At 72.6% G+C, this 54,254-nt stretch carries 59 protein-coding genes, 2 tRNA genes and 1 pseudogene (2 of these 62 cut by a window edge); 32 read left to right on the plus strand and 30 right to left on the minus strand.

Features of this window, described 5'->3' with window-relative positions; all coding sequences use genetic code 11:
• Nucleotides 1–404, plus strand: partial view of a trypsin-like serine peptidase gene (locus BLS95_RS31015; RefSeq protein ID WP_090939315.1) — the 3' end only. Its footprint begins 622 nt before the window's first position; the window shows 404 of its 1,026 coding nt (coding positions 623–1,026); its start codon lies off the left edge, out of view; it ends in the stop codon at nt 402–404.
• Between the two features lie 77 nt (nt 405–481).
• Here BLS95_RS31015 and BLS95_RS54500 read toward each other — a convergent pair whose 3' ends face one another.
• Nucleotides 482–1,072: a hypothetical protein gene (locus BLS95_RS54500; protein WP_143043927.1), complete on the minus strand. Its 591-nt coding sequence runs from the start codon at nt 1,070–1,072 to the stop codon at nt 482–484.
• A 6-nt stretch (nt 1,073–1,078) separates the two neighbouring features.
• Between BLS95_RS54500 and BLS95_RS31025 the strand changes: the two genes are divergently transcribed.
• Nucleotides 1,079–1,390, plus strand: coding sequence for a hypothetical protein (locus tag BLS95_RS31025; protein WP_090939321.1), 312 nt, complete (start codon nt 1,079–1,081; stop codon nt 1,388–1,390).
• A 242-nt stretch (nt 1,391–1,632) separates the two neighbouring features.
• Here the strand turns inward: BLS95_RS31025 and BLS95_RS31030 are convergent, their stop codons facing one another.
• Nucleotides 1,633–2,055 carry a VOC family protein gene (locus BLS95_RS31030; protein WP_090939324.1) on the minus strand — a complete coding sequence of 141 codons (423 nt, stop codon included), beginning with the start codon at nt 2,053–2,055 and terminating at the stop codon, nt 1,633–1,635.
• Between BLS95_RS31030 and BLS95_RS55930 the strand changes: the two genes are divergently transcribed.
• Complete coding sequence (locus tag BLS95_RS55930) at nt 2,039–2,212, plus strand: hypothetical protein (protein WP_176993449.1); 174 nt, start codon at nt 2,039–2,041, stop codon at nt 2,210–2,212. The genes BLS95_RS31030 and BLS95_RS55930 overlap by 17 nt on opposite strands.
• Nucleotides 2,213–2,485: 273 nt before the next feature.
• Here the strand turns inward: BLS95_RS55930 and BLS95_RS31040 are convergent, their stop codons facing one another.
• On the minus strand, nt 2,486–3,001 hold the full coding sequence (locus BLS95_RS31040; protein ID WP_090939327.1) for a DinB family protein: 516 nt from the start codon (nt 2,999–3,001) through the stop codon (nt 2,486–2,488).
• A gap of 328 nt (nt 3,002–3,329) precedes the next feature.
• Nucleotides 3,330–4,052, minus strand: coding sequence for a hypothetical protein (locus BLS95_RS31045; protein ID WP_090939331.1), 723 nt, complete (start codon nt 4,050–4,052; stop codon nt 3,330–3,332).
• A gap of 149 nt (nt 4,053–4,201) precedes the next feature.
• On the opposite strand from BLS95_RS31045, the gene BLS95_RS55935 reads away from it, so the two are divergent.
• Entirely contained in the window at nt 4,202–4,345 is a 144-nt protein-coding gene (locus BLS95_RS55935; protein ID WP_176993460.1) for a hypothetical protein, read from the plus strand.
• A 90-nt stretch (nt 4,346–4,435) separates the two neighbouring features.
• Here the strand turns inward: BLS95_RS55935 and BLS95_RS55940 are convergent, their stop codons facing one another.
• Complete coding sequence (locus BLS95_RS55940) at nt 4,436–4,774, minus strand: hypothetical protein (protein ID WP_090939334.1); 339 nt, start codon at nt 4,772–4,774, stop codon at nt 4,436–4,438.
• A 679-nt stretch (nt 4,775–5,453) separates the two neighbouring features.
• Here BLS95_RS55940 and BLS95_RS31055 point away from each other — a divergent pair.
• A complete protein-coding gene (locus BLS95_RS31055; RefSeq protein ID WP_143043929.1) occupies nt 5,454–8,897 on the plus strand; it encodes a hypothetical protein in 3,444 nt (1,147 codons plus the stop codon).
• Between the two features lie 412 nt (nt 8,898–9,309).
• Here the strand turns inward: BLS95_RS31055 and BLS95_RS59585 are convergent, their stop codons facing one another.
• Nucleotides 9,310–10,788, minus strand: coding sequence for an IclR family transcriptional regulator domain-containing protein (locus BLS95_RS59585; protein WP_090939339.1), 1,479 nt, complete (start codon nt 10,786–10,788; stop codon nt 9,310–9,312).
• A gap of 114 nt (nt 10,789–10,902) precedes the next feature.
• Between BLS95_RS59585 and BLS95_RS31065 the strand changes: the two genes are divergently transcribed.
• From BLS95_RS31065 to BLS95_RS31085, 5 genes are read left to right on the plus strand one after another with little or no spacing between them, the layout of a single operon-like run.
• Entirely contained in the window at nt 10,903–11,670 is a 768-nt protein-coding gene (locus BLS95_RS31065; protein ID WP_090939342.1) for a CoA transferase subunit A, read from the plus strand.
• Nucleotides 11,667–12,296, plus strand: coding sequence for a CoA transferase subunit B (locus BLS95_RS31070; RefSeq protein ID WP_090939345.1), 630 nt, complete (start codon nt 11,667–11,669; stop codon nt 12,294–12,296). The genes BLS95_RS31065 and BLS95_RS31070 overlap by 4 nt, the downstream gene beginning before the upstream one ends.
• The gene (locus BLS95_RS31075; RefSeq protein WP_090939347.1) at nt 12,293–13,441 is read left to right on the plus strand and encodes a thiolase family protein; all 1,149 of its coding nucleotides are present in this window, start codon (nt 12,293–12,295) and stop codon (nt 13,439–13,441) included. The genes BLS95_RS31070 and BLS95_RS31075 overlap by 4 nt, the downstream gene beginning before the upstream one ends.
• A gap of 5 nt (nt 13,442–13,446) precedes the next feature.
• Nucleotides 13,447–14,187, plus strand: coding sequence for a protocatechuate 3,4-dioxygenase subunit beta (gene pcaH, locus BLS95_RS31080; RefSeq protein WP_090939350.1), 741 nt, complete (start codon nt 13,447–13,449; stop codon nt 14,185–14,187).
• Nucleotides 14,187–14,711 carry a peptidase associated/transthyretin-like domain-containing protein gene (locus BLS95_RS31085; protein WP_176993461.1) on the plus strand — a complete coding sequence of 175 codons (525 nt, stop codon included), beginning with the start codon at nt 14,187–14,189 and terminating at the stop codon, nt 14,709–14,711. The genes pcaH and BLS95_RS31085 overlap by 1 nt, the downstream gene beginning before the upstream one ends.
• A gap of 24 nt (nt 14,712–14,735) precedes the next feature.
• Here the strand turns inward: BLS95_RS31085 and BLS95_RS31090 are convergent, their stop codons facing one another.
• Nucleotides 14,736–15,260, minus strand: a complete 525-nt coding sequence (locus tag BLS95_RS31090) for a hypothetical protein (RefSeq protein WP_090939353.1) — start codon at nt 15,258–15,260, stop codon at nt 14,736–14,738.
• 181 nt (nt 15,261–15,441) lie between these two features.
• Between BLS95_RS31090 and BLS95_RS31095 the strand changes: the two genes are divergently transcribed.
• The 3 genes from BLS95_RS31095 to BLS95_RS31105 all read left to right on the plus strand — a co-directional run bounded on the left by BLS95_RS31095 (nt 15,442) and on the right by BLS95_RS31105 (nt 16,808).
• Complete coding sequence (locus BLS95_RS31095) at nt 15,442–15,798, plus strand: hypothetical protein (RefSeq protein WP_090939355.1); 357 nt, start codon at nt 15,442–15,444, stop codon at nt 15,796–15,798.
• 222 nt (nt 15,799–16,020) lie between these two features.
• On the plus strand, nt 16,021–16,638 hold the full coding sequence (locus BLS95_RS54510; protein WP_143043930.1) for an ATP-binding protein: 618 nt from the start codon (nt 16,021–16,023) through the stop codon (nt 16,636–16,638).
• A complete protein-coding gene (locus BLS95_RS31105) occupies nt 16,569–16,808 on the plus strand; it encodes a response regulator transcription factor (RefSeq protein WP_176993462.1) in 240 nt (79 codons plus the stop codon). Before BLS95_RS54510 ends, BLS95_RS31105 begins: the two co-directional genes overlap by 70 nt.
• A 7-nt stretch (nt 16,809–16,815) precedes the next feature.
• Here BLS95_RS31105 and BLS95_RS31110 read toward each other — a convergent pair whose 3' ends face one another.
• From BLS95_RS31110 to BLS95_RS58200, 5 genes are all read right to left on the minus strand, one after another.
• Nucleotides 16,816–17,586 (minus strand): alpha/beta fold hydrolase, encoded by a 771-nt coding sequence (locus BLS95_RS31110; protein ID WP_090939364.1) that lies wholly within the window; start codon nt 17,584–17,586, stop codon nt 16,816–16,818.
• A gap of 184 nt (nt 17,587–17,770) precedes the next feature.
• The gene (locus BLS95_RS31115) at nt 17,771–18,226 is read right to left on the minus strand and encodes a VOC family protein (protein ID WP_090939764.1); all 456 of its coding nucleotides are present in this window, start codon (nt 18,224–18,226) and stop codon (nt 17,771–17,773) included.
• A 182-nt stretch (nt 18,227–18,408) separates the two neighbouring features.
• The gene (locus BLS95_RS31120; protein WP_090939366.1) at nt 18,409–19,257 is read right to left on the minus strand and encodes a phosphotransferase; all 849 of its coding nucleotides are present in this window, start codon (nt 19,255–19,257) and stop codon (nt 18,409–18,411) included.
• Nucleotides 19,258–19,346: 89 nt separating this feature from the next.
• The gene (locus tag BLS95_RS31125; RefSeq protein WP_245765389.1) at nt 19,347–20,345 is read right to left on the minus strand and encodes a sigma factor-like helix-turn-helix DNA-binding protein; all 999 of its coding nucleotides are present in this window, start codon (nt 20,343–20,345) and stop codon (nt 19,347–19,349) included.
• Nucleotides 20,342–20,671, minus strand: a complete 330-nt coding sequence (locus BLS95_RS58200) for a sigma factor (protein WP_245765390.1) — start codon at nt 20,669–20,671, stop codon at nt 20,342–20,344. The genes BLS95_RS31125 and BLS95_RS58200 overlap by 4 nt, the downstream gene beginning before the upstream one ends.
• 183 nt (nt 20,672–20,854) lie before the next feature.
• Between BLS95_RS58200 and BLS95_RS31130 the strand changes: the two genes are divergently transcribed.
• The 3 genes from BLS95_RS31130 to BLS95_RS31140 all read left to right on the plus strand — a co-directional run bounded on the left by BLS95_RS31130 (nt 20,855) and on the right by BLS95_RS31140 (nt 23,439).
• Nucleotides 20,855–21,301, plus strand: a complete 447-nt coding sequence (locus BLS95_RS31130) for a hypothetical protein (protein WP_143043931.1) — start codon at nt 20,855–20,857, stop codon at nt 21,299–21,301.
• 141 nt (nt 21,302–21,442) lie between these two features.
• Nucleotides 21,443–22,114 carry a response regulator transcription factor gene (locus tag BLS95_RS31135; RefSeq protein ID WP_090939372.1) on the plus strand — a complete coding sequence of 224 codons (672 nt, stop codon included), beginning with the start codon at nt 21,443–21,445 and terminating at the stop codon, nt 22,112–22,114.
• Nucleotides 22,111–23,439 carry a sensor histidine kinase gene (locus BLS95_RS31140; protein ID WP_090939375.1) on the plus strand — a complete coding sequence of 443 codons (1,329 nt, stop codon included), beginning with the start codon at nt 22,111–22,113 and terminating at the stop codon, nt 23,437–23,439. The genes BLS95_RS31135 and BLS95_RS31140 overlap by 4 nt, the downstream gene beginning before the upstream one ends.
• A gap of 16 nt (nt 23,440–23,455) precedes the next feature.
• Here the strand turns inward: BLS95_RS31140 and BLS95_RS31145 are convergent, their stop codons facing one another.
• On the minus strand, nt 23,456–24,913 hold the full coding sequence (locus BLS95_RS31145; protein WP_218136067.1) for an MFS transporter: 1,458 nt from the start codon (nt 24,911–24,913) through the stop codon (nt 23,456–23,458).
• Complete coding sequence (locus BLS95_RS31150) at nt 24,910–25,359, minus strand: MarR family winged helix-turn-helix transcriptional regulator (RefSeq protein WP_090939377.1); 450 nt, start codon at nt 25,357–25,359, stop codon at nt 24,910–24,912. The genes BLS95_RS31145 and BLS95_RS31150 overlap by 4 nt, the downstream gene beginning before the upstream one ends.
• A gap of 183 nt (nt 25,360–25,542) precedes the next feature.
• On the opposite strand from BLS95_RS31150, the gene BLS95_RS31155 reads away from it, so the two are divergent.
• The 3 genes from BLS95_RS31155 to BLS95_RS31165 are packed head-to-tail and all read left to right on the plus strand — an operon-like array spanning nt 25,543 to nt 28,196.
• Nucleotides 25,543–26,343, plus strand: coding sequence for a helix-turn-helix transcriptional regulator (locus tag BLS95_RS31155; protein WP_090939380.1), 801 nt, complete (start codon nt 25,543–25,545; stop codon nt 26,341–26,343).
• A 42-nt stretch (nt 26,344–26,385) separates the two neighbouring features.
• Nucleotides 26,386–27,300 carry a HAMP domain-containing protein gene (locus tag BLS95_RS31160; RefSeq protein ID WP_143043932.1) on the plus strand — a complete coding sequence of 305 codons (915 nt, stop codon included), beginning with the start codon at nt 26,386–26,388 and terminating at the stop codon, nt 27,298–27,300.
• A gap of 56 nt (nt 27,301–27,356) precedes the next feature.
• Nucleotides 27,357–28,196 carry a helix-turn-helix domain-containing protein gene (locus BLS95_RS31165; RefSeq protein WP_090939386.1) on the plus strand — a complete coding sequence of 280 codons (840 nt, stop codon included), beginning with the start codon at nt 27,357–27,359 and terminating at the stop codon, nt 28,194–28,196.
• 31 nt (nt 28,197–28,227) lie between these two features.
• Here BLS95_RS31165 and BLS95_RS31170 read toward each other — a convergent pair whose 3' ends face one another.
• Nucleotides 28,228–29,124 carry a LysR family transcriptional regulator gene (locus BLS95_RS31170; protein ID WP_090939389.1) on the minus strand — a complete coding sequence of 299 codons (897 nt, stop codon included), beginning with the start codon at nt 29,122–29,124 and terminating at the stop codon, nt 28,228–28,230.
• A 92-nt stretch (nt 29,125–29,216) separates the two neighbouring features.
• On the opposite strand from BLS95_RS31170, the gene BLS95_RS31175 reads away from it, so the two are divergent.
• Both BLS95_RS31175 and BLS95_RS31180 read left to right on the plus strand, forming a co-directional pair.
• Entirely contained in the window at nt 29,217–29,570 is a 354-nt protein-coding gene (locus tag BLS95_RS31175) for a DoxX family protein (RefSeq protein ID WP_090939391.1), read from the plus strand.
• 106 nt (nt 29,571–29,676) lie between these two features.
• Complete coding sequence (locus BLS95_RS31180) at nt 29,677–30,138, plus strand: carboxymuconolactone decarboxylase family protein (protein WP_090939394.1); 462 nt, start codon at nt 29,677–29,679, stop codon at nt 30,136–30,138.
• A gap of 166 nt (nt 30,139–30,304) precedes the next feature.
• Here BLS95_RS31180 and BLS95_RS31185 read toward each other — a convergent pair whose 3' ends face one another.
• On the minus strand, nt 30,305–31,621 hold the full coding sequence (locus BLS95_RS31185) for an amidohydrolase family protein (protein WP_143043933.1): 1,317 nt from the start codon (nt 31,619–31,621) through the stop codon (nt 30,305–30,307).
• Nucleotides 31,622–31,791: 170 nt separating this feature from the next.
• On the opposite strand from BLS95_RS31185, the gene BLS95_RS31190 reads away from it, so the two are divergent.
• Complete coding sequence (locus BLS95_RS31190) at nt 31,792–32,364, plus strand: TetR/AcrR family transcriptional regulator (protein WP_090939399.1); 573 nt, start codon at nt 31,792–31,794, stop codon at nt 32,362–32,364.
• 49 nt (nt 32,365–32,413) lie between these two features.
• Here BLS95_RS31190 and BLS95_RS58205 read toward each other — a convergent pair whose 3' ends face one another.
• The 3 genes and pseudogenes from BLS95_RS58205 to BLS95_RS31205 form a co-directional block, all read right to left on the minus strand.
• On the minus strand, nt 32,414–32,833 hold the full coding sequence (locus tag BLS95_RS58205; RefSeq protein WP_281250051.1) for an ABC transporter permease: 420 nt from the start codon (nt 32,831–32,833) through the stop codon (nt 32,414–32,416).
• A gap of 129 nt (nt 32,834–32,962) precedes the next feature.
• Nucleotides 32,963–33,751, minus strand: a pseudogene (locus BLS95_RS58210) (ABC transporter ATP-binding protein); the annotation flags it as partial.
• 335 nt (nt 33,752–34,086) lie between these two features.
• Complete coding sequence (locus BLS95_RS31205; protein ID WP_090939404.1) at nt 34,087–34,434, minus strand: YciI family protein; 348 nt, start codon at nt 34,432–34,434, stop codon at nt 34,087–34,089.
• Nucleotides 34,435–34,567: 133 nt separating this feature from the next.
• Between BLS95_RS31205 and BLS95_RS31210 the strand changes: the two genes are divergently transcribed.
• From BLS95_RS31210 to BLS95_RS31220, 3 genes are all read left to right on the plus strand, one after another.
• Entirely contained in the window at nt 34,568–35,968 is a 1,401-nt protein-coding gene (locus tag BLS95_RS31210; protein WP_090939407.1) for a hypothetical protein, read from the plus strand.
• A gap of 47 nt (nt 35,969–36,015) precedes the next feature.
• A tRNA-OTHER gene (locus BLS95_RS31215) sits at nt 36,016–36,086 on the plus strand.
• 9 nt (nt 36,087–36,095) lie between these two features.
• Nucleotides 36,096–36,167: transfer RNA gene (locus tag BLS95_RS31220), tRNA-Pro, on the plus strand.
• Nucleotides 36,168–36,191: 24 nt separating this feature from the next.
• On the opposite strand, the gene BLS95_RS31225 is transcribed toward BLS95_RS31220, so the two are convergent.
• Both BLS95_RS31225 and BLS95_RS31230 read right to left on the minus strand, forming a co-directional pair.
• A complete protein-coding gene (locus BLS95_RS31225; RefSeq protein WP_143043934.1) occupies nt 36,192–36,554 on the minus strand; it encodes an STAS domain-containing protein in 363 nt (120 codons plus the stop codon).
• Nucleotides 36,555–36,738: 184 nt separating this feature from the next.
• Nucleotides 36,739–38,685: an AfsR/SARP family transcriptional regulator gene (locus BLS95_RS31230; protein WP_090939414.1), complete on the minus strand. Its 1,947-nt coding sequence runs from the start codon at nt 38,683–38,685 to the stop codon at nt 36,739–36,741.
• 87 nt (nt 38,686–38,772) lie between these two features.
• On the opposite strand from BLS95_RS31230, the gene BLS95_RS31235 reads away from it, so the two are divergent.
• Together BLS95_RS31235 and BLS95_RS31240 are read left to right on the plus strand one after the other, a co-directional pair.
• Nucleotides 38,773–39,663: an alpha/beta fold hydrolase gene (locus tag BLS95_RS31235; protein WP_090939417.1), complete on the plus strand. Its 891-nt coding sequence runs from the start codon at nt 38,773–38,775 to the stop codon at nt 39,661–39,663.
• A 293-nt stretch (nt 39,664–39,956) separates the two neighbouring features.
• Nucleotides 39,957–41,333 carry a sensor histidine kinase gene (locus tag BLS95_RS31240; protein WP_090939420.1) on the plus strand — a complete coding sequence of 459 codons (1,377 nt, stop codon included), beginning with the start codon at nt 39,957–39,959 and terminating at the stop codon, nt 41,331–41,333.
• 44 nt (nt 41,334–41,377) lie between these two features.
• Here BLS95_RS31240 and BLS95_RS31245 read toward each other — a convergent pair whose 3' ends face one another.
• The 6 genes from BLS95_RS31245 to BLS95_RS31270 all read right to left on the minus strand — a co-directional run bounded on the left by BLS95_RS31245 (nt 41,378) and on the right by BLS95_RS31270 (nt 47,152).
• The gene (locus tag BLS95_RS31245; RefSeq protein ID WP_090939423.1) at nt 41,378–42,151 is read right to left on the minus strand and encodes a GNAT family N-acetyltransferase; all 774 of its coding nucleotides are present in this window, start codon (nt 42,149–42,151) and stop codon (nt 41,378–41,380) included.
• A 71-nt stretch (nt 42,152–42,222) separates the two neighbouring features.
• Nucleotides 42,223–44,268 (minus strand): SpoIIE family protein phosphatase, encoded by a 2,046-nt coding sequence (locus BLS95_RS31250; RefSeq protein ID WP_176993464.1) that lies wholly within the window; start codon nt 44,266–44,268, stop codon nt 42,223–42,225.
• Nucleotides 44,269–44,368: 100 nt separating this feature from the next.
• Nucleotides 44,369–44,707, minus strand: a complete 339-nt coding sequence (locus tag BLS95_RS31255; protein WP_090939428.1) for an STAS domain-containing protein — start codon at nt 44,705–44,707, stop codon at nt 44,369–44,371.
• Nucleotides 44,708–44,922: 215 nt separating this feature from the next.
• A complete protein-coding gene (locus tag BLS95_RS31260; RefSeq protein ID WP_090939431.1) occupies nt 44,923–45,783 on the minus strand; it encodes an SDR family oxidoreductase in 861 nt (286 codons plus the stop codon).
• A gap of 160 nt (nt 45,784–45,943) precedes the next feature.
• Nucleotides 45,944–46,489 carry a TIGR03086 family metal-binding protein gene (locus BLS95_RS31265; RefSeq protein WP_143043935.1) on the minus strand — a complete coding sequence of 182 codons (546 nt, stop codon included), beginning with the start codon at nt 46,487–46,489 and terminating at the stop codon, nt 45,944–45,946.
• A 63-nt stretch (nt 46,490–46,552) separates the two neighbouring features.
• Nucleotides 46,553–47,152, minus strand: coding sequence for a TetR/AcrR family transcriptional regulator (locus BLS95_RS31270; protein ID WP_090939437.1), 600 nt, complete (start codon nt 47,150–47,152; stop codon nt 46,553–46,555).
• Nucleotides 47,153–47,205: 53 nt separating this feature from the next.
• Between BLS95_RS31270 and BLS95_RS31275 the strand changes: the two genes are divergently transcribed.
• Together BLS95_RS31275 and BLS95_RS31280 are read left to right on the plus strand one after the other, a co-directional pair.
• Nucleotides 47,206–48,096, plus strand: a complete 891-nt coding sequence (locus BLS95_RS31275) for an alpha/beta fold hydrolase (RefSeq protein ID WP_090939440.1) — start codon at nt 47,206–47,208, stop codon at nt 48,094–48,096.
• 157 nt (nt 48,097–48,253) lie between these two features.
• Nucleotides 48,254–48,889, plus strand: coding sequence for a carboxymuconolactone decarboxylase family protein (locus tag BLS95_RS31280; protein ID WP_090939443.1), 636 nt, complete (start codon nt 48,254–48,256; stop codon nt 48,887–48,889).
• Between the two features lie 57 nt (nt 48,890–48,946).
• Here the strand turns inward: BLS95_RS31280 and BLS95_RS55950 are convergent, their stop codons facing one another.
• Complete coding sequence (locus BLS95_RS55950) at nt 48,947–49,339, minus strand: nuclear transport factor 2 family protein (protein WP_176993465.1); 393 nt, start codon at nt 49,337–49,339, stop codon at nt 48,947–48,949.
• Between the two features lie 196 nt (nt 49,340–49,535).
• Here BLS95_RS55950 and BLS95_RS31290 point away from each other — a divergent pair, with 196 nt between their 5' ends.
• Nucleotides 49,536–50,132 (plus strand): carboxymuconolactone decarboxylase family protein, encoded by a 597-nt coding sequence (locus BLS95_RS31290; RefSeq protein WP_090939446.1) that lies wholly within the window; start codon nt 49,536–49,538, stop codon nt 50,130–50,132.
• Nucleotides 50,129–51,661 (plus strand): NAD(P)-binding domain-containing protein, encoded by a 1,533-nt coding sequence (locus tag BLS95_RS31295; RefSeq protein ID WP_090939449.1) that lies wholly within the window; start codon nt 50,129–50,131, stop codon nt 51,659–51,661. The genes BLS95_RS31290 and BLS95_RS31295 overlap by 4 nt, the downstream gene beginning before the upstream one ends.
• 6 nt (nt 51,662–51,667) lie before the next feature.
• Here the strand turns inward: BLS95_RS31295 and BLS95_RS31300 are convergent, their stop codons facing one another.
• Nucleotides 51,668–52,804 carry a carboxylate-amine ligase gene (locus tag BLS95_RS31300; protein ID WP_090939452.1) on the minus strand — a complete coding sequence of 379 codons (1,137 nt, stop codon included), beginning with the start codon at nt 52,802–52,804 and terminating at the stop codon, nt 51,668–51,670.
• A 97-nt stretch (nt 52,805–52,901) separates the two neighbouring features.
• Nucleotides 52,902–53,705 (minus strand): endonuclease/exonuclease/phosphatase family protein, encoded by an 804-nt coding sequence (locus tag BLS95_RS31305; protein WP_176993466.1) that lies wholly within the window; start codon nt 53,703–53,705, stop codon nt 52,902–52,904.
• Nucleotides 53,706–53,908: 203 nt separating this feature from the next.
• Between BLS95_RS31305 and BLS95_RS31310 the strand changes: the two genes are divergently transcribed.
• Nucleotides 53,909–54,254: the beginning of a dienelactone hydrolase family protein gene (locus BLS95_RS31310; RefSeq protein WP_090939455.1), read on the plus strand. The gene runs 386 nt beyond the window's last position; the window shows 346 of its 732 coding nt (coding positions 1–346); it begins with the start codon at nt 53,909–53,911; its stop codon lies off the right edge, out of view.

Here is a 54,254-nt window from a genome sequence, read left to right on the forward strand (position 1 = left end):
ACAACGTCGGCGGGCAAGGCTTCGCCTGGAACCAGCCGGTACCCTCCACGATCGACGTCTTCGGCTACCCGGCAGGCCCCAACCCCGACGGGCGACGCCCCTACACCGGCCAGGACCTCGAATGGTCCACCGGACCCACGTCCACCATGACGCTGTCCGACCTCCCCATGAACCAGCCCATCGGCGTCGAGTCCCCGTTCACCGGTGAGGGCGCCCTCGGCTCCTCATGGCTGTACCGATACGGCAGTGACAACCGTGCCGGCTACCTCAACGGCGTCACGATCAGCGTCGCCGACACCGACGGCGACGACCGCTACGACACCGGCATCTCCCCGTATTTCGACGGCCAGGTGAGCGTGGTCTACCGTGCCGCTGCCGCTGTCTGGACCGGCTCCATCGCATAGACGGTAACCGTCATCAACCGCCCCGCTCCCGGCTTGCCTGGGAGCGGGATCAGACAGGACGAAACGCTGCTGGACGGTCATGAATAGTCGTCTTCGTCGTACTGCTCCAGGCGGAGTAGGGTGCGGATCTTTCCCACCGCCGGTTTCCCGTCGTGACGGGCGGCGTTCAGCACCTCCTGGATGAGCGCGTCGCGGGCGCCGGCACGCGCGGCCAGGAGCCAGTGCCGTTGCGCCTTCAGCGATTCGGCCTTGAGCTGCCCCACTGGCCCACGCACAGCCCTGGGCCAGGCGGTATCGGTCAGACGCCGGATCTGTGTCCTGTTCGCGGTGGCGACCTGCGCCGCTCGGCGGCGTAGCGTCGCGACAGGCTGGCCGCCGTTGATCGCCTGCTCGAGTCGCTCGAGCGCGATGTTGTACGGCCGCACGATGCCCAGATAACGCCGGGCCGCCTGATCCATGGTCAGCGGTGCCGGGTTCGGCGTCGCCCGCGGCGACGGAGTTACGGTCTCCACGCTCGGTTCGGGACTCGCGGCCGTGGGCGAAGAGAGGGCGACGTGCGATGTCGCGTCGACAGGGTCGCTTGAGCACCCGGCGACCATGGAGACGACAACCAGTGTTCCTGCAAGGATGCGCACAAGTCCGTCATTGATCCACTTAGCCGTCGGCATGTCAAGATGCTGAACCGCCCGTTGGCCGCCATGCGGCTGCGTACGGTTCGACCGGGCATGCTGCTGGAGCAGGTACGTAACAACGCGGAGTACGTGCGTGAGGTCGCGCTGCACCTGGACGTCGTCGAACCGCGCATCTACGACCTGCCGAACCTGTATCGCATCATCCTGACCGACGAGGTCGCGTACATCACCCTGTACGGCGCCATGCAACACGGCCGCAATTCGCTGTGCGCGGTCGCGCAACCGCCGGGGCTGCTCTACGGGCTCGCGCTCCGCATTTTCACCAGCACCTGGGAGGCCAGCGGCCACAGCTGAACCAGCAGGAGGAGAAAACCGGCCGGTGCGGGGCATCCTCCGAATAACTGGCCGAGGCCGGGACGCCCAGACGCCGACTGGATAGCCCGCCGCAGACGAGGCCTACTCTTTTCACGGCAATCGCGCTTAGGTACGTCAGCGACACCTCCTCCACAGCACGCGATTCACGTACCAACCGCCACCAGCGCGGCGTGGCCAGAGGCAGCAGATGTGCAGTGTCATGGCGCTGCGGACGTCGATCGTCAAGGTTGGGCTGACACGTCGGAAGTGACCAGCTCGACTTCGAAGCCGTCTCGGTCCTCTAGGTAGGCGGCGTAGTGCTGATTTCCGCCGGCGTAAGGGTGACGATCGGGGAACATCAAGGTCCACCCGTGTGCGGGTGCCTGTTCGACCAGGGCATCGAGTTGGGCGCGGCTTCCCACGCGAAAGGCCAGGTGGTTCAAGCCCGGGCGGCAGCGGTCGTGCCGATCGGCGCTGAGTGCGGGTGACTGTTCCAGAACCACATAGGTGGCCCCCAGACGCCAGCTCCGGCCATCGTTCCAGTCTTGGAACTGTACGTAGCCAAGCGCCTGCAGCAGCCATTGCCAGCTGGCGATGGCGCGCTGCAGGTCAGGGACCCAGATCTCGACGTGGTGCAGCATTCCGGTGGTGGCCTTGCCGTTCATGCCGCGACCCCTTCCAGACGAGCTTGCCGTTGATGAAGGTCGCGCCAGCGCGGACCAGCGCGACCAGGTGAGGAGCGTTCACGGCACGCCAGCGGGTGCCACCTGGATCACGCTGGCCGACCCGGCCGGCCATCCGTTCGACCTGTCGATTCCCTGATCCGGGTTCCCGTCGGGACAGGCAGCCGGTGGTCTTGATGTCGACGGAGTGGAACAGCACGATCGTGCCGCCGGTTACTCCCATGATGGCTGCGACCACGCCGATGCCGAACCCGGCCGGGCAGGGGCAGCGCGCCCAGGACAGAGGTGTGTGTGAGCACCGTCAGCGGCGCGAGCAGCTTGTAGAGGGTGGTGCTGCGCATTCGCACTGCCTAGATGCTCCTGCCCAGGGCGCCTGATTAGCTTTCACGCGCGGTCGGTCTCCGGCGGGCGGTCAGTAATAGCCCTTCTCGCCGTCGATCAGTTCCCTGATGGTGTCCAGGTGGCCGGCGTGCCTGGCGGTCTCCTCGACCATGTGGATCAGCATCCAGCGCAGGCTCGCTGCGGACGAGCGGTAGTCGGGGTGCTTGCCCACGTCGTCCAGCGAGTGGGCGGCGACGATCTCGTTCGAGATCTGGCACTGGCGCTCGTACTCGTCGAGGAGTTGCGCCAGCGGGACGTCCTTGACCCGCATGTCGGCGTCGTCCACGCTCTCGTCGAACTGCGGATTGCCGCTGGCGGGGCGGCCCAGGAAGATCACCTCGAACCAGCAGTGCTCGGTCCAGCGCATGTGTGACACCAGGCCCGCCACGGTCATGAGTGGTGAGGTGGGCAGCACCGGCCGGTAGGCGTTCTCCTCCGACAGCCCTTCGCACTTCCACTGGACGATCGCGCGCTGCGTGTCGAGCCAGCCGACGAGCTGGGTGCGTTCGTCGGCGACGAAGGGCGGGCGTATGCGAGGAATGCTCATGAGGGGCGATGCTACCGCCGCCACGATGATGGCTTTCCGGCTGTCTAGCAAAGGTCGGCGAGGCGACCAGCCAGGCTGGGCGTGGTCGGCGCGGCGGCGTTCTGCGGTCACTGCGGCCAGGCCGATGGCTTGCGCGTCTTTGCTGTCCACATCGGGCCGCACCTCGCCTGGCCGGGGCTTCGTGCTGTTCGCCGTTGTCTTAATGGGAAGTCAACGCGGGGAACACCATGGACGACCAGGCAATGCCTCCGAGAGAAACCCATCGCCGAGGGCCGGGGCGCGGTCAGTTGAAGACCTTGGTGAACCGGACCACCCGCCGGTCTGCGAATCAGTGATCGCGTGATTCTGCTCTGCGGGCCGCGAGTTCGTCGTTGGCTGCTGCCTCGATGCTGGTCAAGCGCGCGTGGACTTCGCCGAACTGTTCGTCCAGGCGCGTACGCAACTGCTCCAGGGCGGTGGTGGGGGCCTGAGCCGGGTGGACGTGCACCGTGGGCCGGCGGCGAATGCCGCGCAAGGCGAACACCGACAGCACGCCCCAGTACAGGACGGCGATGCCTGCGGCGAGCATGCGTCCGTTGGCCGGGCTGGCGCTGTAGACCATCGCGACGGTGCCGGCGCCGTACAGGACCCAGGCCAGCCGGGCGCTCCAGGAGGAGCCCGTCAGCCAGCAGAGCAGCCACAGGATCGGCCCGCTCAGCGCCCAGGCCGACCAGATCACCTCCGCCCCCGTGGGCAGGCCGGCGGCGTGGGCGGTGATGTACGCATGGACCGGCGTGGTGACGACCTCCGTCAGGTGCCAGTCGCCCACCCGTTCCAGAGCCCAGGTCCCGCCGGTGATCAGGCCATTGGACACACCCTCGACGAGGGCGCCCAGCACCGCTACTGCCAGCCACAGAATCGCGATCACCAGGAGGGCCACGGCCGCAACACAGACGCCGAGGACCGAGTACTTGGCGATCTCCGCCTCGCGTGGATCATCAGCGAACCGTTCTCGCGCCCATCCCTGGAGGCTTTGGTAGCGGTCGGCGACCCAGTTGACCACTTCGACCATGCGGAGTCTCCTTCACCGAAGGCTGGGATGCGGGTGTCCCTCGATGGTCTCCCGCACGCGAGGGTGCCGTCATGCGAACGTGCGGAACTCGTCGCAGAGCGTGACCGCTTTCGCTTTTATGTCCAGGCCGGAGCTTTCCCGGCCTGGACATGACGGGGCACCAGCCGGGACTACCGCGTCCCGGTGACATCGGGCCGGCCAGCCCCCGGCTGCGTGACGTGCTGCGGTGCGAGGACGTGCGGGTGCTGCTCGCCGCGCCGGGCCTCCCGTCCGTGACTTCGACGGCCCCCTGACCGGCGATCTGGAGGAGTTGATGGCGGCCGCCCCGGCCCCCGCTCCGGTGTCGCGGCGGCCGGGGCGGCTGGTGCTGCTCACCTCCGGCATCACCGGCGCGCCCAAGGGCGCACCTCGGCGGCCGCGCTGGTCGAGCCGTTCGTCTCGATGCTCACCACCGTCCCGCCGTGCGGTGGCGAGCCGATGCTCATCGCGCCGCCGCTGTTCCACGGCCTCGCACTGCTCTGGTACGGGGCCGCGCGCTGGTGTTCGGCTGCCCGGTCGTCCTCATGCGCCGCTTCGATGCCGAGGCCGTGCTCGACGTGCTGGCGGCCGAACGTGCCGGGGCGCTGGTGGCCGTACCGGCGATATTGGAGTGCCTGCTGGCCCCGCCGCCGAGCGCGCTGCCGGACCTGCGGGCGGTGGTGTCCGGCGGCTCGGTGCTGCACCCTGCCCTCGCGCCTTCAACGGGACACCAACGGCAAGGAGCTCAACAACCTCTACAACTCCACCGAGGTCGGCTGGGCGGCCCTGGCCACCTCCGCCGACCTGCGCGCCGCCCCGGACACCCGTCGGGCGCCCGCCGTGCGGGACGACCGTCCGCATCCCGGGCCAGGACGGGGCGGAGCAGCCGACCGGCGAGGTCGGCCGGGTCCTCGTGGGCGGCGGACTGACGCTGACGGCCCGGGGCGACGGCCTCGGCGGCCTGTTCGCGAAACCTGACGGGCAAGGTGGACCGGCGCAAACTCGTCCCCCAGGAGCCGTGACCCGCCGCGGCCCGGACGTATGCGCACCCCTCAGCCCTCCACCCCAGCGCCTCGCGTTGCCGCGGGGGGATTCGAAGCGGAGCCGACATCGGGGCGCACAACTGGCGCGGCCCGGCTCCACATCCGACGCACGGACGCCCGTAATGCGCAACCCGCGAAACCCCAGGGCCTGCGCGGCTATTCATTCCAAGTAGCCCCGTCGGGGCCTGGCCTTTCGTGGCCGCGAGCTGCGTCGATTCGGGGGCTCGCGTCGTGATCCGTGGATTGTCGGAGCGGCCCGATAAGGTCCCGCCATGGTTGACGCGACGGTGGCGTGCTCGCATGCCCGATCCCTGTGTGGCCGGCCCTCGGCGGTGCGGGCGTGAACACCTACCGGGCGGCAGACCCCAACGGCGACCGGGCGGCGGATGCGAACGCCCGCCAGGCGACGGACTCCAGCGGCCGCCGGGTGACGGACCTCAAGCGTGGCCAGGCGGTGGATCCGAACGGCGGTCGGGTGGCGGACCTCAAGGGACGCCGAGCCACGGATCCCAACGGTGGTCGGGCGGCGGATGCGAACGGCGGCCGGGTGCCGGACTCCAGCGGTCGCCGGGTGACAGGCCTGCAGGGACGCCGGGCGGCGGGTCTTAAGGGACGCCGAGGGACGGATCCTAACGTGTGGGACGGGCTGCTCAAGCTCGTCAGGGCCGGTGATACGGCGGGGACCTTGCGCGTGGTCACCGAGCTGGATGCGGGCGGGCGCAAGGTGGTTGCGGCGGCCCTGCCGGGCTACGTTGCCGAGCAGGGTCGGGTGGGGCGTTGGTGGGGCTGGCCAGAGCAGTGCGCGCCGCTGCTGGTGGCGGGGGTCGCCTGCCTGGGCGGACCGGCCGCGGTGGCGGAGTGGTTGTTCCGGCGGGAGCTGCGGTGGGCGCCCGACGACGATCCCGGCTGCCTGCTCGGCCTGCTGCGGCAGCGGCCGGCGGGGTGGCGGGCGGACCTGGCGCGCCGGGTGGCCGTCCGGGTGCGGCTGCCCGAGTTGCGGCATTGGATGCTGGCCGCGGAGCTGGTTCGGGACGCGGGGATCGAGCCGCCGGACGACGCGGCGTTCATGGCGGGCTGGCTGCGCGCGTTGAGCCCGGCCACGGCCGCGGGCGATCCGCTGTTCGCCGCCTACCGGGGGCGGATCTTCGAGATCGACGGCCTGGCCACGGCTGACCTGTGGAGGACGGTCGAGTCGGTCGTCCGGCTGGTGGCGGACGGGCTGCTGGAGCGGGCCGCGGTGATCGACGGGGTGGTACGGCGGCTGCTGCGGGACGGGGCGTCCGCACCGGTGCCGTTCGCGGTCCTGCATGACCGGCTCGATCTCGACCTCGATGAGGCGGCCTGCCGCGCCGCGGACTACGCCAGGCTGCTGCCCGCCGGGCCGGTCGCGGTGGCCGATCTGGCGCTGACGCAGCTCCGGCGGCTGGAGGAGTCGGGGCGGCTGGCGGAGGAGTTGTTCGCCGAGGCGGTGGCGGCGCTGGCGTTCCGGCCGGAGAAGAAGCTGCTGCGCGCGCTCGTCACCTGGGCGGGCGAAGCCGTGCTGCGCGACGCCGGGCGGGTGCCGGCCGTGCTGCGGGCGATGGCGTCGATCTTCACGCAGGACATGCTCGCCCTGCAGGAGCAGGCCGTGCGACTGGCCCTCACGGTCGCACCGCAGGCCGACCCGGACGCCCGCGAGGTGGTCAGGGAGGCGGCGGGTGCGCTGCCGGCGGAGCTCCGGGGATTGATCGCGGCGGTGTACGGGGACGGGGCCGCTGCGGAGGCGGCCCACGCTGCGTCGCCTCATGCTGCGTCGTCCCACGCTGCGTCGTCTCATGCTGCGTCGTCTCACGGTGCATCGCCTCACGCCGGGGCGACCCCGGCTGGGGTGCTCCCCGTTGGGATGGCCCCTGCTGGGGTGCTCCCCGTCGGGGCGATCGCCGTGGGGGCAGCCCCCACTGAGGCAGCTCCTGTCGGGGCGATTGCCGCCGGGGCAGCCCCCACTGAGGGAGTCCCTGTCGGGGCGGTCGTCCAGTCGCAGTCGCACACTTCCGCATTGACACCGTCGCCGCCTGACACGACCCCACGGACGGTCGGGGGTGTGCCAGGCGTGACCCCGCTGGCGGCTCGGGGTGTGCCGGGCGTGGGCCCGTTGGTGGGCGGGGGTGTGCCCGGAGCGGGCTCGTTGGCGGGCGAAGACGTGTTGGGCGAAGGTGCGTTGGGTGGGGGTTCGTTGGTGACTGGGGGTGTGGCGGGCACGGCTCCGTCGGTGGGTGGGGGGCTGGCGGGTACGGGCACGTTGGCGGGTGGGGGCGTGCTGGGTGCGGCTTCGTTGGTGGGTGGACGTGTGGCGGGTACGGGCACGTTGGGGGCGGGTGGGGGTGTGTTGGGTGCGGCCTCGTTGATACGGGGGCGTGGGGCTGGCGTGGTCGCGGTGACCGGCGGGGGCGTGGTGGGGCTGCCTGGGCCCGTCGCCTCCCCTGAGGAGCTCGCCCGTGAGATCGCCGACTTCGACTGGCCGCCCGACGTCTACGCCTACGAACGCCTCCTGGCCGGGCTGGCGGAATGGTCGCACCGGGCGCCCTGGGCGTTGCGCGAAGCGTTGCGGGCCTGGTGGCGGCCGTTCAATCCGGAGGACTACGGGCACTACGGCAGCGAGATCGACGAGGGGCTCGTGGCCGTGGTGCGCCGGGCCTTCCTGGCGTTCGCCTCGCCGGACAACAGCAAGGCTCTTTCGGCGGAGAGCACGACGAAGCGGTGGCGGCCACGGGCTCCCGGGGCGCTTGACCGGATCTACCTGCAGCGGGCGCGGGAGCTGGTGACGGCGTTCGAGCAGGGCACGGGTTACCCGGTGCTGCTGGCCACGCCTACGCGGGGCACCGGGCACGTCGATCCCGGGGTGCTGCTCGACCGGATCGAGCTGCTGGAGGCCGGCGGGGTCGCGGCGCTGCCGGCCGACCTGGCTCAGGCACTGCTCCGGCTGCCACGTGAGGTCGGTGCCGCCTACGTTCGGCGGGCCGGGCGGCTGACCTCGGAGGCGGGGCGGACGTGCGCGGCCTGGATGCGCGGCGGCGGCCTGGCCGATCCCCGGGTGACCGTGTTCGTACGCGCGCAGCACGGCCGGGCCGGTCTGTGGGCCGAGCTCGCCCCGCCGCCTGCTGAGTTACCGGCGGCGATTCGGGGGCTGTTCGAGCTGCAGACCGGCCACACGTACACCCTCGGCTGGTGGCCCCTTGTCCTGCCCTCGCATCGGGAGCTGGTGGCGGCGCACCTGTCCTGCTATCTGCCGGCGTCGATGACGAGTGCCGACGGCCAGACGGCGGTGCTGGCGAGCGTGGTGCACGGCGACGGCCCGTTGGGCACGGGCATGGCGCACGCGCTGGCCTGCGGCATGGGTCACGAGAACGCCGCCGACCGCGCCGCTGCCACCGACGCGCTGCTCACCTTGGCGGCGCGGCGGGAGGTGCCGGTGGCGGCGCTGGCGGAGGCGGTGACGGCACTGGTACGGGCCGACTTCCTCAAGCTCAACCGGGTGGTCGCGGTGCTCGACGACGCCACACAGGCCGGAGCCCACGAGGTGGTGTGGGAGGTGGTCGTACGGGTGCTGCCGGGGTTGTTACCCGCGGAAGGGGAGCGGCCGCGGGCCGGGGCCGCCGACCTGCTGGCGGCCGGTGCTCGGGCGGCCAGGATCGCGGGAGTACGGGCGGAGGTGCCGGAGGTGGAGGCGGTGGCGGCCCGCAAGGGGTCGAGCAGGCTTGTGCAGGAGGCGCGGCGCTTACGGCATCTGATCGCCGCACCTAGGTGATTGATCTACATCGTAAAGGCGCGCGCCGGGTCGAGTGACGAAGTCGGCCCAGCGGCCCAGCGGCGACGGCCATCGGCCCCGTGGTGGCTCAGACCCCGGTGGTGACGGTCAGACCCCGGTGACGACGGTTTGGACCCCGGTGGTGTCGGCTATCGGCCCCGGTGGTAACGACTACTGGGGGTGACGGCCGTCTTCCCCTCCGGTGGTGACGGCTGTCTCCCCGGGGGGTGCCCCCGGTGTGGTGCCGGTCATCGGGCCCGGTGGTGACGGCCACCCACATCTGCGCGGTGGTGGCGACCGTCGGCGCCGTAGGTAAGCCGAAGGCGGATTCAAGGGTCGGAGGGCTGCGGGGCTGTTGTTGCAAAGTTCGCCGTGTGGTGTGGCCGGGCGGGCGGCAGGCGCGGCCCGGGGGTCAGAACGTGGCCGGGAGATCGCCCGGCGGTGCGGCGTCGTCCCATGTGGGATCGCGGAGGTGGGCCAGGTCGGCCTCCATCCGGGTGGCGGCCTCGGTCAGCGCGGGCAGGACGTCGCGCAGCAGGTCGGCCGGGGTGGCGCGGCTGGCGTGGGTGGCGACGTTGACGGCCGCCACCGTCCGCCCGCCGGGGCCGCGTACGGGCACCGCGATCGAGCGCACCCCCTCCTCCAGCTCCTGGTCAACCAGCGCGTAGCCGTCGGCGGCGGCCTGCCGGACGGCGGCGGCCAGCTCGGCGGGGGAGGTGACGGTGTAGCGCGACAGCGGCCGAGGGACGATCGCCGCCAGCCGTTCGGCGGGCTGGTCGGCCAGCAGCACCCGGCCCATCGAGGTGGCGTAGGCGGGAAAGTGGGTGCCGACGGTGATGTTCACGCTCATGATGCTCACCGTGGGCACCCGGGCCACGTAGACGACGTCGTCGCCGGACAGCACCGCGACCGAGGCCGACTCGCGCACCCGCGCCACCAGGTCGGCCAGGTGCGGCTGGACGATCTCGCCCAGGGTGCGGGCCGACAGGTGGGCGTAGCCGAGCTCCAGCACCTTGGGCAGCAGCAGGTGCCGGTTGCCGTCGGCGGCGGCGTAGCCGAGGCGTTCGAGCGTGTGGACCGCCCGCCGCACGGTGGCGCGGGGCAGGCCGGTGACCCGGGCGGCGCCGGCGAGGCTCACCCCGCCGACGGCCGAGCCGAGCGCGACCAGCACCGCCAGGCCCCGGGCCAGCGACTGCAGGCCGCCCTCGCCCGGGTCGGGGGCGCGGGCGGCCGGGCGGGGCTCGGGCGGCGGGCCGGCCAGTGCGGCCTCCATGCGCTTGACGGTTTCCCGCATGCGAGGCAGCGCGTACGCGGCCAGCCCCGCGACCGTGTGCCTGCTGGTGTGGCTGACCACGCTCAGCGCGCAGGCGGCCTTGCCGTCCGGGCCGCGTACGGGCAGCGCGACCGCGATCAGCCCCGGCTCGATGAGCTGATCGTCCTCGGCCCACGGCGCTGCCGGGTCGAGCAGCGCCAGCCCGGCCGCGCACCGGTCGGCGGGCAGTTGGTCGCCGACCCGGAAGACGATCGACATCGTGCGCCGCCGGGCGAACTGCGCGATGAAGCGCACCGCGTCGCCGTCCCGCACGGCCAGCGACACCGACTCCTTCAGCTCGCGGGCCAGCTCGCAGGCCGCCGGGGCGAGCGCGTCGCGCAGGCCGCCGCAGGTCAGATAGGCCTCGCCGAGCTCCATCAGGCGCGGCGCGAGCAGCACGTCGCGCCCGTCGATCCGCAGGTAGCCCAGCCCGGCGAGGGTGGCCAGCGCCCGGTCGACCGTGGCGCGGGCCAGGCCGGTGGCGCGGACCAGGTCCGTGGCGCGGGTGCCCCGGCCTGGGGCGGCGGCGCAGGCGCGCAGCACCATCAGCCCGCGCTCCAGGGTTCCGGCCGGTTCCATCGATCCCCTTTCTTGCGAAGGTGCTTTGACACGGGCGCCTTCGCGTGAACATACTCGATCGCACAATAACGAACTTAAGTTCGCTGAGCGAACACATTGGCTGAACGGAGCGTCGTGCGGAGAGACAAGGTGGTCGCGACGGCCGAGGAGGCGCTGGCGGGCGTGCGCGACGGCGCGTCGTTCGCGGTCGGCGGCTTCGGCCTCAGCGGCATCCCGAACATCCTGATCCGAGCCCTCTACGACAGCGGCGTCACCGGCATCGGCGTGGTGTCGAACAACTGCGGCGTCGACGGCGGCGGCCTGGGCGTGCTGCTGGCGGCCGGTCGCATCGCCCGGGTGACCGCCTCCTACATCGGCGACAACAAGGAGTTCGCCCGGCAATACCTGGCGGGCGAGCTGGAGGTCGAGCTGACCCCGCAGGGCAGCCTGGCCGAGCGGCTGCGCGCCGGCGGCGCGGGCGTTCCCGCCTTCTACACCCCCGCCGGAGTCGGCACGCCGGTCGCCGACGGCGGCCTGCCGCTGCGCCACCACCCGGACGGCTCGATCGCCAAGGCCTCCCAGCCGAAGGAGGTGCGCGAGTTCGACGGCCGCGAATACGTGCTGGAGCACGCCATCACCACCGACTTCGCCCTGGTCCGGGCGGCGAAGGGGGATCGGCACGGCAACCTGGTCTTCGCCAAGGCCGCGCGCAACTTCAACCCCCTGGCCGCCATGGCCGGGCGGATCACGGTCGCCGAGGTCGAGGAGCTGACCGAGCTCGACCCCGACGAGGTGCACCTGCCGGGTGTGTTCGTGCAGCGGGTCGTGGTGCTCACCCCCGAGCAGGCCGCCGACAAGGCGATCGAGAAGCGTACGGTCTCCGTGGAAGGAGCCCCGTCATGAGCTGGAGCAGGGACGAGATGGTCGCGCGGGCGGCGGCCGAGCTGCGCGACGGCGACTACGTCAACCTCGGCATCGGCCTGCCCACCCGCATCCCCTCCTTCCTGCCGCCGGGCGTGGACGTGGTCCTGCACTCGGAGAACGGCATCCTCGGCGTCGGCCCCTACCCGGCGCCGGACGCGCTCGACCCGGACCTGATCAACGCGGGCAAGGAGACGGTGACCGTACGGGAGGGGGCCTCGTTCTTCGACTCCTCGCTGTCGTTCGGGATGATCCGCGGCGGCCACATCGACGTCGCGGTGCTGGGCGCGATGCAGGTCTCGGCCGGTGGCGACCTGGCCAACTGGATGGTGCCGGGCAGGCTGGTCAAGGGCATGGGCGGGGCGATGGACCTGGTGCACGGCGCCCGCAAGGTGATTGTGATCATGGAGCACACGGCCAAGGACGGCTCGCCGAAGATCGTCGAGAGGTGTTCGCTGCCGCTGACGGGGAAGGGGTGCGTGCACCGCGTCATCACCGACCTCGGCGTGCTCGACGTCACCGGCAACGGCCTGGCGCTGGTGGAGACCGCACCCGGGGTGAGCGTGGCCGAGCTGCGCAGCCGTACCGACGCGGAGGTGAAGGCATGAAAACCGTCTATGTCGTGGACGCCGTGCGCACGCCGTTCGGCCGCTACGGTGGCGCGCTGTCCGGCGTACGCCCCGACGACCTGGCCGCGCACGTGGTGCGGGCGGTCGCCGAGCGCAACGGGCAGGAGACGGTGGACGAGGTGGTGCTCGGCAACGCCAACGGCGCCGGCGAGGAGAACCGCAACGTCGCCAGGATGGCCGCGCTGCTGGCCGGGCTGCCGGTCACCACGCCCGGCGCGACGGTCAACCGGCTGTGCGGCTCCGGCATGGAGGCCGTCATCCAGGCCTACCGCGCCATCGCCCTCGGTGACGCCTCCGCGGTGATCGCCGGCGGGGTGGAGTCCATGACCCGCGCCCCGTGGGTGCTGCCCAAGCCCGACCGGGCGTTCCCGGCCGGCGGGCAGGAGCTGGTCTCCACCACGCTCGGCTGGCGGCTGGTCAACCCGAAGATGCCGCCCGAGCACACCGTGGCGCTCGGCGAGGGGGCCGAGCTGATCGCCGACCGGTACGGGATCGAGCGCGCGGAGCAGGACGCGTACGCGCTGGCCAGCCACCAGAAGGCGGCCAAGGCGTCGTTCGAGCGGGAGATCGTCCCCGTCGGCGACCTGGTCAGGGACGAGGGCATCCGCCCGGACACCTCCATGGAGGCGCTGGCCCGGCTCAAGCCCGCCTTCCGCAAGCAGGACGGCACCGTGACCGCGGGCAACTCCTCCCCGCTCAACGACGGCGCCGCCGCCCTGCTGCTCACCGACGAGGAGGGGCTGCGCGGGCGCGAGCCGCTCGCCCGGATCACCGCGAGCGCCGCCTGCGCGCTGGAGCCCCGCTATTTCGGCCTCGGCCCGGTCGAGGCCACCCGCAAGGTCCTGGCCAAGGCCGGCAAGGAGCTCGGCGACCTGACGACGGCCGAGCTGAACGAGGCGTTCGCCGCCCAGGTGCTCGGCTGCCTGGCCGAGTTGCCGGGCCTCGACCCCGCGATCGTCAACCCGGACGGCGGGGCCATCGCGCTCGGCCACCCGCTCGGCGCCTCCGGGGCCCGCATCACCGGTACGGTGGCCCACCGGCTGGCGGCGGCCGGCTCCGGCACCGGGCTGGCCACCCTCTGCATCGGCGTCGGCCAGGGCCTGGCCCTCATCCTGGAAAGGTAGGCACCATGCACCAACCCCACACGCAGGCCGACATCGACCGGGAGATTGCCGAGCTGCGCGGGGCCGGCGGCGGGGACCACCCCTCCCGTGACTACGCGCCCTACCGCAGCACCGCGCTGCGCCACCCCAAGCAGCCGCTGGTCGCGCTGAAGGACCCGGAGGCCGCCGAGCTGGCCGGGCCCGTCTTCGGCGTCACCGACGTGACCGCCTTCGACGCCGACCTGACCAGGCAGCACCTCGGCGAGCCGCTCGGCGAGCGCATCACTGTCACCGGCCGGGTGCTCGACCGCGACGGCCGCCCGGTACGCGGCCAGCTCGTGGAGATCTGGCAGGCCAACGCCTCCGGCCGCTACCTGCACCAGCGCGACGACCACCCCGCGCCGCTCGATCCCAACTTCTCCGGCGTCGGCCGGTGCCTGACGGACGCGGACGGCCGCTACACGTTCACCACGATCAAGCCCGGCGCCTACCCGTGGCGCAACCACCTCAACGCCTGGCGGCCCGCGCACATCCACTTCTCCCTCTTCGGTACGGCGTTCGCGCAGCGCCTGGTCACCCAGATGTACTTCCCGGGCGACCCGCTGTTCCCCTTCGACCCGATCATGCAGTCGGTCACCGACGACCAGGCCCGGCAGCGCCTGATCGCCGCCTACGACCACGAGCTGTCCAAGCCGGAGTGGTCCCTCGGCTACCGGTGGGACATCGTGCTGGACGGCCCCGCCGCGACCTGGAGGGAAGACAGCTGATGAACCCCACCCCCTCGCAGACCGTCGGCCCCTTCTACGGCTTCGCGCTGCCCTTCCCCGGCGGCGGCGACCTCGCCACCGGCGGGATCGTCGTCCACGGCTACGTCTACGACGGCGCGGGCGACCCGGTGCCGGACGCGCTGCTGGAGTTCTGGCAGCCCGGCCCCACGGGCGAGCTCCGCGGCCGGCCGGGTACGCTGCGGCGCGACCCGGTCAACGGCGCGGTGCTGGGCCGGGACGGCGTGGAGTTCACCGGTTTCGGCCGGGTGCCCACCGACCTCGACGGGCACTGGACGCTGCGGACGCTGGAGCCCGGCAACGGCTACATCAGCGTGTGCGTCTTCGCCCGCGGCCTGCTGCACCACCTCTACACCCGCATCTACTTCGGCCAGGACCGCTTCCTCGACTCGCTGCCACCCGAGCGGCGGCAGACCCTGGTGCCCGCGCTGGAACGCCCGGGCGTCCACCGCTTCGACATCCACCTGCAGGGCGAGAAGGAGACGGTCTTCCTCGACCTCGGATAGATCGCCGAGTCGTCGTAGGGGCTGTCATGACAGGCGTGCCGCATGCGCCCCCACTGGCCCCACTTCGACCATCCACACGTTCCCGGAAGGCGACGTGGAGTGCCGGGCGTAGGCGTGGCAGTTGTACGTGCGGGTCGCGTCGGTCTCCCGCGTGGCGTCGATGTAGGTGAAGTCGGCCAGGCCGTTGTACCTCGCGATCAGCGCCGGGCTGAGCTCGAAGGTCATCACGATGACGGTGACCGGCGTGCCCCTGGGGGTGTGTCCAGAAGGGTGATCGGGGTCGTCACGCTCCAGCGCCGCGTACCGGGACAGCAGCGCGGGGCCGGAGCCGGGGCGGCGCAGCAGCTCGGCGAGCCCGTTGAAGCGGGCGGCGACCGTCTCGATCCCGCGCTGAACGCTGTTGAACGCCGGCGCCTCGGCCGGCGGGCGGCGGCCGCTAGGAACGTTCGCCTGCTGAGCGGGGGGCGTTCGGCCATGGGCGTTCTCCCGTCTCGAATCACGCCTGCACAGCCTCCGGTACGCGAAAGCGGCCGTCCAGAGTAAGGGCACTACTCCGGCGTCCACCCGGACGCGGACCCGGCCACCCCGGTATTTCGCGAAATCCCCTGGTCACGGGCGACTCCACCACTGCCGCGACCGGGTACTCCGCTTGCTCTATGCGCCTCCTTACCCGCGTTCATAACATCCCCCACGAAATGGGTCAGGGTACGTCAAAGGAGGTAAGGAGACCGTGAAACGCCTCAAGACCGGCATCGTGGCGCTGGCCGCGCTCGCCGGGTTACTCGTGCTGCCCGCCACCCCGGCCAACGCCGCGATCGCCACCGTGTGCGCCTGGAACATTCCGGCCGGCTGGGTCAAGACCAACGACCACTGGGACCCCACCCGCTGCGGTAGCCCGACCGCCGTCATCGACAACATGTGGACCATCGAGACCTACTACGACAAGCCCATCGGCGCCTTCATGACCGTCTGCAGCGGCTGGCGGCCCACCGGCTGGATCACGACCAGCACCCGCTGGGACCCGACGCGTTGCGGGCACCCGACCGCGATCTACGACAACGTCTGGACCATCCGGCGTACCTTCTGACGGCACCCGGCGGCCCGGACCCGCCGCCCCGGCCAGGGGAGGCGGGTCCGGGCCGAACCGTGCGTGCTCACGACAACAGAACACCCACCTCGCCGGCGAACGCCCGGTAGATCAGCGCCCTTGATCTAGGAGGGCGGCGGCCCCCATGGATGACTGGAAGTCCGGAGCCCGCAACACATGCCGAGCCGATGCGAGGTCTGTGCGATGACGAGCGTTCACTCCGTGCGTTCAGCACAGGACACCTGGCCGCTGCTGGACCGCGAACGCGAGCTGACGGAGATCCTGCGCGCATACCGGGAGCGCGGCAACGGCGTCGCGCTCGTGGGGGCCGGCGGCCTGGGCAGAACCCGGCTGGCGCGGGAGGCGCAGGCCCGCCTCGGCGCGGCGGCGCAGTGGGTGGCCGCGACCAGGGCGGGGGCCACCATCGAGTTCGGGGCGCTCGCGCATCTCCTGCCCGAGGACGCCGACCTCAGCGGTGGCCGGCTGACCGTCCTGCGCCGGCTCACCCGCCGCTTCCACGACGCCGGTGAACCCAGAACGGCCCTCGTCGTGGACGACGCGCACCTGCTGGATCACGCCTCGGCCGCGTTCGTCCACCATCTCGCCACGCACGGGCCGGCCTTCCTGATCGTCACCCGGCGGGCGGGCGCGACCGCCTCCGACGCGATCATCGCCCTGGAGAAGGAGGGGCTGGTGACGAGGCGGCCGCCAGGACGCACCAGCAGGCCGGGCGGCGCATCCTCGCCAACCGTTCGATGGAGCGGGCCGCCGTGCTGCGCGGCCACTGCTCCCAGGCCAGGACCCCGCTGCTGGACACCACCAACCTGGCCGACATCCTGACCCGGAGGGAACGGGAGGTGGTCCTGCTCGCCGCCGCGAGCCGCCCGAGCCGGGAGATAGCGTTCAGGCTCGGCCTCTCGGTACGCACGGTGGACAACTACCTGTGCCGCGCCTACGCCAAGCTCGGGGTGTCCGGCAGGACGGAGCTCGCCGATCTCCTGGCCCCGTGACGCGCGCCTATGAGTCGAGGAAGTCCGCCACGATCGCGGCGAACTCGGCCGCCCGGTGCTCCAGCGGGATCAGCCCGTCCTCGATCACCGCCCGCGTGCTGCCGGGCAACCGGGTGGCCAGCCGGTCCAGCTCGGGGAAGGCGAACGGATCCCCGGCGGACCCGACCAGCAGCACCGGGCAGCGGATCAGCCCCACGCGCTCCTCCATCCGGTACGCGGCCACCGCCTGGTGCCCCCGTTCCACCTCGGGCAGCACGGTGAGCGCGTCGCGGACGTACCGGTTGAGCAGCCGCCACGGATAGTACGGCGCCCGGTTGCGCCACAATGCGGCCAGGTGGGAGCCGTCGGGGCTCTCGCTGACGGCGTCGATGGGCGGCCGGTCGCGGCGAAGCAGCCGGCCCTCTTGGTCGACCATCGGCGTGGACGACAGCACCAGCCGCGACACCCGCTCGGGGGCGCGCGCCGCCACCTCGACCGCCACCACCCCGCCCGTGTGGTGCCCCGCGACGGCGGCCGTGTCCAGGCCGAGCGCGTCCATCAGGGCGAGCACGCCGGCGGCGTAGTCCTCGATGGAGTGGCGCGGGGGAGGGGCGGAGTTGCCGAACCCGAGCGTGTCCATCGCCACGGCCCGCCGCGTGCGGCCGAGCAGCGGCAGCACCTCGCGGTACTCGTCCCAGGACCGGGGCGACTGGTGCAGCAGGAGCACCGGCTCGCCCGTGCCGCACGCGGCGTAGTGGATCTGGCCGAAACGGGTGTCGGCATAGCCGAACCTGATCATCCGCAGCTCCCAGGTCCGGCCAGCCCCGGTCGGCGCCCGCCCCACCGCCCGGAGCGGGCCGGAGGGACAGGGCCGTACGAGGCGGGGTCCGACGACAAAGCGCCCGACGATAAAGTGCAGGACGATCCGGCGCCGGACACCACAGTGCCGAACGATCCGGGGCCGGACGATCCGGGGCCCGGCGTCAGAGGCCGGCGGCCTCCCGCAGGCCCTTGATGTCGATCTTCCGCATGCCCAGCATCGCCTGCATGGCCTGCTGCGCCCTGACCGGGTCGGGGTCGGTCAGCAGCTCGGGCAGCGCCTTGGGGATGATCTGCCAGGACAGCCCCCACCGGTCCGTCAGCCAGCCGCACTGCAGCTCCTTGCCGCCCTCGGTGAGCTTCGCCCACAGCTCGTCGACCTCCTCCTGCGACTCGCAGTCCACGTAGAGGGAGATCGCCGGGGTGAACGTGTACTGAGGGCCGCCGTTCATGGCCAGGAACCGCTGCCCCGCCAGCTCGAAGGTGACCATCATCGCCGGCCCCGCCTCACCCTGGCGGTGCACGTCGATGATGCGCGAGTCCTCGAAGAGCGAGGTGTAGAACGTGGCGGCCTCCTCGGCCTGGTTGTCGAACCAGAGGTACGTGGTGACCTTCTGCATGGTGCAACCCTCCATCTCGGTTGTGCTTTCGTCAACGCGTCGAACACGTCCCCAGCACATCGACACACCACTCGCAGAATTTTTTCGCCGGGTTCGGCCCCTGCCCACCGTGGCGATCGTCTCACCCACCCAGGGGTGCGAACGGAGGGCCGCGCGCGTTCCCGGGCGTACGGCGGCCGGGATCAGGGTGCGGTCAGTGCCGCGTCGATGGCCGCGCCGTTGCGGTCCAGCCACGCCTCGCACCGCTTGATCTGGTCGCCGACGCCCTCCGCCCACATCCGTGCCCAGCCGCCGCCCCGTTCCTCGGCGATGTGCCTCATCGAGAACCACGAGCGCCGCGTCCGCAGCACGGCCACCTCGACCAGCCGCGAGCGGTCGGCGTCCGACATCCCGTAGGCGTCGGCCAGGATCCGGCAGCGGCGCGGCACGTCCACCTCCCGCAGCAGCGGGTCGGCGTCGGCGGGGTCACCCAGCGGCGCCCAGTACAACATCGTGTTGTACATCTCGTCCACCTTGGAGGCCGGCCGGGCGAGGTCGAAGTCGATCAGCGCCGCCGCCCGGCCGTCCCGGAACACGATGTTGTCCGGCGTGTAGTCCGCGTGTCCCATCACCTCTGCCGGGTACGGCGGCGCGGGCGGCAGGTCCGGCGGCCGGGAGACCCCCTGGTCGGGCCGGATCCCGTCGGGCATGACGAAACCCGCGACGGCGTCGTGGTAGTCGCGTACCAGCCGCCCGACGGAGGCCAGCCGCTCCTCGTCGGCGATCCAGGCGGGCCGCGGCCGGCCGGCGACCTCGCCGGGCACGAAGGTCAGCACCTCGCGCCCGGCCGCGTCGATGCCGAGCAGCCGCGGAGCGCCCTCGAACCCGGCCTCCTCCAGGTGACGCAGCAGCGCGTGGACCAGCGGCGCGTTGGAGCCGACCGGGCGGCGCACGGTGTCGCCGACGCGCACGACCCCCTCGGTGACGTCACCGCCGAGGAGCGGGATCTCGGGCTGGGACTCGGACGGTTCGACGTACGTTGAGGCGTTCATCGTTTCCCTGGGGCGGAGGGTCGGCAAGGGGCGAACTCGTGATCTTACGTGAGCGCGGGCCGAGGGCCCCAGCCCTTTTCGCCCGGGCCTCAGCCGGTGGCGATCCCGGGCAGCGCCAGGGCGCTCATCGGGTCCGAGTACTCGGCCAGTAGGCGGGCCCGGCCGGTGCCGACGTCGACGCCGTACAGGCGGGTGCCGCCCTCGTGCTGGAAGATGATCGTGACCTCCGATGCGCCGCGCCACAGGCCGGTGCCGACCACGCCGCTGCCCTTGGCGCCCGGCAGGCCGCGGACGGCGACCTTCCGCAGCGTGCGCCCGGTCCTGGCGTCGAGCACGGTGAGCATGCGCTTCTGGTGCTCGGGGAACTCGAACGCGGCCACCGTCCGGCCGTCCGGGGCGGTCTCGCTGAACATGATGAACACCCCGTCGAAGCGCACCGGCCGGCCGCCCTCCGTGACCGGCATCCGCCACAGGTCGGTCTTGCGGTAGCGGACCAGCTCGGCGATGCCGTCCTTGATGGCGACCACCTCGTACGCGCCGTTCACCTGCCGGGTCCTGCCGGTGCGCAGATCGATCAGCAGCGCGGGGTCCTTGGTGCCCTCCTTCGGGTCGAAGATCAGGTAAGGGCCATCGTCGGAGAGCGCGAGCATCGAGCCGATGCCGATCCGCTCCGGCCCTATCTTGACGGGCGAGGTCACCGCCGTGCCGCCTACCAGGTCGCGTACCACGTGCGCCTGCTTCGCCCGGCTGTAGTAGGCGAGCAGGTGCCCGTCCCGGCTGATCGCGACGGGCACGCTCGGGCCGTCGCCGGTGCCCACGTGCGCCTGCGGCACCCGGTAGGTGGTGCCGTCGCGGGTCACGACCCGCCACTCGACCGCGCCGCAGTCCGGCGTCCGCCCACATGGCCTCCGGTAGGCGTAACCGAGCGGCCCCACCGCGGCGTCGGGCAGGTCGGGCACCGGGTCCACCCTCTGCGCCCGGCGGGCCGGCGCGTGATGGGCCTGGCTCTTGACGGTGCCGGGCGAGCAGCCGAGCACCTCGGCCGTCTGCGCCTCGGTCAGGTCCTCCCAGAAACGCAGCGCGATCACCGCCCGCTGCCTGGGCGCCGGCCTGGCCAGCGCCCGGCGCGGCACGATGCGGTGCAGCGCGGTGTCGTCGTTGGAGACCCCGCGCTCGGCAGCTCCGGCCGGGGCCGGCGCCGCCAGGAGATGTACTGGTTGACGAGCGCCTTCCGTGTGTACGCCTCGGGACTGCCGCCCCCGGACAGCCTGGACCACTGGCGGGCGACCTTGATCAGAACGGTCTGCAGCAGGTCCTCGGCGAGGTGCGCGTCTCCCGTGGGCAGGTACGCCGTCCGCATCAGCGCCTGCTGGCGGGCGAGCACGAACTCCCGGAAGTCGTCGTGACGATCCAAGGTGATCTCCTCTCTCCCGTTTCCAACGCGGCCCACCGGGCGAAAGGTTGCGACGTCCCCTCTAACGATCTCCAAGCGGTTTCTAAGGCAATCCCAAGGTTCGCCGACGGTGTGCCGAAGGCGGGGCCGGTTGGGTGGGTCCCAGCCGCCGGCCCACGGTGCCGGGGCGGAAAGGGGAAGGTCATGTGGAGGCGAAGGGCTGCCCTGGTGGCCGGGGCGCTCGTGGTGGTCGGGATGGTCGGGCCGGGAGCGCCGGTCGCCGCCGAGCAGCGGGTCGCTGACGACCCGTGCGGCAGGTCATCGGTGGTCACGCATGCCGACAAGCTCAAGCTGGCGGCTCAGGAGGGAGTCCGGGAGCGCGAACGCGCCGAGGGAGGCACGCAGATCGAGGTCCCGGAGCTGGCCCGCGGCCTGGCCGCCGAGCTGGGCATCGGCCTGGACGAGGCGACCACGGTCGCGAAGAGGCTCCTGTCGCTGTCCAGCGGGGGACGCGGGCTGAACCGGGACTCGGCGGAGTTCCGCGCCGTGGCCAGCGGCCTGGGGATCTCGGTGGAGCGGCTGGTGGAGGCGCTGACCGCCATCAAGCGGGCCGCGGCCGGCCCCGCGGAGGGCAAGTCCGCGGGCTCCTGACACGAACGGCCGCCGAGCGCCGAACGGCGGTCGCCCTGAGACCGAGCGGGTGCCGCCGCCCGGCCGGGGCGGGGACCGAGGCCGGGCCGCGACCGGGGCCGAGACTGGGCGGAACGGGTGTGAAGAGGAGAGAGTGGGCGCATGCACGTCCTTGTGGCCGACGATGACGAGGCCGTCCGGCGCTCCCTGACGCACGCGCTCACCCGCGAGGGTTACCAGGTCAGCACCGCCGCCGACGGCCTGCGCGCGCTCGCGTCCGCGGGCGGCGGCAGGCAGGATGCGGTGGTGCTGGACATCATGATGCCCGGGCTCGACGGCCTGGAGGTGTGCCGACGGCTGCGGGCCGGGGGAGACCGTACCCCGATCCTCATGCTCACCGCCCGCGACCTGGTCGCCGACCGGGTCGCGGGCCTCGACGCGGGCGCCGACGACTACCTGGTCAAGCCGTTCGCGCTGGAGGAGCTGCGGGCGCGGCTGCGCGCGCTGCTGCGGCGCAGCGGCCTGGACCAGGAGGTCCTCGCCTACGCCGACCTGGAGCTGGACACCGTGGCCTGCCGGGCCAGGCGCGGTTCCCGGGTGCTCGACCTGACCAGGACCGAGTACACGCTGCTGAAGGTGTTCCTGCGCAACCCGAACCGGGTGCTGAGCCGCGGCCTGATCTTCGACGCCGTCTGGGGGTACGACTTCGGCCCGTCCTCCAACGCGCTGTGGGTCTACATCAGCTACCTGCGGGCCAAGCTGGAGGCGGGCGGCGAGCCACGGCTGATCCAGACGGTTCGCGGCCTGGGATACGTGCTGCGGGAGGAGCCGTGAAGCTGCGTACCCGGGTCGGGCTGGCGGGCGCGGCGGTGGTGGCGGCGGCGCTGCTGGCGGCCTCGCTGGTGCTCTACCCGGCGGCCGCCGCCGGGCTCGCCGGCCAGCACGACGGGGAGCTGGTACTGGCCGCCGGGCAGGTGCCCCGGATGCTGCAGTCGTTCAAGATCGACGGGGCGCCCCTGCCCACCAGCCCGGTCGAGGTGGGCAACACCCTGCTGCAGCTCGTCCCGCCCCCCGTCGTGGCCGGCGCCACCCCCGATTTCGTCCCGCTGACCAGCCGGGACGTCGATGTCGCGCACGGCGCCGACGTCGCGTACTTCCAGGAGGCCACCCACGCCGGCGTGCGCTATCGCATCTACACCGCCCAGCTGGCCCAGGTCGAGACCGGTCTCGTGCGCGCCGCGTTCCCGCTCGACCGGGACGCGGCGACGCTCGGGCGGCTGGGCCTGCTGCTGGCGGTCCTCACCTTGGGCGGCGCGGCGATCGCCGGAGCCGGGGCCCGGCTGGCCGCCGGGCGGGTGCTGAGCCCCATCGGCCACCTCACCGCGGCGGTGGAGCGGATCACCGCCACCCGTACGCTCACCGCCGGCGGTCTCGACACCGGCGGCCGGGACGAGGTGGCCCGGCTGGCCCGCTCGTTCACCACGATGACCGGCGCGCTGCAGGAGTCGCTGCTGGCCCAGCGCCGCCTGGTCGCCGACGCCTCCCACGAACTGCGCACCCCGCTCACCAGCCTCATCACCAACCTGGAGCTGCTGGAGGAGGGCCGCGGCACCGCCGATCCGCAGGCCCCGGCCCTGGTGCACGAGGCCCGCGTCCAGGCCGGCGAGCTGCGCGCCCTGGTCAACGACCTGGTCGAGCTGGCCAGGCACGGGGACAGCCAGATCCACACCGAGGACGTGCGCCTCGACCTGCTCGCCGGGCACGCCGTCGCCCGGGCCACGGCCCGCGCTCCGCGGGTGAAGCTCCGGGCCGAGCTGGCCGAGTGCTTGGTGCGGGCCGACCCGGACGCCGTCGAGCGGGCCGTGGCCAATCTCGTCGACAACGCGATCAAGTGGAGCCCGCCCGGCGGGGAGGTGGTGGTGCGGGTGACCCCGCCGGGCACCCTGTCGGTCACCGACCAGGGTCCCGGCATCGCCCCGCAGGACCTGCCCTTCGTCTTCGACCGCTTCTACCGAGCCGACGCGGCCCGCGCGCTGCCCGGCTCCGGCCTCGGCCTGGCCATCGTCCGCCAGATCGCCGAGGCGCACGGGGGCACCGTCCGCGCCGAGCCCCTCCAGCAGGGCGTACGCCTGCTGCTCACCCTCCCTGCGGCCACCTGACCCAACCGTCACCCGCTCATCGCCCACCGGCCCGGAACATCGAACGGACCCGGGAGGCCGCCGGGCGCTCCGGGGGGCGGCCGATGCGCCGCAGGGACCGGTCGGCCACGCTCGCCACCAGGAAGACGACGCCGACGCCCATCAGCAGCCGGCTCAGGTCGTGCAGGCCGATCGTGGTGGCGCCGTGCTTGTAGTAGGCGGCGTTCGCGGCGGCGGCGAGCAGCGCGCCCAGATACATGAAGGTCCGCAGCAGCCCGGCGGAGGAGCCCATGCGGGTCACGTCGGCCTGCGCGTAGAGGGCGTTCTGGTTGGCCAGGCCGTTGAGGCCCTGGGGGAGGCCGATCAGGGCGCCGACGGCCGCCAGCATCCAGATCGGCGTCGCGGAGTCGAGCAGCAGCAGGCTGCCGCATCCGGCGATCTGCAACAGGGCGCCGGCCACGAGCTTGCCGCGTACCACGGCGTTGCGCCCGGTGACGGCGGTGATGACGATGGCCGAGATCGACATCGGCAGCAGGAGCAGCCCGGCGCCGGAGGCGCTAAGGCCGCGCTCCTCCTCCAACCACTGGCTGAAGCCGTACAGGAACGCGTAGGAGATCGTGAACGCCAGCCACTGGCGGGCATAGGTGGCCAGCAGTGGCGGGTTGCCGCGCAGCACCCGCAGGTCGATGAACGGATCGGCGGCCCTCAGCTCCCGCCAGGCGAACCCCGCCGCCAGCGCGGTCCCGAGCACCGGCAGCCACCAGTTCGAGACGTCGAGGTCCATCAGGAACAGCATGAACGTGACGAGCGTCGCGGCGAACAACACCATGCCCGGGATGTCCAGCCGCCGGGCGGACCCGGCCACAGGCTGCTGCCCGAGCTCCGAGCGGCGCGGCAGCCGCATCGCCCCCAGCACCAGGCAGGCCGCCGACAGGGGCACGTTCACCAGGAAGATCAGATGCCAGCCGCCGGCGCCGATCAGCAGGCCGCCCAGGGTCGGCCCGATGACCGCGACGACCTGGTTGGAGATCGACAGCCCGGCCAGGATTCCGCTCGGGCTCGACACGCCGGTCCGCTCGGACTCGGTGCGCAGCAGGTACATGGAGGCCGGATAGGCCGCGGAGGTGCCCACCCCCAGCAGCACCCGGGACAGGATCAGCACGCCGAGGTTCGGGGCGAGCACGCCCATGAGCCCGGCGACGCCGACCAGCGCCGTGCCCGACAGGTAGAGCAGGCGCGGGCCGTAGGAGTCGACCAGCCGGCCGATGACCGGCTGCGCGACCGCCGTGGCCAGGTAGAGCGCGGACACCAGCCACGCCGTCTGAGAGAGCGGGACGCCGAAGGCCCTGCCGATGGGGACCAGCGCGATCGCGAGCATCGAGGAGTTGATCGGGTTCAGGATGGAGCCCAGGATCATCGGCGCGATCAGCTTGCGGTTGAACCCGCCGGTGCCCGCCGACCTCGATCGGCGCAGGCGTTCCGCGACCCCCATCATGTATGCGCCACCTCGTCGAGCAGTTCCATCGCCGTGATGACGGCGCGCAACTGCTCCGGCGTGCCGCGCTCCTGCATGGCCCGCGCCAGCCAGGCCTGCCGGGCCCGCAGGTCGCCCAGGCGCCGCTCGCCTCCCAGCCCGGTCAGGGTGACCACCTGGCGGCGGCCGTCGGCGGGGTCGGGATGCCGGGCCACCAGCCCGGCCTCCTCCAGCGCGATGACGATCTTGGCCATCGACTGCGGCCGGACCTGCTCGGCCACCGCCAGTTCGCTGGCCGAGGCCGGGCCGTGCTTGTCCAGCCGGGCCAGCACCGAGGCCTGGGCGGGGGACAGATCGCCCGCGCCGTCCAGTGCCGCGAGCCGGCGGCGCAGGCGGCTCAGCACCACCCACACGTCGCGTGCGGCCTGAGCGGCGGCTTCGGAGACAACCTCGTCCGTTATGTCCATATTTGTACTATAAAGTCGACAGCTAAGACTGTGCAATTTGAGGTGTGCAGCCTGGGGTGCCGATCCCGGGGCTCGACCGGCCGCCTTTCCAGCGCGTTGCCCGATGGCGTGCGGAACCAAACTCGGGCTTCCTGGGTGCCGCACGGTCACCCTGGAATCTGAAATCCGACGTACGGTGACGAAATGGACAGCGGCAAGCTTCTTGGTGACTTCCTCCGCACCCGTCGTGAGGCCCTGACGTCCGTCCGCTTCTCCCGCGGACCCGAGACGGCGGAGGTGGCGATGCTGGCCGGGATCAGCACGGCCGCCTACACCCGCCTGGAGAACGGGACGGAACACCGTCCCTCCGAACGGGTCCTCGGCTCGCTGGCCCGCGTGCTGGAGCTGGACCCCGCCGCGAAAGAGCAGATGTGGGCACTGGCCCGCCCGCTGCTGCTGTGCCACAGACCGGAGGACAGCGCGGGCGAGCCGGTCAGCCCGCACCTGCGGCGGCTGATCGACGGCTGGACGGACACCCCCGCCCTGCTCTGCGACCGCCTCATGAACGTACGGGCCGCCAACTGCCTGGGCACCGCGCTGCTGGACGGGCTGGAGCACGCCGACAACCTGTTCAGGCTGGTGTTCCTGGACCCGGCGGCGCCGGAGTTCTTCCAGGAGTGGTACCACATCGCCGGTGCCGCGACCGACTCCCTGCACGCGGTCCCGGCCGGGACCGACGATCCCGAACTGGCCGCGCTGATCGGAGAGCTGTCCGGGCAGAGCCGCGACTTCCGCCGGTTGTGGGCCGGGCACGACCTGGTCACCGACGCGCACCGGTTCAAGCGCATGCGCCACCCCGAGATCGGCGACGTCACCCTGATCTGCGACGTGTTCGACGTGCATCGCCTGCCCGGCTATCAGCTCATCGTCTTCCAGGCCGAACCAGGCAGTCCCTCCGAGCACGCGCTCGCGCTCCTGGGCAGCCTCGCCGTAACCACCATCTGAGTCCGTCACTACCGGATGTGCGTCGTCCCTGAAAGGAGAACCGTGACCGTGATCAACTGCCCCCGATCCATCCGCGGGCGCTGCACGGTGGTCGTGTCACTGCTGGCACTGGTCGTACTGGCCGCACTCGGAGCCACCGCCGGCCTCGCCGTCCGCCACGTCGCGGCGGAGCACCTCTACGCGCAGGCCGAGGACGTGGCCGGTCAGTGGATCACCGCCGCGCGGAGCGTCCCGTCGGCCGCCTTCCCCGACCCGCTGCCCGCCTCCGGCGACGTCGACCTGGTGCAGATCGTCGACGACCACGGCTCCGTCCTGGCCGCCAGCGCCGGCGCCCGGGGCGGGGCCCCGCTCACCAGCCTCCGCCCCACTCCCGAGGACCCGGTGAAACGCCTGTCCGACGGCCGGCGCGTCGTGGTGGCCGTCCGCTCGGGCTCCACTCCGGTGGTGCTGGCCGCCCGTACCGTCCCCGCCGTGCTCCGCGGGCACCGTCTCGAATACCTGCTGGCGGGCCTGGTGCTCGCGCTGGCCGCCGCCGCGGGGGCCGGCACCTGGGCCGCCGTGGGCCGGATGATGCGCCCCGTCGAGGCCCTGCGCGCCCAGCTGGCCGAGATCACCCTGAACGACCTGGGCCGCCGCCTCCCCGTCCCGTCCGGGACCGATGAGTTCGCCGAGCTGGCCCGTACCGCCGGCAGTGCCCTCGCCCGCCTCGACGAGGACCTCAGCCGGCAGCGGCGCCGCCTCGCCACCGCGCCGGAGCCACGCGCCCCGCTGCCCACCTCCGCGGCGCCGGAGCCCCGCGCCCCGCTGCCCACCTCCGCGGCGCAGGAGCCGCGCACCCCGCGGCGTGCCGCGCCGGAGCCGAGCAGCCCGGAGCCGGTCGCCGAAGGCGCCGAGCTCGTGCGGAACGGCAAGTACAAAGCCTCGAAAGGACGCACGGCGACCGCCGCCGTGCCATGACCACCGGACCGACCGTTCCTGGGGGAAACGGATAGTTACCTATAAATGGAGTTGAAATGGACAGCAGCAAGCTGCTCGGCGAGTTTCTCCGCGCTCGCCGAGAGGTCACCACTCCGGCGCAGGCAGGCTTCCTGCATGCCGGCTCCCGCCGCACACCGGGGCTGCGGCGGGAGGAGGTGGCCATGCTCGCCGGAGTCAGTACGTCCTACTACATCCGGCTGGAACAGGGGCGCGAACGCCACCCCTCCACCCAGGTCCTGGCGGCCCTCGCCCGGGTGCTGCGCCTGGACGCCGACGCCACCGAATACCTCTACACGCTCGCCCATCCCTGGTCCCGGCCGCAGGACCCGGTCATGGCCATGGAGCAGGTCAGCCCGAGCCTGCTCCAGCTCGTCAACCGCTGGCACCACATCCCGGCCCTGGTGCTCGGCCGGCGGCTGGACGTGCTGGCCACCAACCCGCTGGCCGAGGCCGTGTACGAGGGCATGAGCCACCTGGACAACTGCCTGCGCATGATCTACCTCAGCCCCGGGGCGGACGGGCTCTACCCCGACTGGGAGAAGGCCGCCCGCGCCAAGACGGCGCAGCTGCGTGCCGCCCAGGCGGCCGATCCGGACGATCCTTACCTGCACGGGCTGGTGGAGGAGCTGACCACGCACAGCGAGATGTTCCGCCGCTTCTGGGTCCGGCACGAGGTGCAGGTACGCAACAACGAGGTCAAGGAGCTCCGCCACCCGACGGTCGGCGAGCTCACCTTCACCTGGGAGGTGCTGACCGTCAGCGGCACCTCGCAGCAGCTGGTCGTGCTGGCCTCCGAGCCGGACAGCCCCACCGAGCGGGCCGTCAAGCTACTGGCCGACTCCATCGCCGACCGCACCCCCGTTCCCGTCACATAGACGGTCCACGGCGGCCCCGACGGGCCGGTGGTCAGGACGGTGTGGCGTGCTCCAGGCAGCACCGGACGAAGTCCTGGACGACCGGGTCGGCGTCGTCGGCGGGGGTCCAGGCCACCCCGACCCGGGTGTCGCTGACCCCGCTGACCGGCCGGTACACGACACCGGGACGGGCGTAGAAGCGGGCCGCGGAGGCGGGGGCCAGGGCGACGCCGTACCCGTTGGCGATCGCGCTGAGCCACTCGTCGGGCTGGTCCGTGACCGCGCCCACGCGGACCGGGCGGCCGTCGCGCTCGTCGGCCGCCAGCCACCAGTCCCGCCACCGCCCCGACTCGGCCGGGGCCGCCACGAACGGCTCGTCCCACAGCTCGCGGAAGGGGATCGGCTCCCGCTCTGCGAGCCGGTGGGACGCGGGCAGCGCCACCCACCGCTCCTCGGCGAACAGCACCTCCACCCGCAACTCCCGCTGCCCAGGGAAGGGCACCCGCAGCAGGGCGACATCGACGCTTCCGTCGGCGAGGCCGGCGGTCGGGTTGCCCCACGAGGCCTGCCGCATCTCGGCCCGCCAGCCCGGCCGGCGCCGGGTGAAGGCCGCGACGATGTCCTGGGTGGCCTCGTTGGCGGCGCTGGCCAGGAAGCCCACGCGCAGCACCCGGGACTCCCGGGCGGCCGCGCTCCTGGCCTCCCGCCACGTCCGGTCCCAGCCGGCCAGCAGCTCCGGCACCCGCGCGGCCAGCGCCCGGCCCGGCTCGGTGAGCGTCATGCCGGCCCGCGACCGGGTGAACAACCGCACCCCGAGCAGCGCCTCCAGCTGCTTGATCTGCTTGGTCAGTGCCGGTTGCGACACGAACAGCCGCTCCGCGGCCCGGGTGAGGGTCCCTTCCTCCGCCACGGCGGTGAAATAGCGGAGCAGCCGCGTGTCGACATCCATGCCATGAGGTTATAGATCCAAGTATTGGACGCCAACCGGGGCGGACGGCGAGGGTGGACGGGTCAGGAGAGCCCCGAACGGAGACCCAGCAGATGAGCACCGCCTATCTCGTCGTCACCCTCATCACGATCGCGGCCAACGCGTGGGCGGCCGCCGCCGACTTCGCGCGGGCGAAGTTCGTGCTGGCGAACTCGGACCAGTTAGGGCTTTCGCGGTCGTGGCTGCCGCTGCTCGGCGGGTTGAAGGCCGCCGGGGCCGCCGGGCTCTTGCTCGGGCTCGTGGGCGTCCCGTACGTCGGCGTCGCCGCCGCGGCCGGGCTCGCGCTGTTCTTCGTCGGCGCGATCGTCGTCCACGTCCGCGCCCGCGTACTTGGCAAGATCCCGATCCCCGGCGGCTTCCTGGCGCTGGCCGCGGCCTCCCTGGCCCTCGCCGCGACCGCTTCCTGACCGTCAGGCCAGGAAACTCTCCGGCGTCGAGCTCACCGGTCACCTTCTCGTTCTTCGATCCGTCATGGCGGTGTAAGCACGATGACGGCTCCAGAAGGAGAAGATCATGGAAGCTCGGATGAAGAACCCCGCGGCGATCCTGCCCGAGGCGACGAAGGGAATTCAGTCCCTCGTCAAGGCGATGTACCAGGGCGGCGCCCCGCAGCAGACGCTGGAGCTGGTCCACCTGCGCGTGAGCCAGATCAACGGTTGCAGCACCTGCGTGTACGGCGGGGTGGTCAGCGCCAAGAAGGCCGGTGAGACCGACGAGCGGCTGCACTCGGTGGCGGCCTGGCGGGAGTCGCCGCTGTTCAGCGAGGCGGAGCGGGCCGCGTTGGCGCTGGCCGAGTTCGCCACCCGGATCGCCGACAAGTCCGGGGACGCGGTGCCGCAGGACGTCTGGGACGACGCGGCCGACCACTTCGACGAGGGGCAGCTGGCGGCCATCATCCTGATGATCGCCACGACCAATTTCTTCAACCGCCTCAACGCCACCACCAAGCAGCCGGCCGGCGCGACCTGGAGCTGACCTCTCCGACCCGGCGCCGGGGCGCCCCCGCCGTACGGGGCGTCCGGCGCCGGGCTCCGAGGGCGGGTGTCCGGCCGGAACGTGGGGTGTCCGGCCGGAACCTACGTGTCCGGCCGGAGCTCACATGTCCCGTTCGGGGGTGGTGTCATGTGGCAAGGCGTCGAGGTCAGGGCGGTCGAAGAACCTCCCTCCGAGGACGAGCGCCCGTATGTCGCGCGAATTGGCCGATGTCGTCGAGCGGGTCGCCGCCAAGGAGGACCAGGTCGGCGACCTTGCCCTCCTCGACACTGCCGAACGAGTCGGCCACATCGAGGAACCGCGCCGGGTTCAAGGTGGCCGCCCGCAGCGCCGCCGCCGGTGTCAGGCCCGCCAGGACCAGCAGCGCCAGCTCGTCGTGCAGGCTGAACCCCGGCACGAACGTGTCGGTGCCCGCCAGCAGCCCGACGCCCGCCCGGTGCAGGTCGCCCACCACGCGGAGCCGGCGCTGGAAGTACTCCGCCTGCGCGGCCCGCCGGGCGGGGTCGGCCGCCCAGTGGCGGTGGGATGCCCATCCGTGCCGGAGGTCGGGTTCGATGTGGTGGAGGTGGCCCTCCAGGGGGAAGTCGTCGCCGCCCGCGTACGCGCTCGCCTGGAGCACGGCCAGGGTGGGCACGTGCCAGGTGCCGTGCTCGGCGAAGACCCCGTACAGCTCGGCGGCCAGACCGGGATCGTGCGAGGCGGCCGCCGCCGGGATCACCTCGTTGAACACCCGCCCGATCGCCGCCATGTCCGTGTGGTCCACGGCGGCGACCTCCGCGGCCAGCTCGGCCCCGCGGGTCGAGGTTGCCAGGAAGACCCCTTCGAGGTGCTCGATGCTGCGCTGTCCGGCCGCCGCCGCCTCGGCCACCCCCACCGAGAACGGCACGTGCCCGGCGAACGGCATGCCCGCCCGCCGTGCCTCGCGGGCCAGCGCGAAGTAGGCGTCCCGGGGCAGCAGATTGTAGACCTTGACGAAGTCGGCGCCCTCGTCACGGCTCTGCCGTACCGCCGCGCGGGCCTCCTCCTCGGTGCCGACCGCGAGGGAGTACGGCCGCAGTGGCCGCGGCCCGTCGACGATCCGGCTGGCGATCACCATGCGCGGCGCGACCAGGTCGCCTTCGCCGAGCCGGCGCCGCCACTGCATGTGTACGGGCGCCCCACCCATGTGCCGGATCCCCGTCACCCCGTTGAGCAGGAAGTACGGCAGCCGGTCCGCCTGGAAGGTGTGGACGTGCATGTCCCACAGGCCCGGGATGACGAACGTGCCCGCGGCATCGATCACCTGGGCGCCGGAGGGCGGCACCGGATCGGGCCCCACCGCCGTTATCAGCCCGTTCACCACGACCACGGTCATGCCCGGGTGCCGCGAGCCGCCGGCGATGTCGATCACCGTGGTCCCGGTCAGCGCCAGGGGGCGCGTCGGAGGGATGCTCTGCGAAATAAGCGACTGATGAAGATTTTTCACGAAAAAGCCAGCTTATCGGTCGAACGCCATCCAGCCTGGTACGACGCGCCGAAGACACCCTGAACCACGCGGATCGCGTCGCCGGGTGGCCGGGCGTGCCGGCCGGTTCGCATCCTCCTGGGTCCTGCGCGATAGAATTAAGGCGTCCGGTCATATTGCGGGGAGACAGCATGCCCAAGCCGTCCAAGCGAGAAGACCTGCTGGCGTCGGCGCTGGAGGTGTTCCACACCCGTGGTTTCCACGGGACCGGCATCAAGGAGATCGCCGACGCCGCCGGAGCGCCGAAGGGGTCGTTCTACAACCACTTCGCCAGCAAGGAGGAGTGCGCCGTGGCGGCACTGCGGCGTTACGGCGCCGAGCAGCGTTTCGACCTGCTCACCGACACCTCGCTGCCGCCGCTGGAGCGGATCCGCCGCCACTTCGAGTTCCTGCGGGACGGGATCGCCGGGCGCGACTTCACCCGCGGCTGCCTGGTCGGCAATTTCGCCACCGACGTGGTGGACCACAGCGAGCTGATCAGATCAGCCGTCGCCGACGGCCTGGGATCCTGGTACGAGCTCATCGCCGGGGCTCTGACCGAGGCCCGCCGCGACGGCGCCGTCCGTGCCGACCTCGACCCGCAGGCCACGGCGCACTTCGTGGTCAACGCCTGGGAGGGCACCATCATCGAAGCGCGCGCCACCAGGTCCGCCGCGCCCTTCGACACGTTCTTCCAGCTGATCTTCGACGTGGTGCTGCGCTGACCCCGGCCGGACCGGGGGAGGGCCGGGCCCCTGCCAGGTCCGGCCGCTGTCACCCGATCCGCTGAAGGACGCGCTCACGCCGGGCGGCCACGCCGGAGCCCGACTCCCCGCGCGCCATCCCACGCAGCACGATCGGCGCCACCACCAGCCCGAACACCACCCACGCGCCCAGCACGCCGGTCATTTCCACGTGCCGCCACGACTCACCGATCTCGACGCTCACCGCGTCACCGGGCAGCAGGGCCGAGCGCATGCCCAGGCCGAGCCAGTAGACCGGGAACACCTGGGCGACCACCTGCACCCACACCGGCAGCGCCGTGATCGGGTAGAAGATCCCGGAGATCGCGATCACGGCGATCATCAGCAGCTGGATCAGCCCCTGGCTACGCGAGTCGGCGAACACCGAGCCCAGGATCGCGCCGAGCGGCAGCGTGGCCGCCATGCCGACCACCACCACCAAGGCCAGCATCGGCCACGCGCCGCCGCTGAGCGCCGGCTCATGGAGACCATGCCGACGGAGACGTTCATGCCCAGGATGCTCGGCAGCGCGAGCGTGCCCAGCATGAACCCCGTGGCCCCGAACTCCGCGTCGCGCATGAACCACAGGGCGGCGAGCATCAGCAGCGCAGGCCCGGTGGACCTCGACCTCGCTGATGGAGTCGCCGTACTGGCGGAAGAGCTCGCGGATGAACGCGGTCGAGTCTGGCGTGGACTCGGTGAAGCGCTGCCCGCCGCGCTTCCAGCGCACCCGGTCCGCACCGGCGATCTGACCGGCCGGCTCGTACGGGGTGCCGTCGGCGATGATCCGGCCCCGGTCGAGTACGGCGATGCGGTCGGCGAGCTTCTCCGCCTCGTCCAGGTCGTGCGTGGTGAGCAGGACCGTGGTGTCCAGGCCGCCTACCAGGTCGTGGAACTCGCGCCGGGCCTGCGGGTCGAACCCCGCGGTCGGCTCGTCCAGGAACAGCACCTCCGGGCGGCCGACGATGCCGATCGCGACGTCCAGGCGGCGGCGTTGCCCGCCGGACAGGGTCCTGATCTTCTTGCCGGCGTGCCCGGTCAGGCCGACCGCCGCGATGAGCTCGTCGGCGTCCCAGGGTCGCCCCGGATAGTACGACGCCTGGTGGGCCAGCAGTTCCCGCACCCGCCACTTGCCGTGGTCGCGCCACGACTGCAGGACGACGCCGACCCTGGCCCGCCACGCCTCGCCGCCGCGGGCGGGGTCGGTGCCGAGCACCTCGGCGCGGCCCGCCGAAGCCAGGCGGAAGCCTTCGAGGATCTCGATGGTGGTGGTCTTGCCCGCGCCGTTCGGCCCGAGCAGCGCGAGCACCTCGCCCTGCCGTACCTGGAGGCTCACCCCGTCCAGAACGTCGGTCCTGCCGTAACGCATGCGCAGGCCCTCGACGTCCACCACGACCGGCGTCACGGTTCGCTCCGCGCCCGGCCGGCTGTGTCCGACCTGTTCATTTCGGCCTCCTCAACCTGACGCCGCGCCGGCGTGGTGCCGGGTGGCGTGCTGCTTGCGGACGGCCGGGCGCATGGCGAAGCGGCGCCTCGGCGGTGTCCTCGGACTGGTGAGCCGGGCGGCGCGGCGCGGCCGTCGCCTGGGGCTTCGCCCGGCATGCAAGCAACCGTAGTTGACTAATTTCGTTAGTCAACGGGAGTTGCTTAACGGCCACCGGCCGAGGACTCCGACGCGCGCTCGTTCGTGGCTTGCTCGCCCCGTCAGGGGGAGGCCTCCCAGACGGGGCGGATCTCGATGCCCGCGCCCAGCGGGCAGCGGCGGGCGATCTCGGTGGCCTCGTCCAGGTCCGCGCACTCGATGAGGTAGAAGCCCGCCAGCTCCTGCCGCAGCGCCACGAACGGCTCGTCGGCCGGGACCGGTCCCTCCTCGGACGGACGCAGGCTTCTGGCCTCCTTCGCCGGCTTCAGGGCCTCCCCCGAGAACACGACGCCCCGCTTCCGCAACTCCTCGGCGAACGCCACGTGCTCGGCCAGCGCGGTCCCCATCTCCTCCTCCGAGACCGACTCCCAGTAGTCCTCGGGGTCGAACAGCAGCAGTGCGAATTTCATCGTTGACCGCCCTTTCCGCTATGGACGAGCCAGCATGCCGGAGCCGTCCGTCCCCCGGCAAGGAGGCCGAGCGCCGTCCTGCCGGCCGACAATCCGGTCGAATCCGGCGATCAACCTCGCCATCATGGGGACCATGAGCAACGGCCGCAAGGACCTCCGGGAGATCATGACCGAGCTGCACGGTTCGCTGGACCGCCGCTACCGCCCGGAAGACGTCGCCGTGCTGGTGCTGCGGGCACTGGAAGGGCGGCTGACCCGGCGCGAGCGCGTCGTGCTCCAGCGCGCGGCCCGGCACTCCTCGCGGGGCGCGGGAGGGTTCTCGTCGATGTCGTCCGACTACGCCCGGCCGGTGGGCGGGGCCCGGCAGGTGGCGGCGGCCACACGGATGTTCGGGCAGTCCGGCGAGGTGGATCCGGACGATCCCGAGTCGCTGCTGGAGTTCGCCGCGACCGTGGGCCGCTCGATCGAGTGGGTGCCGTCCCGTACCGACTTCCTGGCCGACCGGCTCAACAGGGAGGCCCGCGACGCGGCCGGGATGGACCTGTCCAAGCGGCAGTACAACCGGCGTTTCCGGATGCTGCGCAGGCTCGCGGCCAAGGCCGGGACGCTGGCCGTCGAGCGGGACAAGCGGCGCCTGCTCATCGTCGGGGTCACCGGGTTCGCCGCCGAGGTGCCGCTGGAGCGGTTCGCGGCGGACGTGGACGCCGCCTGCTTCGTGGCGTACTACACCGCGCGCCGCAAGCTGCGCAGGGAGTTCAGCCTGGCGGGGCGGGACAACCCGTTCGACGAGATCGCCGCCCTGCTGCTCGACCGGTGCACCAGCCGTTCCGACTGGTGGCTGATCGCCCAGGCGCGAACCACCCCGGACGTGCTGGCGCGCCTGAGCGAGGAGGAGCGGGGGACGCTGCTCGGCCGCTGGTCGTCGGTCCTGCGGCACAGCGCGTCCATGCTGCGCGAGCGCTGGCGGCACGACACCGACCGGGAGACCATGACCGTACGGCGCGGCGACGACTCCACCACCTGGAACAACCTGGCCGTCGCCTACAACGCGGCCCGGGCGGGCTGGCTGGCCTGCCTGTCCGCGATGGGCGCCCTGGAGCTGCTGGAGGCGTCCTGCCCCGGCAAGATCATGCGGCTGATGGCCGCCGACCTGGCCGCCTGGCACCACGCCACCGGCGGCGGCGTCGACCCCAACACCAAGGTGTGGGCGGCGTTGCCCCCGCCGTGGGAGGTGCTCGACGGCACCGCTACCAGCACCCGCGCCGACGTCGAGGCCGCCTGCCGCGCCGCCGGCCTCGATCCCGCCGCCTCCGGCTGGACCACGCCGGCGCCGCCACGCGCCACGGCGGTGTTCCGGCCCACGCCGGAGCTGGTCCACGGGGTCACCGTCGCCGACCCGGTGTGGGCGGCGGTGCTGCGCCGGGCCGGGGTGTTCAGCGGCCGGCAGGTCAAGGAGGACCTGGTTGCCGAGGTCGAGCACGGGCTGCGGTCCGGTGTCGTGGTGAGCGATCTGCCCGTGCGGGATCAGCCCTGAAAAGCGGTGGCGGGCTCGGGCCGGGGTCGGGCAGACTGGGGGCCATCACCGCCGTAGTTCAGTGGTAGAACGCCTGGCTCTTTCCAGGTGGACGCCGGTTCGAGCCCGGTCGGCGGTGGCGCGAGACCTCGTTGTAGCTCAGTGGTAGAGCTCCCGGCTCGGGACCGGGTGGACGCCGGTTCGAGCCCGGTCAGCGGGGACCTCCGGGAGAGGGGCGGCGGGGTCACGGACCGCCGAAGGCGGCCAGCGCGTCGCCGATGGAGGGCAGGAGATCGAAACCGGCCGGGGAGCCGCCCAGCAGCGGGGCCCCGCCGGTGATGATCAGCCGTCCGGCCGACTCCCGCGCGTGACGGGTGGCCGACCGCAGGATCTCGCGTCCGAAGTCACCGGTCTCGCTCACGTCGCCGATGTCCACGATCAACGCGGGCGGCGCCTGCGTCGCCAGCGTTCCCATCAGGTACATCCGCAGGATGTTCCCCGTCGTCTCCGTGAGCGGGCCCGTCAGCTGGATGATCACGACGTGCCCGCGGGTGCGCACCCTGATGTCGAAGTCGTCCTCGTGTCTGGTGGGGCCCGGACCGTTCACGGTGACCACCCCGGGACGGGCCGACCGGTGAGCGTGCGACGGTCCATTCCAGCTGCGCTTTCTGCCAGGCGATTTCCGCGCCGACCAGACTTCCCGGCTCGCCGTCCCGACCGTACCAGACGGTTGTCCCGCACCAGCGGGCGACCGGCTCTCGGGACGGAGTGTCGTCCGGGGTGGGCGTGGCTCAGGAGGGCAGGGCGGCGGCCAGGTCGGCGAGGTGGCGGGCGACCGGGCCCACGGTGAGCATGCCACTGCCCGCCCCGGCCAGCTCCCCGGCCGCCGGCGCGAGCGCGGCCCGGGCACGCCGCATCGCCTCCCGGTCGCCGACCCCGACGGCGGCCTGCGCGATCAGGCACCACAGGGCCTCCAGCAGCAGGTCACGCGGCGGGTCAGGAGCCTCGGCCAGCGCCGCGGCGGCCTGCGCCCGCCGCCCCCGGCGCAACAGCGTCAGCGGGCGCACCCACGGCTCGTACGGTCCCCAGTCATCCTCCTCGCCCTCCTCGGCGGGCAGGCCGCGCCGCACCCGCGCGCACAGCAGGGCGAGCGGGAGCAGGCCGTGCTCCAGCCCCGGCATGCCGGCGCCGTCGAGCCGGGCCGCGGCCCGCCGGTAGGCGGCCGTCACCTCGCCGATCGACGCGGCACCGGTCGCGTCCAGGCGCAGCGCCCGATACCACTCCGTGAACACCCCCACCAGCGGCCGCTCGTGCCGCTCGGCCAGGTGATCGGCGGCGGCCGCGTGCCGGTCGGCCTCCGCGAAGTCCGCCAGCGCGCTGCGGGCCTGGAGCCGGATGAGGTGCCCGAGGACCTCGGACGAGGCCAGCCCGTGCCGGGCCGACAGCGCGACCAGCTCGGCGCCGAGCTGGTCCCGGCGGCCGGCCAGCCCGGCACGCTGGAAGCTCTGCATGTAGACGCCGTTGAGCGCGAACGCCAGCAGCGCCGGATCCGCCAGCCGGCGGGCGATCTCCTCGGCCTGGGCGGCGGCCTGTGGCCCGCGGGCGGAGCGGGTGCCGCGCGACTCCAGGGCGATCGTGGCCAGCAGCCGGGCCCGCGTCGCCGCGGGAGTGTCCGGCGGAAGGGCGGCCAGGGTCTGTTCGGCCGCCGCCACGACCTGCGTGGCCTGCCGGGGGTCGTCCGAGCGGGTCCAGACCGCCGGGACGTCGTAGGCGCCGATCACGCGCGCGGTCAGCTCGGGGTCGCCCAGCTCCGCCGCCGCCGCGACGGCCGCCGCGCGGTGCCCGCGGGCGGCCTCCAGGCCGCTGCCGCCGGTCACGGCCAGGTCGCGCAGCAGGGTGACGGTCGATTCCAGCCGCGCCCGGGCGCCCACAGGCACGCTGCGGTCGTAGGCGGCGGCCACCCGCGCCCACACCTGCCCGGCCGGGTCGTCGAGGCCGGGGGAGTGGTGCAGGATGTCGGACTCCAGCCGGCGCAGGGCCGGTCCCGGGTCCAGCCCCAGCTGCTCGGCCAGCAGCGTTCGTGCCCGGCGCAGCACCGCCAGGGCCTCGCTCTGACGGCCGGTACGATAGAGCGCCAGGGCCAGCAGCCGCCAGGCGTCCTCCCGCCACGGGTGCTCGGCCACGTGCGCGTCGAGGTCCGGCACCGCCTCGGCGGCCAGCCCCAGGGCCAGCCGGGTCTCGGCCATCCGCTCCACGGCGTGCAGGCGCAGCTCGGCCAGGCGGGCACGCTCGGCGTCGGCCCAGTCCTGGCCGGCGAACTCGGCGTAGGCCGGGCCGCGCCACCAGCCCAGGGCCTGCGCCAGCCGGGGCAGCGCCCGGTCGGGCGGGAGCGTGGCGGCCAGCGCCTCCTCGAAGCGCCAGGCGTCCACCGTGTCCGGCGCGGCGCGCAGCGCGTATCCGGGGCCCTCGGTGACCAGCAGCCGGGGCGCGGCCCTGGGCGGCCGGGCCGGCTCCAGCGCGCGCCGCAGCGCGGCCACGAACGTACGCACCGCGCCCACCGCGCCCGGCGGCGGATCCTCCCACAGCTCGCCGACCAGCCGGGAGACCGGGACGACGCGCCGCCTGGCGATGATCAGCCGGGCCAGCACCGCGCGGTGCCGCGGCCCTTTCAGCTCGATCGCCTCCCCGGCGTCGTCCCAGGCCACGACCGGCCCCAGCACCCCGAACTCCACCCGCACCCCTCGACGGTAGCGCGCTCATCGGATGCTCATCCGGGCCCACCAGGCTGGAGCCGACCCGTTCACCTCACGGAAGGAGCCTGAACCATGGCGCCTGTCATCACCGGCTTCGACTACCGGCGCGTCCCCGTCGCCGACGGCGTGTCACTCAACGTGGCCGTCGCGGGCTCGGGCAGCCCGATCGTGCTCCTGCACGGCTTTCCCCAGACCCACCTCATGTGGCGGCACGTCGCCGCCGACCTGGCGGCCGACCACACGGTGATCTGCCCGGACCTGCGCGGATATGGCGCCAGCGACAAACCCGCCGCCCCCGTCTACCCCAAGCGCACCATGGCCGCCGACGTGGTGGCCCTGGCCAGGGCGCTGGGCCATGAGCGGTTCGCGCTGGCCGGGCACGACCGCGGCGCCCTGGTGGCCTTCCGCGCCGCGCTCGACCACCCGGCCACGATCACCCACCTGGCCTGCCTGGACGTGCTGCCCACCGTGGACATGTGGGACGTGATGAGCGGCGCCGGCGCCGCCGTCGGCTTCCACCTGTACCTGATGGCCCAGCCGCCCGGCCTGCCGGAGAAGCTGATCGCCGCCGCCCCGGACCTGTTCTTCGGGCACTTCCTCGACCTGTGGGCGGGCGACCCGCGGGCGCTCCCGCCCGACGTCCGCGCCGCCTACCTGGACGCCTGCCGCCGGGCGATCCCCTCGATCGTCGCCGACTACCGCGCCTCCGCGGGCGTGGACGCCGAGGACGACCGGGCCGACCGGGCGGCAGGCAACCGGCTGCGGATGCCGGTCACCGTCCTGCAGCAGGACTGGGGTGCCGCCCTCGGCTACGACGCGGCGGCGCTGTGGCGGGGATGGGCGCCCGACCTGCGGCACGACACCGTCACGTACGGTCACTTCATGGCCGAGGAGGCGCCCGCGGACATCGCCCGGGCGCTACGGGACCTGCTCGCCCGTACCCCGGCGATGGACGCTCCGTAAAACTAAAGGAAACAGACTGACAGTGACACACCTACTCAAATAGGATTAAACGGACATATCTTTCAGATATGGGTAACGACAGCTTGCTCGGAGAGTCGCTTCGCGCATGGCGCGAGGTGACCACTCCTGCCCGGGCCGGGCTGCTGGAGGCCCCAGGGCGCCGCAGGACGCCTGGCCTGCGGCGGGAGGAGGTCGCGAGGCCGGCAGGCGTCAGCGCCGACGACCACGGCCTTGACCGCGACATACGTGGCACGTCGTCGCAGCTAGTGCGTACCTGACCTCTGGGTGGTGGAATGCTGAGCTGGTATCTGCCGTCGTTCCGGGCGCGCAGGACGGTGGCGACGGGCGTCGTCGCGGCACTGGTGTGCGCGGTTGTCAGCGTGCTCTTCCTGATGTACACCGGCAACCAGGCGGCGGACGCCGCCCAGTCCCGGGTCACCGAGGCCTGGAACCGGGTCGTGCCCCTCATCCGGGAGGGGCCGCTCCCTTCGACCCTGCGCAAGGGCAGGGTCGAGGGGATCGAGGTCGTGGACACGAAGCGCCGGGTGGTCGCGGCCACCCCGGAGCTGGTCGGCAGGCCGCCGATCGCCGCCTTCAGCGCGCCGCGCGGGAGCGTGAGCGCCGCCCGCGTGTTGTGCCCGCCGCCCGGGCTGACCGGCTGCATGACCGTCGTCTCCTACAAGGTCTACCAGCCGCAGGGGGCCTGGCTGCTCTACGTGGCGGTCCCGGTGGTCCCCTGGTACGGGCAGACCACCGCGGTCCTGCTGGCCGTCGGGGTGTCGTTGCTGGTGACCGCGCTGATGGCCGCGTGGGTGTTCCGTGACCTGACCAAGGCGCTGGCCCCGGTGAACGCCATCCGGGCCGAGCTCGCCGAGATCACCGCCACCGACCTGGACCGGCGGGTGCCGGTCCCCACCAAGTACGCGGAGATGAAGGCCCTGGCGGAAACCGTCAACGACACCCTGGACCGCCTGGAGGGCGCCTACGCCCGGCTGCGGCGGTTCACCGCGGACGCCTCGCACGACCTGCGTACCCCCATCACCGCCATGCGGACCCAGCTGGAGGAGGCGCTGCTGCACCAGCGCGACACCGACTGGCCAGGGATGACCCGGGCGGTACTGGCCGGGGTGGACCGGCTCCAGGCCGTCGCGGCAGACCTGCTCACGCTGGCGCGGCTGGACGCGCACGCCCCTATCCACCGCACTCCGACCGATCTGTCCTCGATGGTGGAAGCCGAGCTCGACCGCCGGACGTACCAGAAGAAGATCATCAAGGACCTGCCGGGGCCCGTCTGCATCGACTGCGACCGGATGCGGATCACCCGGGTGCTGGTCAACCTGCTCGACAACGCCGAACGCCACGCCAACTCGCAGATCGTCGTCAGCGTCCGGGCGGACGACACGTCGGTGATCATGGAGGTCGCCGACGACGGTGAGGGGATCGCCGCCGAGCACCGGGAGCTGGTCTTCGACCGCTTCACTCGGCTGGACGCCGCGCGCAGCCGGGACGCGGGCGGGACCGGGCTGGGGCTGGCGATCGCCAGGGAGATCGCCAGGGCCCACGAGGGCACCCTGACCATCGAGGACAGCGAACGGGGTGCCCGCTTCGTGCTGCGCCTGCCCCTCTGCCGGACCGCCCAGAACGGCCAGCCCCACAGCACCGGCGCCTAGCCAGGACGGCTCAGGGGACGGCGGCCCGCCCCGGCAGCGGGGGTTCAGCCGAGGTCCGGATGGGGGACGTAGCGGTCCGGCTGGATCAGCGCGAGGGCCGCGTCGTCCGCCATCACCGTGTCCAGGTCCCCGATGCGCCACCCGGCGCCGAGCAGCGCCGGCACGAGGGGATGCGGGCCGGGGACCGCGATCCGGGCGGTGCGCGCCCGCGTGGCGGCGAGGGCGCCGAGGACCGCGTCCGCGCAGTCCTGCGGGGTGGTCCCGCCGGCCGGGCCGATGACGACGTCGTGGCCGGTACGGCGGGCAGCGGCGTAACCGTGGCCGGTCGCGTACAGGGTGACGCCCGGCAGGGCGGCGTACCAGGCCAGGGCGGTGGGCCGGGCACCTCCGGAGGCCAGGGCGTCCAGCGCCGCGACGTCCCGCGCCGGGGCCGGCCGCGCCACCGGCGCGGCCGGACCCGCGGCTGGCCCGGTCAGGTAGAGCAGCGGGGTCCAGGGACGCAGGCCGTGCCGGACGTAGAGGGCGACGGCCCGCGGGTCGGAGGAGGCGAACGTCACCTTCGGCCCGTTCCTGCCCAGCAGCTCCGCGAGCAGCGTCCGGCCCACCCCGGAGGACTGATGCTCGGGCAGCACGAACAGATCCCCCAGGTGGGTGACGGGACCCCGGCGCAGCGTGCCGCCGAAGCCCGCGGCTCCACCGGCGTCGTCCGGGGCGAGGAGGAGCGTGCCGAAAGAACGTTCGGCGTCCAGGAAGTCGGGCGTCCCGGACCATCCGGCCAGCAGGCCGAACCTCGTCGCGACCCGCCGCACGGCAGGCATGTCATCGGCTGTCGCGGCTCGAACCACTTGTCCTCCATCTACCCTTTTGCCCGACACACCCTACGGGCGGCTCAGCGCTCCGGCAGCGCGCGGGTGCGGGCCAGGAGGAGGGCGACGTCGTCCTCGGAGGAGTCCGCCACCATGGCCTCGATCACGCTGTCGCAGAGGTCGTCCAGCGGCAGCGAGACCGGGGACAGGGCGGCGGCGAGGCGGTCCATGCCCGCCTCCAGATCCGCCTCGCGGGTCTCGATCAGGCCGTCGGTGTAGAGGGCGATCAGGGTGCCCGCGGCGAGCTCCAGGTCCAGGGACTCGTAGGTGCCCGCGCCCAGGCCGATCGGCGTGCCGGGGGGCAGACGGGGAAAGGTGACCCCGCCGCCCGGGGCGACGAGCGCGGGCGGCGGGTGGCCTGCCGTGGCCAGGACGCAGTGCCGGGTGACCGGGTCGTAGAGCGCGTACAGGCAGGTGGCTCCCATGGCGTCCAGGGCGATGCCCTCGGTGTCCGCCTCCTGCTCGCTCATGCGCGCCACGACGTTGTCGAGGTCGGCGAGCAGCTCGGCGGGCGGCAGGCCCAGGTTGGTGAGAGTGCGTACGGCGGTGCGCAGGCGGCCCATCGTGGCGGCGGCGTTGATGCCGTGCCCGGTCACGTCCCCGACGACCAGGGCGAGCCGGCCGTCACGCAGCGGGATCGCGTCGTACCAGTCGCCGCCCACTCCCTCGTGGGTGCCGGCGGGGAGATAGCGGGAGGCCACCTCGACGGCGTCACCGCCGGTCAGGCGGCGCGGCAGCAGGTTGCGCTGCAGCGCGAGCGCGGCGGTGCGCTCACGGGTGTAGCGGAGCGCGTTGTCCAGGCTCAGCGCCGCCCGCGCGACGAACTCCTCGGCCAGATCGAGGTCGTCCAGGGTGAACGGCGTGGGGTTCTCGGTACGGATGAACACGGTGACGCCCAGGATGTCGCCCCGGGCCCGGAGCGGAACGATGATCAGCGTGTGGATGCCGGCATCGCGGATGGTCCTGGCCCGCTGGGGATCGTAGTCCACCCAGGTGCCGGGGGAGGCGTCCAGCACGGGCTCGAAATGGGACCTGCCCGAGGCCAGCACCCGGGTGAAGGGCGAGGTCGGAGGCACGTAGATGACCTCTCCCCGGGCCCAGGGGGATTCGGGGATGCCCGGGTGGATCGAGGCCGCGCCCGCGCGGCGGAACACGGGGATGCCCGCCTCCGTCACGGGCGGCCGCGACGGGACCTCGCTGTTCGGCAGCACCGATTCGTTCAGATCGACCGTGACGTAGTCGCCGAGGACCGGCACGGCCAGGTCCGCCAGCTCCTGCGCGGTCTGACTGACATCGAGGGTGGTGCCGACCCGGGTGCTGACCTGGCGCAGCAGGGCCAGGCGCTCGCGTGCCGGGCTGTCGGTGATGTCCATGGCCAGCGAGCACACGCCCAGCGCCTGCCCGTCACGGCCTTCGAGGCGGAACAGCGAGGTCGTCAGCGTACGCTCCGATCGCCCGTCCGCCGTGGTCCAGCGGGACTCGCGGTCGATGAGGGGGATGCCGTCGGCGAGCACCGCCCGCATCGCCCCCACCGCGAGCTCGGCCTCGGGCCCCGGCAGGAGCTCGGCCAGGGAACGGCCGACCTGGTAGTGGGGGAACACTCGTCGCAGGCGCTGGGCCATCTCGTTCAGCCAGACGCAGCGCAGGTCGGCGTCCCAGACGCCCACGGCCACGGGGGAGCGGCGGATGAGCGGCTCCAGCGCCGAGATCGCTGCCACGCCCCCGCGGAACGGCGTCGCCGCGAGCAGCCAGGAGGTGGTGCCGTCGCGGATGCGCAGCCGGGAGCCCTCCAGCTGTGTCAGGATCGCGCGGCCGTCACGGTGGAGGACCGAGGTGAGGCCGGACCAGTGCTCCTGGTCGCCGAACCGGTGGGCCCAGGCCGCGATCCGCGCCGCGCGGTCGTGCGTGGTCAGGAGTGCCGCGCCGGAGCGGCCGATGACGTCGGCGGCACGGTATCCGAGAAGATCTTCCGCGGCTCGGCTCCACCCGATCACGGTGCCCGTGTCGTCGATCACGGCGATCGCCGCATGTGTCTCTTCCGCCCCGCCACCCGCCGTGGTGAGAGGCATCTGCACAGTCAACCATACCGCCGAGGCCGCCCGAAGCCCTGTCCGCCCCCTGACCTGCGGGGACATCACCCGCTCCGGACGGGGACGGCCCCGCGGGCGGTCAGCCGCAGGCCTGCCGCAGGTCGGCGTACGGCGGGAAACTGTCGACGAGCCCGGCCATCGTGAGCAGCCGGGCCAGCTGGCCGTGCACGCCGACCAGGCGCAGGTAACCGCCCTGGCGTTCGGCCTCGCGCTGGGCGTGGATCAGGGCGGTCAGCCCGCTGCAGTCGCAGAACTCCAGCCCGCTGGCATCAATGATGATCTTGGAGTGGTGACGTTGCAGCAGGTCGGCACAGGCGTCCCCGAGGGTGACCTCGGTGCTGAGGTCGAGTTCGCCCTCCAGGCGGAGGATGTCGCAGCGGCCTGGACCGTCGCTGACGTGCAGCTGGAGCCGGACCATGAGCTTGCCTTCCGGGCTGATTGGCGATGGGCGTCGGGTACAAATCCCCGCCTGAGCGGAGGAACCCCCACATCACATCACCATTTTACCGTTAGAGGTCCTGGCAGACACCGAACTCTCCCGGACCGGTGACGGTTTCCATTGTCCCCACCGGGCACCGCCCCGGCCCACCGGCGGCCGGGCGGCGGGCACCCCCGAAGAAGGCCCCGCCGCCTCTAGCGGAAGGCGGCGACGTGGCGCCGGGCCCAGTCGGCGAAGGTACGCGGCGCGCGGCCGAGCACCTTCGCCACGTCGGGGCTGATCCGCAGCTCGGCGGGGGTGGGCTCGCCGATGATGGCCAGGGTGGTCTCCACCACGGGCTCCGGCATGAACTGCGACATCTGCGCGCGAGCCTCCTCGCGGGTCTGCTCGACGAACCGGATCGGCTCCCCGAGCGCCTCTCCGATCGCCTGGGCCCGCTGCCGGGGCGTGACGAGGGCGGGCCCGGTCAGCTCGTAGACCTGCCCCGTGTGCCCGCTCTCGCGCAGGGTCGCGGCGGCGACCTCGGCGATGTCGGCCGGATCGATGAACGGCAGGCCGACGTCGCCGAACGGGGCCGCCACGGTCCGCCGGGCACGGATCGACTCGGCCCAGGCGTAGGCGTTGGTGTCGAAGCCGCCGGGCCGCAGGATCGTCCAGTCCAGGCCCGACCGCCGGACCGCGTCCTCGAGGGAGCCACCCATGCTGCCGTGGGAGGAGGAGTCGGGGCGGGTCGCGACTCCCTGGGAGGACAGCAGCACGACCCGTGCCACTCCGCCGGCCTGTGCGTCCTTGAGGAGCTCACTCACGACGCCGGCGACGTCGCCGACGGCTGACATGAGGTTCCCCGAGATCAGCAGGAACAGGGCGGTGGCGCCGTCCAGGGCGGGCCGCAGGCTCGCCGGGTCGGCCAGGTCGGCGGCGACGGCCCGCACTCCCCGCGGCACGTCGGATTCGGTGATCTTCCGCGACACGGCCGTCACCGGCTCGCCCGCCTCGGCCAGCGACCGCACCAGCGTCCGCCCCACGTTCCCGGTGGCACCCGTTACAACGATCATGTCGATCTCCTTATTAGTTAGTTGGCTGACTCACTCGAACGGTAGCACAGTGCCCCCGCTCAGGAGCAGTCCGGGTTCGGGCGGCGCCCGGTCACGTGATCGCCCGGAGGGACCGGTGAGGGTCACAACCCGGGCGATCAGCCGGACAGGGCGGTGGGCGTCACGGTTTCCAGGCCGGGTCCCGGCCGATGAGCCCGAGGAACCGGTCGAACGCGGGGGCGTCGTCGGCCACCTTCACCTCCTCGCCGAACGCGCCGCGCTGTCGGCCTGTCGGGGCCATCCGGGCGGCGAAGTCCAGCAGCGTGGCCGCCGTCGTCTCCTCCACCGCGTACGGCCTGCCGAGGGCCCGCGACAGGTCCCAGCCGTGCGCGGCCAGGTCGGTCAGCGCCATGTGGGCGAGCAGGGGCTTGGGCATGCCGCCCATGGCCTTGCTGGTGCCCACCCAGGACTCCGGGCGTTCCCAGGCGGCCATCATCCGCTCGACCCGGTCGGGGAAGTCGCCGGTGTACTCCTTCGGCGGGAGGAACTCACCGTCGCCGGAGACGGACTCGAACTGGGACGCGGCCCACTCCAGATGGTTGATCAGCGCCTTGACGTCGTATTCACGGCAGGGGGTGGCGAGGGCGAGCTCGTCGTCGCGCACGCTCTTGACGAGGTCGGACGTGCGGTCGGCCGTGGTCCGGAGCATGGTCAGCATCTCTTCCATGACCGACACCCTGCCAGTGCCGCGATCACTGCGCGAGCGCCGCCGCGCGGTCAGGGTGGGGGATCATCGCCCCAGAGCGTTGGTGAGCTGGCGGTCGAGGATGCGCTGGGCCCGTTCGGGGGAGAGGTGGCCGAGCAGCAGGTCGGAGGCCAGGCCGTCGACCAGGGCGAGCAGCGTGTCCGCGGCCAGCTCGGCCTCTTCGCCGCTAGATTCCCCCGCCGCCGGGGCCGCCCGGCCCAGCAGGTCGGCCACCGCCGCCGTGAGCTGGGCGCGGCCCTGGCGGTAGCGGTCGGCCAGGGCCGGGTCGTTGAGCGCCCGGATGAACACCGCGATGCCCACCAGCGTCTCCGCCCGGCTCTCCGGGTCGGCCGGCAGCAGGGCCGTCAGCAGGGCGCGCAGCGCGGCCGGTGGCGTCACCGGCTCCGGCACCGCGGCCACGCCGCGCCGGATCCGCTCGTCGAGCCGCCGGCGCAGGTGGCTCGTGGCGTGCACGACCAGCTCGTCCTTGCTCGCGAAGTAGTGCTGCACCAGCCCGATCGACACGCCCGCCGCGGCCGCGACCTCCCGCATGCTGACGGCCTCCAGCCCGCGCTCGGCGGCGATCCGCCACAGCGCCTCGCTGATCTGGTTGCGCCGCTGCTCGTGATCGACCTGCTTCGGCATCCGCCCTCCGCCCGAATTTTTGCCATACATTCATATTGTAAAGGAGGCGTGTGATGACACGGGCGAGGATCGGCCGGTTCACGACACCGGCGGCGCAGGAGGAGTACGGGAAGGTCTACACGGCGGGAATGGCGGCCCTGCCGCCCCCCGCCCGGACCTGCGACGTGGACACCGGGTTCGGGCGGGTCCGGGTCTACGGGTTCGGCGAGGACGGCGACCGGCCGCCGATCGTGCTGCTGCACGGCAGGGCCGCCACCAGCGTCATGTGGCTGCCCAACCTCGCGGCCCTGGCCGAGCGCCGCCGCGTGTACGCCGTGGACCTGCTGGGCGAGGGCGGCCTGAGTGTGCAGACCGCGCCCATCCGGCACGCCGGCGACCAGGCCGCCTGGCTGGACACGGTGCTGGAGCGGCTCGGCATCGGCGCCGCGCACCTCGTGGGCGTGTCGATCGGCGGCTGGCTGGCGTGCAACCAGGCGGTACGCGCCGCCGCCCGGGTGGCCTCGATCACCCTGCTCGAACCGGCCGCCACGCTGGCCAGGCTCCCGCTCGCCGTGCTTCTGCGGACGATCCCGGTCGCGCTGCCGGTCATCGCGGAGCGGGCGCTGCCCGGGTTCCTGCGCTGGACGAACAGCGGCGATTCGTACGACGAGGACGACCCGGTGGCGAAAGTGATCGAGGCGAACCTGCGCCTCTACCGGACCGCCCTCCCGCCGCCCGCCCGCTTCACGGACGGGCAACTGCGGTCCATCGCGGTCCCCGCCCTGGTCGTCATCGGCGGGCGGAGCGTGATGCACGATCCGGGGGAGGCGTACGAGCGGGCCCGCGCGTTCATCCCCGGCGTCCAGGCCGAGCTCTGGCCGCACGCCACGCACGCCCTCGCGGGTCAGTGCGCCGCCGAGGTGAACGCCCGGATCCTGCGCTTCCTCGACGAACAGGACGGATGACCACGGCGAGGCCGCATCACAAATCCCCGCAAATGGCAGGAAACGGTCATCGAACGGCACATTGCTGGCCGCTCGCGGGCCGATTCGGCGGGCCTGTTCGTCGCACGCTGGAAACGCCGGCAGATCTCCGATACCGAAGGGTGCGAGAATGGCGAAAATGGCTTTTTCGGCTGCCCGCAACGCGGCAAAGTGGCCGCCGCGCTGGCGGGAATTCGTTAATCACGCGGGCGGCAAGGTCGCCCACATCAAGTTGCGCTCCGACGAACCCGGAATCCGCGGCCTGTTCCGCTATAGACCGGACACGGCAGAGCCGCTGAACCTGCTCTCGGAAGTGCTCCTCCGCGGCGACGGCACGCTGGGCCGGGGGGAGCGCGAGCTGATCGCGGCCTACGTGTCCTCGCTCAACCGCTGCCGGTTCTGCTACCACACGCATGCCGCCTTCGCCGCCATCAGGGTGCCCGGCGGCATGGAGCTCATCGACCAGGTACGCGCCGACCTCCCGAACGCGCCCGTCCCGGCCAAGCTCAAGGCGCTGCTGGAGATCGCGGCGGCCGTGCAGCGCGGCGGCCAGGAGGTCACCGGCGAGCACGTGGCGGCGGCCCGGCGCGAGGGGGCGACGGACGAGGAGATCCATGACACGGTGCTGATCGCGGCTGCGTTCTGCATGTACAACCGGTACGTGGACGGCCTGGCCACGCTCGCCTGCGACGACCCCGAGCACTACGCCGAGCGGGCCCGGCTGACCGGGGGATATGTGGCGACATGGAAGGAGGCGCTGGACGAGGCCTGCTGAGCCGCGCTGAAGATCACGGGGCCGCCGCCGGGCCCCGTCCGGCGCCCACGCCGCCCGTCAGGCGAAGAACTCGTCCACGGAGTAGGGGTCGTACGGGAAGCTGGAGCGCTCGCTGATCTTGCCGTCGCTCAGCACGAAGAGCTGGAGGCCGTGGTCGTCGAGGGTGCGGCCGTCGCGCTCACCGTGGATCGACAGGATCGCGGCCACCCGGTCCGAGCCGACCAGGTAGTCCTGCGGTTCCAGTCGCAGGGTGCTCGTGGTGGCCTGGGCCAACTGTGAGAGGTAGCCGAGGACCTCCTCCTTGCCGCGGTAGTCCCGGGCCATCGGGCCGCGGCCGGGAACGTGGAAGACCACGTCCTCGGTGAGGAGGTTTCGGAGAACGTCCATGTCGCCCTTGGCGAGGGCGTCGTAGAAACCGCTGGCGACAGTGATCTGGGGATTTTCGGTCATGGATACCGTCCAGTCGCAGACAGGGCTTATAGGACCGATCGCGACCCTACGCGGCGTAGATCCGCGAAACAAGGAGGTGGCTTGCGGTAAATGTCGGAAATATGGAATGGGTGGGGAGGGCGTTGACAGGTGAAGAGCGGCGACCCGATCATGCAGGAGGTTGGCTGGCTGCGATAACTGGAAATGAGGCCCTTTTATGCCCCACGTCAGCATCGATTCAGGTGAGCCCGGAATTCGCGGCCTCTTCGCCTTTCGCCCTGAGACCGCCGGGCCGCTGAACGCCCTGGCCGAGGTGCTGCTCCGCGGGGACAACACCCTGACGCGCGGCGAGCGGGAGCTGATCGCCGCCTACGTGTCGGGACTCAACGAGTGCCGCTACTGCACCGCCTCGCACGCCGCGTTCGCCGCCGCCCAGCTGCCCGAGGGCATGCACCTGGTCGACCGGGTCCGTGCCGACGTGGGCAGCGCGGAGATCTCGCCGAAGCTCAAGGCGTTGCTGGCGATCGCGGCCGCGGTCCAGAAAGGCGGCCGCGAGGTCACCGGCGACCTGGTCGACGCCGCCAAGGCGGAGGGGGCCACCGAGCGGGAGGTCCACGACACGGTGCTGATCGCGGCGGCGTTCTGCATGTTCAACCGGTACGTGGACGGCCTGGCCACGTACGCGCCCGACGACCCGGCCGTCTACGCCGCGGCGGCCGAGCGCATCGTGAAGCACGGCTACGGCTACCCCGCCCCCGCGGTCGCCCCCGCCGTCGCCGTCGCCGTCGCGGAGCAGGCGGGACAGCCCGGGTGACGCACGACCACCGCTTCGTCGTCATCGGGGCCGGCCCGGGCGGGCTCCAGCTCAGCTATTTCCTCCAGCGTGCCGGGGCCGACTACGTCACGCTGGAGCGGGAGGCCGCGCCCGGCGGCTTCTTCCGCCACTACCCGCGCCACCGGCGGCTGATCTCGCTGAACAAGGTGCACACCGGCGAGAAGGACCGCGAGATCCAGCTCCGCTGGGACTGGAACTCCCTGCTCAACGACGGCCCCGAGCTGGCGTTCCCGAGCTATTCGCAGGAATACTTCCCGCACGCCGACGACCTGGTGCGCTATCTGGCGGACTTCCAGCGCGTCCACGGGCTGCGCGTGCGCTACTCCACGCCGGTACTACGGGTGGAAAGGTACGGCGAGAGCCGGTTCGCCGTGCACACGGGCGACGCCGTCTACCACGCCGACTGCGTGATCGTGGCGACCGGGTGGGGCGGAGCGTACGTGCCCGACATCCCGGGCATCGAGCTGGCCACCGGGTACGAGGACGCGCCCGTCAGCGGGGAGGGCTACGCCGGGCAGCGGGTGCTCATCCTCGGCAAGGGCAACTCGGCGTTCGAGACCGCCCAGGCGTTGCTGCCGTACGCGTCGGTGATCCATCTGGCCAGCCCCAACCCCCTGCGGCTGACGTGGGACAGCAAGCATCCCGGGCACGTACGCGGGATGTACGGCGCCCTGCTGGACAGCTACTGGTTCAAGACCCTGCACGCCGTGCTGGAGTGCACCGTGGACCGGATCTGGCGGGCGGACGGGGCGTACCGGGCCGAGATCACGTACACGCTGGCCGACGGCGAGCGGGCCGTGCTCGACTACGACGCCGTGCTGCGCTGCACCGGCTTCACCATGGACACCGGGCTGTTCGACGAGTCCTGCCGGCCCGAACTGGCCCCGAACGGGCGCATCCCGGCCATCCGCCCCGACTTCCAGTCCGCCAACATCGACGGCCTCTACTTCGCCGGCACGCTCATGCAGGCCCGCGACTTCAAGCGCGCCTCCTCGGCGTTCATCGACGGCTTCCGCTACAACCTGCGCACGCTGGCCGCGCTGCTGTGCGAGCGCTACGACGGCGTGCCGCTGCCCTCCCGCGAGCTGCCCGCCGACGCCGGCCTGCTGACGGAGCACGTGCTCGGCCGGGTCAACCACAGCTCGGCTTTGTGGACCCAGTTCGAGTACCTGTCGGACGCCTACGTGATCGGCCCCGCCGTACGGCACTACGAGGACCTGCCGGAGGACTACGCCGTCTCCCGCTTCGCCGGCGAGGACCTGCTGCTCACCGTCACCCTGCGCTGGGGCCGCCGCGACCACCCCGACGTGTTCGCCATCCGGCGGCACCCGACCCCCGAGCGCGCCGACGAATGCGCCTTCCTGCATCCCGTCGTCCGGGTCTGGCGGCGCGGCGAGCAGGTCGCCGAGCGGCACCTGCTGGAGGATTTGCAGGCCCGCTGGCAGGACCCGGAACGTCATGCCGCCCCGCTGCGCTCCTTCCTGTCCGCGCACCTGCCCGATCGGTAGGGCCTCTCAGCCGGGGAAGCGGGCCACGAGATCGTCCACCACGCCCTCGAACGACCCGTGCGCCGTCAGGGCGGCGCGCTGCCGGGCGGCCCCGCTCCCGGCGGCGCGCAACCACGCCCACCCCCGCAGCACCGTCTCCAGGTCGCCGCTGTCCGTCAGGGCGTGCCGGATGTGCTCCAGCAGCCCCTCCACCACCTCCGCCGCCGGAACCTGCCGCCCGGTGTACGGGTCGGCGCCGTGCCCGTCGAGCCCGTCCCTGGCCGCCCGCCAGTAGGCCACCCGCAGCAGCTCCTCCGGCGGCCGTGGCCCCGGATCCCCGGCCTCCACCCGTCTCAGCGAGACCGTCACCAGCGCCCTGACCACGAGCGCCAGCAGCACCGACTCCGCCGCCGAGGCCGGCACGTCGGTCACCCGCACCTCCACGGTGGGCAGCCGCAACGACGGCCGCGCGTCCCAGAACATCGTCGCCGGGTCCACCAGCGCCCCGCTCGCGGTCAGCCCCGCGACCAGGGCCTCGAACTCGGCGAGGCTCTCCAGGTAGGGTGGCGGCCCGGCCACCGGCCACTTGCTCCAGGACAGGATGCGCCAGCCCGCGTAGCCGGTGTCGCGGCCCGTCCAGAACGGTGAGTTGGCCATGAGCGCGATCAGCGCGGGCAGCCAGGGGCGCAGGTGGTTGCAGACCAGCAGCGCCCGCTCCCGGTCGGGCAGGTGGACGTGGACGTGACCGGCGCAGATGGCCTGCTCGTCGTGGAGCGCCCGGTAGTTGTCGATGCCGAGGTCGTAACGGGGGTCCTCGGTGATCGGCGGCGGCACCGCGGGCCCCAGCACGGGAGTGCCCGAGGCGACCACGGCCAGCCCCTCGGCCCGCGCGGCGGCGGCCACCACGGCCCGCATCCGCCGCAGCTCCCGCTCCAGCTCGGCCGGCCCGGCGCAGGGCGGCGTCTTGGCCTCCACCTGGAACTGCGTGATCTCCGTGCCGACCCGGTCGCCGAGCTCGCCGGCGGCCCGCCCGACGACCAGCCCGGCCCGCGGCGCCACCTCCCGGGTGCGGGGATCGACCACGAAGTATTCCTCCTCGACCCCCATCAGCGGGCGCACGGGGTCGAACGGCGTGGCTGCCGTCGATGCGGCGGTCGCGGTCATGGGCTCCCTTTCGCGCGCGGGACCTGCCAGGTCCGATCTTGCCCGCCCGGGCCCTCACCCGGCACCGCTTTCGCGCAACGCGGAGCAGCCCCGGGGCTCAGGGACGCAGGTCGAGCACCAGGGCACGATGGTCGGACACCTCGGGCGCGGTCATGATCTCGAATCGTTTGACGGCGGCGGGGTCGGACACGAGCAGGTAGCTGGCATGCCGTACCGGCTTGAGATAGCGCGAGGTCCTGGTGTCGCCCTCCCGGACCAGATCGACCAGGCCGAGCCCGGCGAGGACCTGGAACGTCTCGCTGCCGGGCAGCAGGTTGAGGTCGCCGCACACCACGGTCAGGTCGCCGTTCTCGCGGACGCCGCCGACGAGCTCCGCGAGCCGCTCGGCCTGCGCGCGGCGGGCCGGAGTGTCGGCCTTCCCGCGCGCGTCCCGCAGGCCGTGCAGGTTGACGACGCTGACGAACCGCCGCGCCTCGGGGTCGAAGACCCGCACCGCCAGCGCGGCGCGGGGCCGGCCGTCGCTCGGCCACCCGTCGCGATGGTCGACGTAGCCGCCGTGCACGAACGCGGTTCGCAGGCCGACGACCGAAAGCGGCTCGGCGACGAAGGTCGCGACCCCGAAGTCCTGCCGATGCGCCCGCCGGTCCTGGTCCTGGACCGGCCCGGAGTCGCTCGCGGCGAACAGGCCCTGGTGGCGCGGCAGGCGCGAGCGGACGTCGGCCAGGAGGTTCGCCCGCTGCGGCAGCGATCGCTCGGCGTCGTCGAACCGGGTCCAGCCGTGGAGGGCCGGGGTGTGGGTGACCTCCTGCAGGCACAGGACGTCGGCTTCGCAGCCGTCGAGCCAGCGGGCGAGCTCGTCGAACATCGCGCCGCCCCAGGCGTTCAGGGAGATGATCTGCACGGTGAAGAACCTAGTACGGGCGTGCGGAGACGTTCGCCCCGGGTGCGGTGCGCATGACGCCCTCTGTGATACGGTCGGCGGCGCCGTGCACCACTGCGACCCTGAGGAGGTGAGTCCGATCAACGATGTGACAGGTCGGGGCTCCCTCCCGTGCATGGTCTAGGGAGCGCCCGCGGCAGGCATCCCGAAAGGCATGAAACACCATGCGCTTCACCTCCCGGACGTCGTCGGACGGCGTCCTCGAACAGCTCTTCACCCTCGACGAGATCCCCGGCGTGTTGTGGACGCCGGACGACGCCCCCGGCACCCGGCCCCTGATCCTGATGGGGCACGGCGGCGGGCAGCACAAGAAGGCCCCCGCCATCCTGGCCCGCGCCCGCCACTTCGTCACCGAGGGCGGCTTCGCGGTCGCCGCGATCGACGTGCCCAACCACGGCGAGCGGCCGAGGAGCGAGAAGTTCGACCGGATCGCGGCCGAGCTCCGGGCCCGGATGGACGCCGGCGAGGACCCGGCTCCGCTGGTCGCCACCATGCAATCGCTCGCGGCCG

The sequence above is a fragment of the Nonomuraea jiangxiensis genome (genome assembly GCF_900099965.1).
GTDB classification, from domain to species: Bacteria; Actinomycetota; Actinomycetes; order Streptosporangiales; family Streptosporangiaceae; genus Nonomuraea; species Nonomuraea jiangxiensis.

Coding starts and splice junctions, on each gene's coding strand:
- BLS95_RS31040 (WP_090939327.1), bottom strand. CDS start 3,001: ATGAGCATTCCTCGCATACGCCCGCCCTTCGTCGCCGACGAACGCACC.
- BLS95_RS55935 (WP_176993460.1), top strand. CDS start 4,202: ATGACGGGGCACCAGCCGGGACTACCGCGTCCCGGTGACATCGGGCCG.
- BLS95_RS58205 (WP_281250051.1), bottom strand. CDS start 32,833: ATGCTGGCCTTGGTGGTGGTGGTCGGCATGGCGGCCACGCTGCCGCTC.
- BLS95_RS31265 (WP_143043935.1), bottom strand. CDS start 46,489: ATGGAAGAGATGCTGACCATGCTCCGGACCACGGCCGACCGCACGTCC.
- BLS95_RS31240 (WP_090939420.1), top strand. CDS start 39,957: ATGCTGAGCTGGTATCTGCCGTCGTTCCGGGCGCGCAGGACGGTGGCG.
- BLS95_RS31210 (WP_090939407.1), top strand. CDS start 34,568: ATGAGCAACGGCCGCAAGGACCTCCGGGAGATCATGACCGAGCTGCAC.
- BLS95_RS31180 (WP_090939394.1), top strand. CDS start 29,677: ATGGAAGCTCGGATGAAGAACCCCGCGGCGATCCTGCCCGAGGCGACG.
- BLS95_RS31145 (WP_218136067.1), bottom strand. CDS start 24,913: ATGATGGGGGTCGCGGAACGCCTGCGCCGATCGAGGTCGGCGGGCACC.
- BLS95_RS31155 (WP_090939380.1), top strand. CDS start 25,543: ATGGACAGCGGCAAGCTTCTTGGTGACTTCCTCCGCACCCGTCGTGAG.
- BLS95_RS31025 (WP_090939321.1), top strand. CDS start 1,079: ATGCTGAACCGCCCGTTGGCCGCCATGCGGCTGCGTACGGTTCGACCG.
- BLS95_RS31260 (WP_090939431.1), bottom strand. CDS start 45,783: ATGATCGTTGTAACGGGTGCCACCGGGAACGTGGGGCGGACGCTGGTG.
- pcaH (WP_090939350.1), top strand. CDS start 13,447: ATGCACCAACCCCACACGCAGGCCGACATCGACCGGGAGATTGCCGAG.
- BLS95_RS31190 (WP_090939399.1), top strand. CDS start 31,792: ATGCCCAAGCCGTCCAAGCGAGAAGACCTGCTGGCGTCGGCGCTGGAG.
- BLS95_RS59585 (WP_090939339.1), bottom strand. CDS start 10,788: ATGGAACCGGCCGGAACCCTGGAGCGCGGGCTGATGGTGCTGCGCGCC.
- BLS95_RS31135 (WP_090939372.1), top strand. CDS start 21,443: ATGCACGTCCTTGTGGCCGACGATGACGAGGCCGTCCGGCGCTCCCTG.
- BLS95_RS31085 (WP_176993461.1), top strand. CDS start 14,187: ATGAACCCCACCCCCTCGCAGACCGTCGGCCCCTTCTACGGCTTCGCG.
- BLS95_RS31175 (WP_090939391.1), top strand. CDS start 29,217: ATGAGCACCGCCTATCTCGTCGTCACCCTCATCACGATCGCGGCCAAC.
- BLS95_RS31045 (WP_090939331.1), bottom strand. CDS start 4,052: ATGGTCGAAGTGGTCAACTGGGTCGCCGACCGCTACCAAAGCCTCCAG.
- BLS95_RS31170 (WP_090939389.1), bottom strand. CDS start 29,124: ATGGATGTCGACACGCGGCTGCTCCGCTATTTCACCGCCGTGGCGGAG.
- BLS95_RS31130 (WP_143043931.1), top strand. CDS start 20,855: ATGTGGAGGCGAAGGGCTGCCCTGGTGGCCGGGGCGCTCGTGGTGGTC.
- BLS95_RS31165 (WP_090939386.1), top strand. CDS start 27,357: ATGGACAGCAGCAAGCTGCTCGGCGAGTTTCTCCGCGCTCGCCGAGAG.
- BLS95_RS31280 (WP_090939443.1), top strand. CDS start 48,254: ATGGCTTTTTCGGCTGCCCGCAACGCGGCAAAGTGGCCGCCGCGCTGG.
- BLS95_RS54500 (WP_143043927.1), bottom strand. CDS start 1,072: ATGCCGACGGCTAAGTGGATCAATGACGGACTTGTGCGCATCCTTGCA.
- BLS95_RS31150 (WP_090939377.1), bottom strand. CDS start 25,359: ATGGACATAACGGACGAGGTTGTCTCCGAAGCCGCCGCTCAGGCCGCA.
- BLS95_RS31245 (WP_090939423.1), bottom strand. CDS start 42,151: ATGCCTGCCGTGCGGCGGGTCGCGACGAGGTTCGGCCTGCTGGCCGGA.
- BLS95_RS31275 (WP_090939440.1), top strand. CDS start 47,206: ATGACACGGGCGAGGATCGGCCGGTTCACGACACCGGCGGCGCAGGAG.
- BLS95_RS31270 (WP_090939437.1), bottom strand. CDS start 47,152: ATGCCGAAGCAGGTCGATCACGAGCAGCGGCGCAACCAGATCAGCGAG.
- BLS95_RS31070 (WP_090939345.1), top strand. CDS start 11,667: ATGAGCTGGAGCAGGGACGAGATGGTCGCGCGGGCGGCGGCCGAGCTG.
- BLS95_RS31115 (WP_090939764.1), bottom strand. CDS start 18,226: ATGCAGAAGGTCACCACGTACCTCTGGTTCGACAACCAGGCCGAGGAG.
- BLS95_RS31290 (WP_090939446.1), top strand. CDS start 49,536: ATGCCCCACGTCAGCATCGATTCAGGTGAGCCCGGAATTCGCGGCCTC.
- BLS95_RS55950 (WP_176993465.1), bottom strand. CDS start 49,339: ATGACCGAAAATCCCCAGATCACTGTCGCCAGCGGTTTCTACGACGCC.
- BLS95_RS31110 (WP_090939364.1), bottom strand. CDS start 17,586: ATGATCAGGTTCGGCTATGCCGACACCCGTTTCGGCCAGATCCACTAC.
- BLS95_RS31075 (WP_090939347.1), top strand. CDS start 12,293: ATGAAAACCGTCTATGTCGTGGACGCCGTGCGCACGCCGTTCGGCCGC.
- BLS95_RS31250 (WP_176993464.1), bottom strand. CDS start 44,268: ATGCCTCTCACCACGGCGGGTGGCGGGGCGGAAGAGACACATGCGGCG.
- BLS95_RS31255 (WP_090939428.1), bottom strand. CDS start 44,707: ATGGTCCGGCTCCAGCTGCACGTCAGCGACGGTCCAGGCCGCTGCGAC.
- BLS95_RS31300 (WP_090939452.1), bottom strand. CDS start 52,804: ATGACCGCGACCGCCGCATCGACGGCAGCCACGCCGTTCGACCCCGTG.
- BLS95_RS31030 (WP_090939324.1), bottom strand. CDS start 2,055: ATGAACGGCAAGGCCACCACCGGAATGCTGCACCACGTCGAGATCTGG.
- BLS95_RS31120 (WP_090939366.1), bottom strand. CDS start 19,257: ATGAACGCCTCAACGTACGTCGAACCGTCCGAGTCCCAGCCCGAGATC.
- BLS95_RS31235 (WP_090939417.1), top strand. CDS start 38,773: ATGGCGCCTGTCATCACCGGCTTCGACTACCGGCGCGTCCCCGTCGCC.
- BLS95_RS31205 (WP_090939404.1), bottom strand. CDS start 34,434: ATGAAATTCGCACTGCTGCTGTTCGACCCCGAGGACTACTGGGAGTCG.